The sequence below is a fragment of the Wenjunlia tyrosinilytica genome (assembly GCF_014646055.1).
In the GTDB taxonomy this organism is placed as follows: Bacteria; Actinomycetota; Actinomycetes; order Streptomycetales; family Streptomycetaceae; genus Wenjunlia; species Wenjunlia tyrosinilytica.
Map to the genome: position 1 here is coordinate 57,672 of NZ_BMMS01000030.1, position 40,831 is coordinate 98,502.

30 protein-coding genes and 5 pseudogenes (1 of these 35 running past the window's edge) are annotated in these 40,831 nt (G+C 70.3%); 18 read left to right on the forward strand and 17 right to left on the reverse strand.

The features are described from left to right. Window positions 1-697 carry the end of a carboxylesterase/lipase family protein gene (locus tag IEY86_RS28135; RefSeq protein WP_189134695.1) on the forward strand. Its footprint begins 842 nt before the window's first position, so only the last 697 of its 1,539 coding nucleotides appear in the window; the start codon falls outside the window, past its left edge; it ends in the stop codon at window positions 695-697. A 447-nt stretch (window positions 698-1,144) separates the two neighbouring features. Here the strand turns inward: IEY86_RS28135 and IEY86_RS28140 are convergent. The 3 genes and pseudogenes from IEY86_RS28140 to IEY86_RS28150 all read right to left on the reverse strand — a co-directional run. Further along, a pseudogene (locus IEY86_RS28140) lies at window positions 1,145-1,372 on the reverse strand (hypothetical protein); the annotation flags it as partial. Between the two features lie 470 nt (window positions 1,373-1,842). After that, window positions 1,843-2,355, reverse strand: a complete 513-nt coding sequence (locus IEY86_RS28145) for a TetR/AcrR family transcriptional regulator (protein ID WP_229698820.1) — start codon at window positions 2,353-2,355, stop codon at window positions 1,843-1,845. 125 nt (window positions 2,356-2,480) lie between these two features. Further along, window positions 2,481-3,053, reverse strand: coding sequence for a PadR family transcriptional regulator (locus IEY86_RS28150; protein ID WP_189134697.1), 573 nt, complete (start codon window positions 3,051-3,053; stop codon window positions 2,481-2,483). Between the two features lie 119 nt (window positions 3,054-3,172). Here IEY86_RS28150 and IEY86_RS28155 point away from each other — a divergent pair, with 119 nt between their 5' ends. The 6 genes from IEY86_RS28155 (at window position 3,173) to IEY86_RS28180 (ending at window position 11,703) form a co-directional block, all read left to right on the forward strand. Continuing rightward, window positions 3,173-3,568, forward strand: a complete 396-nt coding sequence (locus tag IEY86_RS28155) for a nuclear transport factor 2 family protein (protein ID WP_189134698.1) — start codon at window positions 3,173-3,175, stop codon at window positions 3,566-3,568. Beyond that, window positions 3,561-5,042, forward strand: coding sequence for a phytoene desaturase family protein (locus IEY86_RS28160; RefSeq protein ID WP_189134699.1), 1,482 nt, complete (start codon window positions 3,561-3,563; stop codon window positions 5,040-5,042). The genes IEY86_RS28155 and IEY86_RS28160 overlap by 8 nt, the downstream gene beginning before the upstream one ends. Before the next feature lie 25 nt (window positions 5,043-5,067). After that, window positions 5,068-6,204, forward strand: coding sequence for a 2Fe-2S iron-sulfur cluster-binding protein (locus IEY86_RS28165; RefSeq protein WP_229698821.1), 1,137 nt, complete (start codon window positions 5,068-5,070; stop codon window positions 6,202-6,204). Window positions 6,205-6,277: 73 nt separating this feature from the next. After that, window positions 6,278-7,903 carry an AMP-dependent synthetase/ligase gene (locus IEY86_RS28170; RefSeq protein ID WP_189134718.1) on the forward strand — a complete coding sequence of 542 codons (1,626 nt, stop codon included), beginning with the start codon at window positions 6,278-6,280 and terminating at the stop codon, window positions 7,901-7,903. A gap of 228 nt (window positions 7,904-8,131) precedes the next feature. Next, window positions 8,132-10,147: an NADPH-dependent 2,4-dienoyl-CoA reductase gene (locus IEY86_RS28175; protein WP_189134701.1), complete on the forward strand. Its 2,016-nt coding sequence runs from the start codon at window positions 8,132-8,134 to the stop codon at window positions 10,145-10,147. 92 nt (window positions 10,148-10,239) lie between these two features. Further along, the gene (locus IEY86_RS28180; protein WP_189134702.1) at window positions 10,240-11,703 is read left to right on the forward strand and encodes a phytoene desaturase family protein; all 1,464 of its coding nucleotides are present in this window, start codon (window positions 10,240-10,242) and stop codon (window positions 11,701-11,703) included. 26 nt (window positions 11,704-11,729) lie between these two features. Here IEY86_RS28180 and IEY86_RS28185 read toward each other — a convergent pair. Continuing rightward, window positions 11,730-11,992: pseudogene (locus IEY86_RS28185) on the reverse strand (hypothetical protein); the annotation flags it as partial. 250 nt (window positions 11,993-12,242) lie between these two features. Between IEY86_RS28185 and IEY86_RS28190 the strand changes: the two are divergent. From IEY86_RS28190 to IEY86_RS28205, 5 genes are all read left to right on the forward strand, one after another. Next, window positions 12,243-12,503, forward strand: coding sequence for a hypothetical protein (locus tag IEY86_RS28190; protein WP_229698822.1), 261 nt, complete (start codon window positions 12,243-12,245; stop codon window positions 12,501-12,503). A gap of 307 nt (window positions 12,504-12,810) precedes the next feature. Next, window positions 12,811-14,559: an alpha/beta fold hydrolase gene (locus IEY86_RS28195; RefSeq protein ID WP_229698823.1), complete on the forward strand. Its 1,749-nt coding sequence runs from the start codon at window positions 12,811-12,813 to the stop codon at window positions 14,557-14,559. Continuing rightward, window positions 14,556-15,179 (forward strand): hypothetical protein, encoded by a 624-nt coding sequence (locus IEY86_RS28200; RefSeq protein WP_189134704.1) that lies wholly within the window; start codon window positions 14,556-14,558, stop codon window positions 15,177-15,179. Before IEY86_RS28195 ends, IEY86_RS28200 begins: the two co-directional genes overlap by 4 nt. A 2-nt stretch (window positions 15,180-15,181) precedes the next feature. Then, window positions 15,182-15,304: a hypothetical protein gene (locus tag IEY86_RS37645; RefSeq protein WP_265805716.1), complete on the forward strand. Its 123-nt coding sequence runs from the start codon at window positions 15,182-15,184 to the stop codon at window positions 15,302-15,304. A 238-nt stretch (window positions 15,305-15,542) separates the two neighbouring features. Beyond that, on the forward strand, window positions 15,543-17,441 hold the full coding sequence (locus IEY86_RS28205; protein WP_189134705.1) for an ABC transporter ATP-binding protein: 1,899 nt from the start codon (window positions 15,543-15,545) through the stop codon (window positions 17,439-17,441). A 79-nt stretch (window positions 17,442-17,520) separates the two neighbouring features. Here the strand turns inward: IEY86_RS28205 and IEY86_RS28210 are convergent, their stop codons facing one another. Then, entirely contained in the window at window positions 17,521-18,306 is a 786-nt protein-coding gene (locus IEY86_RS28210; RefSeq protein ID WP_189134706.1) for an MBL fold metallo-hydrolase, read from the reverse strand. Window positions 18,307-19,049: 743 nt separating this feature from the next. Here IEY86_RS28210 and IEY86_RS28215 point away from each other — a divergent pair. Beyond that, window positions 19,050-19,778: a TetR/AcrR family transcriptional regulator C-terminal domain-containing protein gene (locus IEY86_RS28215; RefSeq protein WP_189134707.1), complete on the forward strand. Its 729-nt coding sequence runs from the start codon at window positions 19,050-19,052 to the stop codon at window positions 19,776-19,778. Between the two features lie 84 nt (window positions 19,779-19,862). Here the strand turns inward: IEY86_RS28215 and IEY86_RS38525 are convergent. Further along, window positions 19,863-20,112, reverse strand: a pseudogene (locus IEY86_RS38525) (transposase); the annotation flags it as partial. A gap of 638 nt (window positions 20,113-20,750) precedes the next feature. Here IEY86_RS38525 and IEY86_RS37650 point away from each other — a divergent pair. Further along, window positions 20,751-21,053: a response regulator transcription factor gene (locus IEY86_RS37650; protein ID WP_189134720.1), complete on the forward strand. Its 303-nt coding sequence runs from the start codon at window positions 20,751-20,753 to the stop codon at window positions 21,051-21,053. 371 nt (window positions 21,054-21,424) lie between these two features. On the opposite strand, the pseudogene IEY86_RS38235 reads toward IEY86_RS37650, so the two are convergent. After that, window positions 21,425-21,850 (reverse strand): annotated as a pseudogene (locus IEY86_RS38235) (hypothetical protein); the annotation flags it as partial. On the opposite strand from IEY86_RS38235, the gene IEY86_RS28230 reads away from it, so the two are divergent. The 4 genes from IEY86_RS28230 (at window position 21,746) to IEY86_RS28245 (ending at window position 26,985) form a co-directional block, all read left to right on the forward strand. Next, window positions 21,746-22,942: a M20 family metallopeptidase gene (locus IEY86_RS28230; RefSeq protein WP_189134721.1), complete on the forward strand. Its 1,197-nt coding sequence runs from the start codon at window positions 21,746-21,748 to the stop codon at window positions 22,940-22,942. The pseudogene IEY86_RS38235 and the gene IEY86_RS28230 overlap by 105 nt on opposite strands. Window positions 22,943-22,955: 13 nt before the next feature. Further along, entirely contained in the window at window positions 22,956-23,942 is a 987-nt protein-coding gene (locus tag IEY86_RS28235; protein WP_229698824.1) for a GNAT family N-acetyltransferase, read from the forward strand. Further along, complete coding sequence (gene menC / locus IEY86_RS28240; protein ID WP_189134708.1) at window positions 23,939-25,051, forward strand: o-succinylbenzoate synthase; 1,113 nt, start codon at window positions 23,939-23,941, stop codon at window positions 25,049-25,051. Before IEY86_RS28235 ends, menC begins: the two co-directional genes overlap by 4 nt. 278 nt (window positions 25,052-25,329) lie before the next feature. Continuing rightward, complete coding sequence (locus IEY86_RS28245) at window positions 25,330-26,985, forward strand: PucR family transcriptional regulator (RefSeq protein ID WP_229698825.1); 1,656 nt, start codon at window positions 25,330-25,332, stop codon at window positions 26,983-26,985. Window positions 26,986-26,994: 9 nt separating this feature from the next. On the opposite strand, the gene IEY86_RS28250 is transcribed toward IEY86_RS28245, so the two are convergent. From IEY86_RS28250 to IEY86_RS38240, 10 genes and pseudogenes are all read right to left on the reverse strand, one after another. Then, window positions 26,995-29,118, reverse strand: coding sequence for a prolyl oligopeptidase family serine peptidase (locus tag IEY86_RS28250; protein ID WP_189134710.1), 2,124 nt, complete (start codon window positions 29,116-29,118; stop codon window positions 26,995-26,997). Next, on the reverse strand, window positions 29,115-30,446 hold the full coding sequence (locus IEY86_RS28255) for an erythromycin esterase family protein (RefSeq protein ID WP_189134711.1): 1,332 nt from the start codon (window positions 30,444-30,446) through the stop codon (window positions 29,115-29,117). The genes IEY86_RS28250 and IEY86_RS28255 overlap by 4 nt, the downstream gene beginning before the upstream one ends. 48 nt (window positions 30,447-30,494) lie before the next feature. Then, window positions 30,495-32,357 (reverse strand): ABC transporter substrate-binding protein, encoded by a 1,863-nt coding sequence (locus tag IEY86_RS28260; RefSeq protein ID WP_189134712.1) that lies wholly within the window; start codon window positions 32,355-32,357, stop codon window positions 30,495-30,497. A gap of 193 nt (window positions 32,358-32,550) precedes the next feature. Then, window positions 32,551-33,471: an ABC transporter permease gene (locus IEY86_RS28265; RefSeq protein ID WP_229698826.1), complete on the reverse strand. Its 921-nt coding sequence runs from the start codon at window positions 33,469-33,471 to the stop codon at window positions 32,551-32,553. A gap of 11 nt (window positions 33,472-33,482) precedes the next feature. Continuing rightward, on the reverse strand, window positions 33,483-34,433 hold the full coding sequence (locus IEY86_RS28270) for an ABC transporter permease (RefSeq protein WP_189134714.1): 951 nt from the start codon (window positions 34,431-34,433) through the stop codon (window positions 33,483-33,485). Between the two features lie 76 nt (window positions 34,434-34,509). Next, a complete protein-coding gene (locus IEY86_RS28275; RefSeq protein ID WP_229698827.1) occupies window positions 34,510-36,639 on the reverse strand; it encodes a dipeptide ABC transporter ATP-binding protein in 2,130 nt (709 codons plus the stop codon). Between the two features lie 183 nt (window positions 36,640-36,822). Continuing rightward, the gene (locus IEY86_RS28280; protein WP_229698828.1) at window positions 36,823-37,860 is read right to left on the reverse strand and encodes a dipeptidase; all 1,038 of its coding nucleotides are present in this window, start codon (window positions 37,858-37,860) and stop codon (window positions 36,823-36,825) included. Next, a complete protein-coding gene (locus IEY86_RS28285; RefSeq protein ID WP_229698829.1) occupies window positions 37,857-39,269 on the reverse strand; it encodes a serine hydrolase domain-containing protein in 1,413 nt (470 codons plus the stop codon). The genes IEY86_RS28280 and IEY86_RS28285 overlap by 4 nt, the downstream gene beginning before the upstream one ends. A 263-nt stretch (window positions 39,270-39,532) precedes the next feature. Then, a complete protein-coding gene (locus IEY86_RS36850) occupies window positions 39,533-39,844 on the reverse strand; it encodes a helix-turn-helix domain-containing protein (RefSeq protein ID WP_229698830.1) in 312 nt (103 codons plus the stop codon). A 111-nt stretch (window positions 39,845-39,955) separates the two neighbouring features. Continuing rightward, a pseudogene (locus tag IEY86_RS38240) lies at window positions 39,956-40,660 on the reverse strand (PucR family transcriptional regulator); the annotation flags it as partial. Window positions 40,661-40,831: the final 171 nt, after the last annotated feature.

Genomic DNA, 40,831 nt, shown 5'->3' on the forward strand with positions numbered 1-40,831 from the left:
GCACAGGACGATCCCCTTCTCGCCCGTCGTCGACGGCGAGGTCCTGGCCGTGACACCCTGGCAGGCCCTGACCGACGGCGCCGGCCGCGACATCGAACTCCTCGTCGGCCACACCCGCGACGAGCAGCGCCTGTTCACCGCCCTCGACGGTATGCTCGGCCAGGTGAGCGAGGAGCAGGCGGGCAACGCCCTCGATGTCTTCGCACCCGGCCCGGACGGCGCGCGCCGCTACCGCGACGCCTTCCCCGCGGCGGGCCCGGAGGAGCTGTACGAACTGGTCCATTCCGACTGGCTGTTCCGCATGCCGTCGCTCCACCTCGCCGAGGCCCAGACGGCTGCCGGCGGCCGAGCGCACCTCTACGAGCTGGCCTGGCCGGCCCCGGGCATGGGCGGCGCCCTCGGCGCCTGCCACGGCCTCGACGTGCCACTGGTCTTCGGCAACCTCGACCGCGGCCAGGCTGCCATGCTGATCGGTGAAACACCCTCCCCGCAGGCAGAGGCCCTGTCCGCCCGGATGCGCGCCGCATGGGCTTCGTTCGCCGCCCACGGTGACCCCGGCTGGCCCGCGTACGACACCGATCAGCGCCTCGTTCAGCGCTTCGACACCCGGTCGGCTGTCGCCGCCTACCCGGAAGAGCCCTCGCGCCTGATCTGGCAGAGCCACACCTTCCCCGTGCTGCCGCTGATCAGCCGGTAGCGCCGACCGACCCGGCCGGGCGGGGCCACTGGTCCTGTCCGAGTGAGGACTCGGGGAATGCCTTGGCAGCGTTGGCGCAGCGGATCGCGGCGCGTTCGCTGATGCCGCAGACGGTGGCCAGATGGCGTCCAGGAGGGTCTCGACGCGGTCCCACAGCCGCTGTGGGCCGGCTTGCTGTACCTCCCAGGCGTGCCGTGCGGGGTGATGGTGGGCGGCGGAGCCGGTTCCCGCGGCCGCAGCGCGGGGCACGGCTGCGTGGGCGTGCGGGAAGGGCCCCGGCCCCTTCCCGCACGTTGAAGTCGCGTGCCTGGCCATTGTCGCCCGGCGTCCCGGTCTTGAGTTCCGCGGCCTGACGGTGGGACGGCTGGACCGCGGTTGGGCCCGCTCGCGTTGTCCGATGCCGAGCGGACGGTGTTGCAGGGGTGCACGCGTCGTCGCCGTTCCGGCTCAGGAAGCGGACAGTTCCGCTCTGACCTGGCGTGCCGCGGTGACGAGGTTGTCGAGGGACGCGCGTGTTCCGGGCCACCCGCGTGTCTTGAGGCCGCAGTCGGGGTTGACCCACAGGCGCTCGGCGGGGATGGCTTCAAGTCCCTTGCGGAGCAGGGCGGCCGCTTCGGCGGCGTGCGGGACGCGCGGCGAGTGGATGTCGTACACGCCGGGGCCGGCCTCGCGCGGGTCCGTGACACACCTGTCCACCGGGTAGTCAGGCCGACCCGCCCTCGAGGTCACCGGATGTCCGCGCACGATCGGTCGCGCACGGGCAACGGGCCGCCGTCCACCATCCGGGCGGTGACATGGGACACGCACGACCCACGCAGGGGAGGGAGGCGGAAGGGCGCGCAAGAGCCACCACCGGCTGGTCCACGTCCTGCGAGGCAACGGGTCCATCAGTTCCGCCGTGCCACCGGGCCGCCGGGCCACCTCAACTCCGGCCGTATGGTGGAACCCCCCGCCGGTCTTGCGCCCGACCATCCCCGCCTCGACCATCCGCTGGTGACCGACACGAACGGCGTGAGCGCCCGACTGGCCCGGAACAGGCCGAACTTGGTCGGGTACGGCGGGGTCGCCGGATCGCACGCGGTCGCACTGTCCGGGTTGCCGGTCGCGCGAACTCGGCGTGGAACGCCTTACCGCGGGGCTCGCGCTCAGGGGGTGCCGAAGGACCCGCCGCCCACGGCCGGTGCGAGGTTTCCGAGCAGAGCATGCGCGAAGCAACGGTGGATCTGCTCGTTGGAGGCACCGGAGACTTCCCGGATGTACTCGACGTGGTCGACGTAGCAGCCGCGGACCGACTCGCCGATCATGGGTTCGCCCGCGCTGCAGACGGCATGCATGAGGACCATCAGGGCATCCCGCTCGCCGCCGGCCGCGTCGTACGCCGTCGCCAGGGCTCGCAGGGTCCGCTCGGGATCAGCGCCCTCCATAGTGGCGGCCGCCACTGCGACTGCCTCCCGCAGACGCGCCGAGCAGTGGTCGATCAGAGCAGCGAACAGCGTTTCCTTGTTGGGGAACAGCCGGTAAAGGTAGGACTGGGAGATACCGGCGGCCTGCGCCACGTCACTGGTGGACGTGCCGTAGTACCCGCGTTCGGCGAAGGCCTTGACCGCCGTGAGCATCACGGTGGCGCGGTGTTTTTCCGCGGTGGAACGCTGACGCATGTTCGCAGTCATGGATGGACCAAGCCCCCTCTCGCCCCTGGGCACTCGACGGAACGGGCTCGCACGGCCTCACGGACCAGGCTCACCGTGCCGCCGGCGGGCCTGGCCTGCACAGCAGGCCGGCCTCATCCGCCGCTGAAGGCCGCGGCACGCTGTTCCAGTCTGTTCAGGGCCATCTCACTCCAATGGAGGTTGTCCCTTTCGAAGGCCATGCCGCGCAGCAGTGTGAGGTAGGGGCCGATGCGCTCGCCGCCGGCGAAGTATTCGTCCTCCGTGCGCCCGTCCAGCAGGCGTTGCTGAAGACGCGTGTAGCGAGCCAGCTTGGCCGTGGCCCATTCCATGCGCTCGGCGATGGCGGATCGCACGGCCTCGATGTCCCCGGCGTCGACGCTCTGTACCTTGACCATCAGCTCGTCCCTGATAGCCGTCGGCTTGCCCGGGGGTTCGGCCGTGTAGGCGCGCACCGCCTCCAATCCGGCCGCGGTGAGGGAGAACAGCCGCTTGTTGGGGCGGCGCTCCTGCTCCACGACGCGGGCCGTGATGAGCCCGTCCCCCTCCATGCGCTCCAGTTCCCTGTAGAGCTGCTGGGGGGTGGCCATCCAGAAGTTGGCGACCGAGGCGTCGAAGCCCTTCGCGAGGTCGTAGCCGGACGCCTCGCCCTCCAGGAGAGCGGCCATCACCGCATTGCGTAGAGCCATGCCCCCAGCCTAGCACTCAGTTGATTAGTCAAAAAACTGCCTAGGGTGTGGACATCTTATGCCGCCGCCCCTAATCTGCGATGCACCTATTCAACTCGTTGACTACACGAGGTGATCTTGTGCACCCCTTCCGCAAGGCCGTCGAAGCAGGCGACATGGACGCGGTCGCCGCCCTCCTTGCCGAGAACGTCGTCTTCACCAGCCCCGCCGTCTTCAAGCCGTATCCGGGCAAGGCGATCACCGCCGCGATCCTGAACGCCGTGTCGCAGGTCTTCGAGGACTTCACCTACATCCGGGAGATCGCGAACCCGGACGGCCGCGACCACGCCTTCGTCTTCACCGCCACCGTGAACGGCAAGCAGCTCACGGGCTGCGACTTCCTCCACTTCGACGAGGACGGCAAGATCGACGACTTCATGGTGATGGTCCGCCCCCTCTCGGCCGCCAAGGCGCTGTCCGAGGCGATGGGCGCGAAGTCCGACGAGATCGCGCGCGAGGCGGGCGGCCATGAGTGACTTCGACGCCGTGGTCATCGGCGCGGGCAACGCCGGACTGACCGCCGCCACCACCCTCCAGCGCGCGGGACTGCGCACGCTGCTGGTGGAGCGCCACAGCATCCCCGGCGGCTGCGCCACCTCGTTCCGGCGGGGCCGCTACGAGTTCGAGGTGGCCCTGCACCAGCTCTCCGGTATCGGGTCGGAGGGCCAGGAGTTCTCCCTGCGGGGTCTGTTCGAGAAGCTGGGCGTCATCGACCGCCTCGACTTCGTCCAGGAGCACGACCTCTACCGGGCCGTCGTGCCCGGCGAGTACGACGTGACGCTGCCCGCGGACTGGGCGGCCGCCGTGGACGTCCTGAGCGATGCCTTCCCGGGCAACCGTGAGCGGGTCGAGCGGTTCTTCCAGCTGGTGAAGGACACCACGATCTGGCAGATGGCCGCCATGCGCGGGCTGCCCCCCGAGCAGGTCGACCCCACCTACTTCCGTCAGGGGCTGCGCCCGCTCAGCGAGGTGCTGGACGACCACTTCGACGACCCCCGGCTGAAGTCGGTCCTCGCCACCTACTGGACCTATGCCGGACAGCCGCCCTCCCGGCTCGCCTTCCAGGACCTGGCGCTGATGCTGTTCGCCTACCTCGAGTTCAAGCCCTGGCACATCAGGGGCGGCTCGCAGGCCATGTCCAGCGCGTTCCTCGACTCGTTCCTCGCGGCGGGCGGCGAGGTCCGCTTCAACACGGCGGTCGAGGCGATCCTGACCGAGCGGGGACGCGCCGTCGGAGTGCGCCTCGACGACGGCCAGGAGGTCTCCGCGCGGGACGTCATCTCCAACGCCTCGCTGCCGCTGACGTACGCCATGCTCGGCGATGCCGTTCCCACGACCGTACGGAACGATCTCGCCACCCGGCGGATCGGCGTGTCGGGCTTCGTCCTGCACATGGGCCTTGACGCCACACCCGCCGAGCTCGGCTTCACCACCAGCACCACCTTCGTCAACGCCGACCTGGACGAGGACCGCCTGCACGCCTCCTGGCACACCCTGGAGCCGGCCCGCGGGATCTGCGTCTCCTCCTACGACGTCGCCCCGATCGGCTTCGCCCCCTCGGGCGCCACGCACGTCAGCCTCATGACGCTCCAGTACGCGGACGCCTGGGACAAGGTCTCGCCCGGCGAGTACGCCCGCGCCAAGTTCGCCTACGCCGAGACACTGCTGGACCGCGTCGAGGTGATCACGCCCGGCATCCGCGACGCCATCGAGGAGGTCGACGTCGCCACCCCGATGACCATGTCCCGCTACCTCGGGCATCCGGGCGGCGCGATCTACGGCTACGACCAGGACCGCACCGAGAACTGGCTCTTCCGCAACAGCGAACGCGAGACCCATGTCCCCGGGCTGCACCTGGCCGGCTCTTGGGTCGCAACGGGTGGCTTCCAGCCGACGCTGGAATCCGGTCACCGGGTCGCTCGCCGCCTGCTGCGCCACCAGGCCGCCTGACCGCACGATCCGACAGGGAGCCCCCGTGACCCACCGCCTCGCCCCTCTCTTCGAGGGCTACACCGACATCCAGGCCGACATCGACGGCCGCCCCGCCGACACCGCCGACCACACCGCGCAGACAAGCCGCACTGTCGCGTCGTACCACCCCCGGCGGCTCGCCCTCACCGTCTCCGGGATCATCACGGAGACCGTCAGCTCCGCCACCTTCCGGCTGCGCCGACCCGACGGCGCGGACCTGCCGCCGTTCCTCGCCGGGCAGTACGTGGGCGTGTTCGCCGACGGCACCAACCGCCCGTACGCCCTGTCCTCCGGCCCGGCGAGCCTCGACCACTGGGACCTGACGGTGCGCCGGGTGCCCGGCGGGCGGATCAGCAACCACCTCATCGACACGCTCGCGGTGGGCGGCACACTCACCACGACCGGGCCGATGGGCACCTTCCACCACAACCCGCTCTTCCACGGCGACGACCTCGTGTTCCTCGCCGGCGGCTCCGGTGTCGTGCCGGCCATGAGCATGATCCGCGACATCCTCGACAACGGACTGGACCGCCGCTTCCATCTGATCTACGGCTCCCGCACGCCCGACGACGTCATCTTCCACGAGGAACTCGACGCCATCGCCGCCGACCACCCGAACATCCGCGTCGACCACGTCATGACCGAACCTGGAAACGGGTGGGCCGGCCCCACCGGCCTGCTGAGCTCCACGCTGATCAAGACCCTCGCGGGTCCGCTCGACCGCCGCATGGTCTACGTGTGCGGCCCCCAGGCCCTGTACCCCTACGCGCTGCGGCAGTTGGAAGAGCTCGGCCACCCCCGCCGCCGGATCCGCTTCGAGGCCAACGGCGCCCCCGCCGACCCCACCCGCCAGGCCCACTGGCCGGCCGACGCGGACCCCGGCGCCGAGGTCACCGTCACCGCCGGCGGTACCTCGTTCCGCACCCCTCGCGGACGGCCCCTGCTGGACGCGCTGGAGGACCAGGGCATCCGACCGGAAGCCGCCTGCCGCTCAGGCGAGTGCGGCCTGTGCCGCGTCCGCGTCCTCAAGGGCACCGTGCACAACGCCGAGGAAGCCCGACTGCGGTTGTCCGACGAGCGGTTCGGCTACACCCACTCCTGCGTCGCCTACCCGGTCACCGACCTCGACCTCGACCTCTGATCCGGTACGGCGGCCGCGTCCCGCGACGCGGCCGCCGTACCGGCCCACCGAAGGAGCCGAGACAACCGTGTCCATGATCGACGCACCCGCCGTCGCCCAGCTGGCCGAGCTGGCGGGTGGAGCCTACGGCCCGCGCACCGCCCTGCGGTTCAAGCGCGCCGGAGCCTGGCACACCCTCAGCTACAGCCAACTCACCGAATCCGTCGACGCGTTCGCGACCGGCCTGCTCGACCTGGGTGTGCTGCCCGGCGATCACGTCGGCATCCTTTCCGACACCCGCCACGAGTGGACCCTGTGCGATCTCGCCGTCGCCCGGGCCGGAGCCGTCAGCATCCCCGTCTACCCCACCAGCACGCTCGACGAGTGCACCTGGGTCCTCACCCACGCCCGTGTCGGCACCGTCGTCTGCGACACCGCCGCCCGCGCCGACATCGCCGCCCAGGTGCCCGGCGTCGACACAGTGCTCGTCTTCGATCCCGAGCCCTCCGCACGGCACCGGGCCTGGGAGGCGTTGCGCACAGCCCCCACCCGGAGCGACCGTGAGCGGCTGCGCGCCATCGCCGAGGAGGTGCGGCCCGACGACCTCGCCACCGTGATCTACACCTCCGGAACCACGGGCCACCCCAAGGGCTGCATGCTCACGCACGCCAACTGGCAGGCCGCCTGCAACGCCAGCACCGCCCTCCTGGAAGGACTTGGTGACGGCGAGGAGGTCTACCTCCATCTGCCGCTGGCGCACGTGATGTCCCGCAGCATCCAATACATCACGCTCACCCGCGGTGCGGCCCTCGCCTACTTCGGCGGGGACATCCGCGACGTCATCACGGAACTCGGCGAGATCCGGCCCACGGTCCTGCCGTCGGTACCCAGGCTGTTCGAGAAGGCATACACCGCCGTCCGGGACCTGCCGCCCGAGGCCGTCGCCAAGGCGGTCGGCGGACGCATCCGGCTCGCCGTCACCGGGGCTGCCCCCATGGCCCGGGAAGTCTTCGACTTCTTCGCCTCCTGCGGTATCCCGGTCCTGGACGCCTACGGGATGACCGAGTCCAGCGCGCTGATGACCGCGAACCGCCCGGACGACCACCGTCCCGGCACCGTTGGCCGCCCCCTTCCGGGCGTGGAGATACGCATCTCCGAAGAGGGCGAGATCCTCAGCCGGGGATCGGGTGTTTTCGCCGGATACCTCCACGACCCGGAGGCGACGAGTGAAACCCTGGCCGACGGCTGGCTCCACACCGGCGACCTCGGCGAGCTCGACGCCGACGGCTATCTGACGATCACGGGCCGCAAGAAGGAACTCATCATCACCGCCACGGGCAAGAACATTGCGCCGGCCGCCCTGGAGAACGGCCTGCGGGAAAGCCCCTGGATCTCCCAGGCCGTCATGGTCGGGGACCGCCGGCCCCATGCCGCCGTCCTCGTCACCCTCGACCCCGACGCCATCAGCGCCTGGGCCGCCAACCGCGGCTTACCGGCCGACCTGCCCCAACTCGCCCGGCACGCCGACGTCCTGGCCCTGATTCAGGCCGAACTCGACCGCGTCAACGCCCGCTTCGCCCCCGCCATCCGCGCCCGCGCGTTCACCGTCCTCGACCACGACTTCACGATCGAGGACGGCACCCTCACTCCCACGCTCAAGGTCCGTCGCACGGCAGTGGCGCAACGCTACGGCGACGCGATCGATGCTCTGTACGGCTGAGTACGGGGCCACAGGCGGGCGACGCCCTCGATCCCGGCCGCCCGGCGGACACCACCGTGCCTGCGGTCGCCTCCGAGGTGCTCGAACCGCTCGACGCCCCGGATGGATCAACATGGCCCTGCCACGCGATGCGGGCGGGGAGGGCATGCCGCGGATCCTCGGCAACGCGGTGACCGAGACGCCAACCGGCCTTCTACAACAGGCAACACCGCGCAAGGAGATGCTCGGATGAACGAGTACCCGCACCTGCTGAGCCCGCTCGACCTGGGCTTCACCACGCTGCCCAACCGCGTCCTCATGGGCTCGATGCACGTCGGCCTGGAGGAAGCCGAGCGGGGCTTCGAGCGCATGGCGGCGTTCTACGCGGCCCGGGCCCGCGGCGCGGTGGGCCTGATCGTCACCGGCGGCATCGCACCCAACGAGGTCGGACGCCCGTACGAGGGCGGCGCCAAGCTCACCACCGGCGCGGAGGCCGAGCAGCACCGGGCCGTCACCGAGGCCGTGCACCGCGAGGGCGGCCGGATCGCGATGCAGATCCTGCACTTCGGCCGGTACGCCTACCATCAGGACCTGGTCGCGCCGAGCCCCGTCCAGGCACCGATCAGCTTGTTCCCACCCCGCGAGATGACCGACGCCGAGGTCGAGCAGACCATCGACGACTACGCCCGCGCCGCCCGCCTGGCCCGGCAGGCCGGCTACGACGGCGTCGAGATCATGGGCTCCGAGGGCTACCTGATCAATGAGTTCATCGCCGCCCCGACCAACCACCGCACCGACCGCTGGGGCGGCTCGTACGAGAACCGCATGCGGTTCCCCGTCGAGATCGTCCGGCGGGTGCGCGAGGCCGTCGGCGAGGACTTCATCATCGTCTACCGGCTGTCCATGCTGGACCTCGTCCCGGGCGGCTCCACGTTCGACGAGGTGATCACGCTCGCCAAGGCTGTCGAGGCCGCCGGAGCCACCATCATCAACACCGGCATCGGCTGGCACGAGGCCCGCATCCCCACCATCGCCGCCTCGGTACCGCGCGGCGCGTACACATGGGTGACGAACAAGCTCATGGGCCAGGTCTCGGTCCCGCTCGTCACCACCAACCGCATCAACACTCCCGAACTCGCTGAGGAGCTGCTGGCCTCCGGCTGCGCGGACATGGTGTCCATGGCCCGGCCCATGCTCGCCGATCCCGACTTCGTCGCCAAGGCCGCCGCGGGGAAGCCGGAGGCCATCAACACCTGCATCGGCTGCAACCAGGCCTGCCTCGACCACACCTTCAGCGGCCGGATCACCTCCTGCCTGGTCAACCCGCGCGCCTGCCACGAGACCGAGCTGCTCCTGTCCCCGACCCGACTGCGCAAGCGTGTCGCCGTCGTGGGGGCCGGCCCCGCGGGCCTCGCATGCTCCGTGAGCGCGGCCGAACGCGGCCACGACGTCGCCCTGTTCGACGCCGCGAGCGAGATCGGCGGCCAGCTCAACATCGCCCTCAAGATCCCCGGCAAGCAGGAGTTCGCCGAGACCATCCGCTACTTCCGCCACCAGCTCGACGTGCACGGCGTGGACGTGCGGCTGAACACCTGGGTGTCCGCCGAGGACCTCGCGGGCTACGACGAGGTCGTAGTCGCCACCGGCGTTACCCCGCGCACCCCCGACATCCCCGGCATCGACCACCCGAGCGTCGTCGGCTACCTCGACGTGCTGCGTGACGGCGCCCCCGTCGGCGACCGTGTCGCCGTCCTCGGCGCGGGCGGCATCGGCTTCGACGTCGCCGAGTTCCTCACCGACGGCGGCGACAAGGCGAGCGAGGACCCGGCGACGTACTTCCGCACCTGGGGCGTCGACATGGGCCACAGCACTCCCGGCGGCCTCGCCGCCCCCGAACGGCCCGCCCCGCCGCGCACCGTCCACCTCCTCCAGCGCAAGCCCACCAAGGTCGGCGCGGGCCTCGGCAGGACCACCGGCTGGATCCACCGCACCGAGCTCAAGCACCGGGGCGTGACGATGGTTCCGGGTGTGCGCTACGACCGTATCGACGACGCCGGACTGCATGTCATTGTCGGTGAGCGCAGCACGGTCCTGGCCGTCGACACGATCGTGCTGTGCACCGGGCAGGAGCCACGCCGCGACCTGTACGAGGAGCTCATCGCCGCAGGCCGCGGCGCCCACCTGATCGGCGGCGCCGATGTGGCCGCCGAACTGGACGCCAAGCGGGCCGTCAAGCAGGGCACCGAGCTGGCGGCGGCGCTCTGAGCCAGTCCCGCTGTCCGAACAGTGCGGCCCCGGCTCGCCGGTAAGTAGTTCTGCGAATGGTGCTGTCCAGGCGCGCCTTTTAGGGTTGGTTCGTGAGTACGGCAATCGTGGTGGGCAGCGGCCCCAATGGTCTGGCCGCTGCTGTTTCGCTCGCTCGAGAGGGCGTGGAGGTCACCGTCCTGGAGGCTGCCGACACGATCGGCGGCGGCACGCGTTCCAGCGAACTGACACCAGGCCTCCTGCACGACCACTGCTCGGCCACCCACCCGATGGCCGTGGGTTCACCATTCCTGCGCACCCTTGATCTGGATCGCTACGGCTTGCGCTGGTGCCTTCCGGAGATCGACTGCGTGCATCCGCTGGACTCCGGTGACGCCGGCGTCCTGCACCGGTCCGTGCGGGATACGGCCCGGGGCTTGGGCGGTCTGGACGGGCGGCTGTGGCAGTGGATGTTCGGCACCCTCGCCGACGGCTACGACAGGCTCGCCGAGGACGTCATGGGTCCGCTCCTGCACGTGCCGAAGCATCCGCTGGGTTTCGGCAGGTTCGGGTTGCAGGCGCTGTTGCCCGTCGGCGCCGTGGCCGGGCTGTGGCGCTCCGCGCGTGCCCGCGCCCTGTTCGCAGGGGTGGCAGCACATGCGTTCCGGCCGTTCCACCGTCCGGCCACCGCCGGCGTGGGCCTGTTGATCGTCGCTGCCGGACACCGTTATGGCTGGCCCGTGGCCGCGGGCGGTTCCCGGGCGATCACTGACGCGCTTGCTGCCCTTCTCGCCGATCTCGGCGGCAGGACAGAGACCGGCGTCCTCGTGCGCTCCATGGCGCAGCTGCCCTCGGCCGATGCAGTCCTCTTCGACCTTGCCCCGCGTGCGGTCGCCGACATCGTGGGCGACCGGCTGCCCGGGCGGGTCGCACGCGCCTACCGCCGCTTCCGCCATGGACCCGGCGCCTTCAAGGTCGACTTCGCGGTCGAGGGCGGCGTCCCGTGGAGCAACGAGGCGGCCCGCCGGGCCGGCACCGTCCATCTGGGAGGCACCTACGCGGAGATCGCCCGAACCGAGCGTATGATCCACGTCGGCCGAATGCCCGAGCGCCCCTTCGTGCTCGTCGGCCAGCAGTATCTGGCCGACCCGCAGCGATCCAACGGCAACATCCACCCGGTCTGGACCTACGCGCACGTACCACACGGCTACGACGGAGACGCGACGGAGGCGATCATCCGTCAAATAGAGCGATTCGCTCCCGGGTTCCGCGAGCGGGTCCATGGCATGGCCGTCCGCTCGACGGCCGCCTTCGAAGCGTACAACGCGAACTACGTCGGCGGCGACATCGTCACGGGGGCGAACACCGTCGCCCAACTCGTCATGCGCCCCCGCCTCGCCCTCGATCCCTACAGCACGGGCGTGCCGGGCATGTTCATCTGCTCCGCGGCGTCACCGCCCGGGGCCGGCGCCCACGGCATGTGCGGAGCGAACGCCGCCGCATCGGCCCTGCGATATCTCGGCCGAGGGCACGGAAAGTCCGGCCGCACCGCGGGACCGCGGTCCGCGCAAAGCTGAAGCGTGTTGCAGAAGGCCGTGGTCAGGGCCCTGCGGTCGTCGCGGTTGCCGGGCAGAGGTCGGCCGACGCGACGACGAGTCAGGTGCCGGCGTCGATGACGACCTGGTGGTCGGGGGAGTACCGGGCAGACTCCGCGGCCGTCCCCCGCCGAACCTCGTCCGCACCCTCACGCCGCAATGCGACGATCAGCACCCCGAACAGGCACCGGCTCAGCCCGGTGAACGGGGCTGTCCAGGACGGCTCCGACGCCGTGAAACGCACCAGCCGCGGCAAGATCGCCCCGCCCATTTCCAGCAGTCGCGGGACAGCCCTCAATCAGTTACGAAGCGTGCCGGCGCGAATACGTTAGTCGGGGTCCGAGTGGCGTGATTTTGAGTAGCTCCCGAATCGCTCTGCGTAATGGATAAATGGGAACGCTCTCACGCAGGTTTAGGTATTTTTCTCAATACAGGAAAGGGCGGCGATCGGGCATGGTTGTCCCCACGAGAGCGCCAGAGCATTAGGGCTCCGGTGCTCGCTTCCGAAGGGAAAATTGCGGATGAGTAGCATCACGAAGGCAGTGGACAGTTTGAACCTCCCTGTGGAGGGCGCGATCTTCACCTCCGCCCGCCCCACCATGGGCCCCGCGATCGGGCGGGGAATCGTTCGCGCGAGCTCGGCCCTGGCGAATGTGACCCAGGCCGCTGCCGGTGCTGCCGGGATCGCCGCCAACGTCTGCGCGGTACAGGCGAACCAGGCCGTCGCGGCCCAGGCGAACCAGGCCGTCGCGGCCAACCAGGCTGCCGCCAACGGTGGCTGACCGGCCCCTTCGCCTGAAATGTGTGGGCTGATGACAGCCGACAGAGAAAGTGCATGAAGCTGCCGGGCCAAAGGTGTGTTTTGGCCCGGCAGCGCATCAGATGACACCAATGCTTCTGCAAGCTATCACGAACCGAGGTCCCGTGGAATTTCCTCGAAAACTTCCAGTCAGAGTGCCCGGGAAAATCACCTCTGCGGTTTTCGGCTCCGCTCCGATCAGCCGACAACGCGCCATGGGTGTGTCCGAGCGGCTGGCCGCCGCGACAAGTTTGACCTCGTCTCTCGAGATTCTGACGCAACGCGGCACGATGGACAAGGGAGGCTTGGCCGACTGGGACATCACCAAGGATTCCCTGACCGGGTCCAGCCCCCTGGTCCGTCGCATGATCAACGGGGTCAGCGGGCCGAGGACCACGACCGTTCTGCATGTCGGGCGCGTCGCGGTCTGCGTCGGCATGCTGCTGCCCGGCAACTCTCGCTGGCGGGGCGTGGGCAGCCTCTACCTCGGCGCCACCTCCGCTTTGCTCGGCCCCCGCCATCACTATGGAGGCGAGGGCTCCGACCAGGTGGCGACGCTGGTGCAGGTCGCCACCGGCACCGCTCGCCTGGTGCCTTCCCCGGCGGCAAAGGATGCCTTGCTGTGGTACGTCGCTCTCCAGGCCAACCTGTCCTACACGGTCTCCGGTTGGGTCAAGCTCCTGGGCCGGCCCTGGCGCGACGCCTCCGCTCTCGGTGGCGTGATGCGCACCCGCACCTATGGTCACGAGGGCATGTTCCGGTGGACCCAGGAACATCCCCGAGCCGCCAAGCTGCTCACCCACGGGGTGCTGGCGCTGGAATGCCTCTTCCCTCTCGCCTACCTGCGGGACGGCAAGCTGACTCGCCCCGTCATCGCGAGTGCTGCGGCCTTCCACCTGGCCAATGGCTACTTCATGGGTCTTGGCCGGTTCGCCACCGCCTTCCCCTCGATGCACCCGCTGGTCGCCTACACCTCCGCCCCCCGCACCCACCCGGCCGTCGCCGGACGCGACGACCGCGCCGTGCCGGCCGCGTTCGCCCTGCTCGCAGGAGGTGTGGCCGCCGCTGTCGGCACCGCGGTGCAACGGCGCCTGCGCGTAACGGAGGGCTGGCACACCTCACGCACTCTGACCACCCGCCACAAGAACCAACTGCAGTACGAGGTGTACTCACCCGGCGACGACCGGCAGCCGGTCGTCGTCCTCGCCAGCGGACTTCTCTCCACCAGCGAGCACTATGCCTGGATCGCCCAGCGCCTGTGTCACGAGACCAGGTACGGGGTCATCACCTACGCCCGTGCCGGATACGCCGGAAGCCGCCGCAAGGCTGCCACCCCCTTCTACCTGTCGGAGTCCGTCGACGACCTCGTAGATCTGGTGAACGGAGCGGTCGCCCCGCACCGCAAGGTGATCCTGATCGGACACTCGATCGGCGGGGAACTGGCACGCCGTGCCGCCCTGGTCCTCGGCGACCGCATCCATGGCATCGCCTACTTGGACTCCTCCCACCCGGACCAGTTCAACCGCGCCGGGAACACGGTGGCCAAGCCCCTGGCCGGCCACTTCACCGCCATGAGCCGGGCGCTGCGCCTGGGCACGGGCATCCTCCTCAACCGTCCGGCCGGGATCGGTGAACTGCCGCAGAACTATCAGAAGAAGGCCTTCGCCCAGTACGCGGATTCGCGCATGTGGGAGGCCGCACGCCGCGAGTGGAAGGCTGTCCAGGACGATTTCCGGACCTTTTCGGGGCAACTGGGCAGGATCACGGGCGTTCCAGGCCTCGTGATCTCCGCCCAGCGAACCGTGGACCGCAGTCCCGAACAGCTGCTCATGCACAGGGAACTGGCCGACGCCCACGTCGGTGCACCCACCGAGTGCGCGGTGATCGAGGGCGCGTCGCACGAGGGCCTGCTGGTCAACAACCGCTACGCAAACCAGGTGACGGATCGCGTCATCTCCTTCTTCGGTGACCTGGACCAGCGTTCCAAAGCCACCGGACCCGACCGCTTCGTCACCTTGAAGAAGGAGGCCCTCAAGTGACAGCTCTCTCACCGCTGCGCTCGTTGACGGGCGAGGGCGCCTCATGGCGGATCGCCGGAGCCGCCATGCTGCTTCTCACCCTCGCTGGTCAGCATCCCCTCCAGCAATTCACCCGGGCCAGGCGCGCGGACATCTGCTCGCTGCTGCCCAACTGGCGGTTCTTCGCACCGATGCCCGCCATGTGCGACTACCACCTCCTGTACCGCACGGTTGACGTGGGCGGCACGGCTTCGCCGTGGTGCGACGCGAGCGGCGTCGAGGACCGAAAGCCCCTGCACCTCCTCTGGTTCCCCACCCGCCGTGCCGACAAGGCCGTCTTCGACGCCTGCCAGCACATTCTGCCGATCCTCGAGGAGGGCTTCGAGACCGCCGCCCATACCCCCCCGTACCGCCTGGTCACCGAGTGCGTGCGCGCCCGCATCACATCCCAGGGCGAATCGGTCCGCGCGGTCGCCGGCTTCCAGTTCGCGCTGGCCACCGGTACCGGATACGACACGCGCCACAAGCCTGAGATCTACTTCACCTCCCCGTACATCCCCCTCGATCCGCAGGGTCCGACCACGCCCCTGCGTGCTCCGAGCACTCCTCCGGCTCGCGCCAAGGCGTCCGTGAGGAGTTGACGGTGTTCATCAACCCCTACTTGGTGATCGCCGGCGCGACGTTCCTGGTCTCCTGCGTCAGTGCGGTCATGATGTTCGTCGACGTCCGGCGAGAAGCGAAACGCGGGGGGAGGTACACCAAATGACCCTGATCTGCCCGATCGCGATACCCGAGCCGTCTGCGCGGTACCGGCGCCACCTCGGATGGGAGGAGGCAGGCGGCTTCCGCGCCGGCACCGCGGTTCCCCGGACGGCCACACCCGCGCAGCCCGACCATTGCCTCCCAGCGGCCGCTGCGCACGAGTGCCTGCGGGACCGGCCATCCGGCCGGTCGGACGGCGCAAGGCCACCGCTGCGCCTCTTCCCCCACGTCAAGGGCGCGGCATGAGCGACTGGACAGCCGGACGGGGGAGGCACCACCGCTCGCGCAAGCCTGTCAGTCTGGCGAAGGAGCAGGAGCAGGGCAACGGGCCGGCACGGGGCCGAGCCCTGCACCGGGCGGTCCCCCAGCTCCATCTGCACCTGCTGTCGGGCAAGGGCGCCCGACCATGGCGAGCCTTGGGCAGACACCGTCGATTGATCGTGCTCGGCACATTGATCGGGCTGATGAGCGCCGCGACGTCCTTGGCCCAGCCCGCGGTCATCGGCGGGCTGGTCACCGCCGTGCAGGAGCACCGCCCGATAAAGGGGCCGATACTTTTCGGCGCGGCACTGTTCATCACCGACGCCATCCTCAACGCGCTCCATTCGTACGCGATCGGGCTGGCGGGGGAGAACATCGTCTTCGACATCCGCAACACCCTGGCGTCCCGGCTGCTGCGCTCCCGTTTCCGGGCGTACACCGGTTGGGAAGAAGGCGATGTGTTCGCCCGGTTGGTCAGCGACACCATCATCGCCCGCTCCGCGATGACGCGTGCGATCGACGACGTCATCAACAGCGGCTTTCTGGTCATCGGAGGGGTCGGACTGATGGCCTGGGTCGATCCGGTGCTGCTCGCCGCCACGCTCATCTGCCTCGGCGTCACCAGTGTGGTCTCGCTTCTGCTGGCGCGGGGGGTGCGGCGGGTGTCGGTGCGCAACCAGACGGACAACGGCAATTTCGGCTCCGCCTTGCTGCGGGTGCTCAGCGCATTGCCGACCGTGAAGGCCTCCCGGGCCGAGGCCCGGGAGGCGGAGGGCATCGAGTCCATCGCCAAGGAAGCCCGAAAGTCCGGGATCCAGCTGACGGTCCTGTCGTCGCTGCTGGACCCGACCATGAGTATCGGCACCCAGCTCGCCCTGAGCGTGGTCATCGGCCTGGGCGCGGCCCGCACCGCCAGCGGGGCGATGGAGCCGGCCGACCTGACGGCGTTCATTCTGTATCTCTTCTACCTGGTGGCCCCGCTGCTGACGTTGTTCACGGCGATCGCCCAGTTCCAGATCGGCAGAGCGTCGATCGAGCGCCTGGCCGAACTCGGCATGATCGAAGTGGAGACGGACCGGCAGGCCGACCGGACAGCAGGCCGGACGAGGATCGCCCCATTCCTGGCGAACGGGTATGAAGCCGGGATGGTCTTCGACCGGGTCTGCTTCTCCTATCCCCGCAGTGACAAGGTCGTTCTCGACCAGGTCTCCTTCACCGTTGCCTCCGATGGGCTCACCGCCATTGTGGGGCCGTCCGGCGGAGGCAAGAGCACCGTCTTTCAGCTCATCGAGCGCCTGTACGACCCCGTGTCCGGGGCGATCCGCATCGACGGCGTCGACATCGCCGACATGCCGCTCAATCAGCTGAGATCCGTCGTCGGCTACGTCGATCAGGACCACACCCTGCTGCGCGGCACCATCCGGGACAACCTCACGTATTCGGCACCGTACGCCGGGGACAAGGACATAGCCGAGGCGCTGCGGATGGCGAACCTCTCCGAGGTGATCGCGGCCCTGCCGAACGGACTGGAAACCGAACTCGGCGACCGCGGCGCCGGCCTCTCCGGCGGTCAGCGGCAGCGCCTGGCCATCGCCCGTACCCTGCTGCAGACCCCGAGATTCCTGCTCCTGGACGAGGCCACCGCGAATCTCGACAGTGAATCGGAAAAAGCATTGCGGGACAGCATCGCCGCAATCTCCGAATTCTGTGCGGTGATCGCCATCGCGCACCGCATGTCCACCATAACCCAGGCCCGGCAGATCATTGTTATGGAGGAGGGGAAGGTACAGGCTGTCGGTACACATGCCGAACTGAACGAGCGCAATGTTCTCTATCGCAGGTTGGCCAAGCTGCAGGAACTCAGCGACGTCGCATCCTGAGAGCGTGCCTGGGATCTGCCGACGGGCTTTCGCGGGTGTGGCTCGTTGAGTGATGTGTGAGTGCCGACCGGCGGCGGTGCTACGCACCGGAGAGCATCTTCTCGAACAGAGTGGGGTCATGGGCGTTGAAGATCACCAGGTCGGGTTCCGCGCGCCGGTACAGCTCGGCGAGGCGGGCGTGGTTGTCGCGGACCTTGTCCGCGTCGTACGCCACGACGGCCTCCGAGCGGCGCAGAGCAGCGGGCACCGGGGTGCGGCCGTCGAGTGTGCCGTGGTGGTAGAAGGAGTCGCCGGCGTGCAGGATCCACCGGCCGCCGGTGTCCACCGCGATGCAGGCATGGCCGCGGGTGTGGCCGGGTAGCGAGACCATGACGATCCCCGGGGCGACGGCGTCGAGTTCCTTGGCCTGGGCGAACCCACGCCACTTCTCGCCGTCCGGCCGGTGCTCGACGATCTTCGGGCCGTGCGCCCACTGGGCCGGGCGGTATCGATTCCTCTCCCGCAGGGATGGGGAGATCACCGAGCCGAGTACCTCGGCGGCGGTGGCGTGCACCGTGGCATGCGGGAAGTCGGACAGGCCGCCAATGTGGTCCGCGTCGAAGTGAGTCAGGACGATGTGCCGGACGTCCTCCCGGCGGAAGCCGAGCCGTTCGACCTGCCGGGCGGCGGTCTCCTCGGCGTCGAGGCTCGGCCGGGTCAAGAACCGGACCGGCCCCACACGCCGCCGGGGGTGTGCGACATCGTCCAGGCCGTAGCCGGAGTCCACCAGGACCAGGCCGTTCGCGGTCTCCATGAGGAGGACGTGGCAGACCAGGCGGAGTCCCGGCGGTTGCATGCTGCCGCAGTTGAGGTGGTGCACCTTCACAGCAGGACCGCCCTACGAGTGTTGAGGAGCGTGGGATGGGGTGGCGCCCCGACCCCTTTGAGGACACGAAGCGGGCCACGGCCCAACTGGCCGTCAGCGGCACGGCTCGGCCGGGTGGGGCAGGGTCACCAGGTCGCGGGTGACAGTGGACGTTGACCGAGCGGCGCCCGCCATCGCGCGGCGGAGTTCGGCCGACCCCGAAGTCAGGTCCGCGACGACGGCACCGGGGGTATCGACGTCGTCGTCGGATGTGATGGTCGCGGCGACGAGGGACCCGCCAAGCCTTCTGACGGGCCGTCACGCGGTCGCCCTGGGGGCGAGGTCCTTCACGCCGCCGGCAGCGTCACCCTCGTCGGCGAATGCGAACCGACGGTACCGACGTCGCCGGCCGCGGGGTAGGGGTGGTAGGTGCCCGGCCGTAAGTACGCGTCTGCGGACTCGAGGGCACGGCTGCCGTGGATCTGTCTGCCCTCGGCGCCTCGGCTTCGCGGGGCTCCCACTCGGGTCCGGCGCGTACGCGCAGTGAGCGCATCGAGCTGACCATAGGTGAATCTCCGTACGTCGGGTACCGGCGCCTGGCTGCCATGGCCGCCAGGGGTGGTTACTCACGCTCCGGCACGGGGGCCGGGTCGCCAACACTTGCAGTGCAAGTCTGTGCCTCCGCACGTTAGACTTGCACTGCAAGTGGCGTCAAGAGGGAATCTGACGTCGCATCGGCAGGTCGCGGGTCAAGGGGGTGTGGGTTGACGGCGAGAGGAACCGGCCGCGGCAGGCGGCTCGGCCTGACCCGGGACAAGGTGATCGCCAAGGCGGTGACGATGATCGACCGCGACGGCCCCGACGCCTTCTCCTTGCGGAAGCTGGCCACCGAGCTCGACATCGAGAACATGTCGCTCTACAGCCACGTCCCCAATAGGGACGCCCTGCTCGACGGGGTCGCCGAGGCGCTGCTGTCGGAGATCGATTTCTCCGGCGCGGGCAACGGCACCTGGCAGGAGCGCGTCCGGGCGCACTGCGTCATCTTCCGCGCCGCCGCCAAACGGCACCGCAAAGCGTTCCCCCTCATGCTGACCAGGCCCACCAAGTCACCGGCTGCCCTCGAAGCCATCCGCTCCGCCCTGGGCAGTTTCGCCGACCTCGACCTCTCCCCCAAGGAACGGGTCCACGTCCTGCGCAGCTACAACGCCTACCTGATCGGTACGATCATGCGGGAACTCGGCTACACGGTCTCCCTGAGCCCGAGCACGATGGATCCCGCACGATGCCGGGAGCGCACCGCGGAGATCGCCGCCGACGGCGACGCCCTCCTGAGGGCCGTGGCCCCGTACCTGGCCGTCAGCGACCACGACGCCGAGTTCGGTTACGGCCTTGAAATGCTGATCGCCGGGCTGGCCGCCCGGCTCGGAGTGCCCTACGACGGTGGTCCGTCGCAGACCGACGCGCACCACGGCTGCGGTGGAACCCGCGCATAACCCGCTCCCGCCACGTAGGCACCTTCCGATGAGGTGCTGCCCCGGTCAGACCCGAGTGGGCAGGCAGTTGTGGGCGGAATCGGCGATGGCCGACTCGACGGTGCCGACCCTCTTGTCCCACTCGGGCGGGCGGTAGCCGTTGCGGGGATTGACTCTCTCTCCTCGCTGACCTGCCCATGTTCGGCATCGCAGTGGGCGTCGACCATGGCGGGTACGTGTGGTGCCGGTGAACGTCTTGACCACGGTCGGCAGCGGATCGGGACTCGCCGCGGGCCAGGTCGTCTTGCGCGAGGGCGTGCAGGGGCGCACTGTCAGGTGCGGTCGTCGCGCTGATCTCCTTCAAGGCATGGTCGGTTTGAAGACCAGCCGGTGGCCGTTCGTTATGGGGGCATCAGCCGGAAACCGGAGCAAAACCCTCCGAATCGGATTGAGCCCGTACATCATTGCACTGGACGCAACCTTGAGCCGATTTGTGTGCTGATTGAGTGAAGGGGCGGGACCGTCACGTACATGAGTTGAGGGAGTGTCACGGATGTGATGGAGGTCACTCATCTCTATCTGCAAATCGGCTTGCTGACATGGCATCGCGGCAGGTCATGGAGGGTTCCACCGCGGACTCACCAGGCAGGCTCGGCGCGGGACACGCCCCTGCGGCAGCGTGCTTCATGTCCCGTCGCGGGCCCTCCCAACTCGGCGGAGGGACCTCGTCTGCCTCACCGCCGTGGACGCGTAGCTCCGCAGACACAGTTCCAAAAGGCAGGAAATGACCCATATGCAGATGGCCGTATTCATGCCCAACACTCTGCGCCGCCCACCGTGTGCATCCCGGCGACTACCGACCACGACACCCGGCTGAGCTTGATCGCAAGTGCGTGGACGCGACAACCGCGTCCGTCAGCACGGGACTACGCGTGATTCGCACCCAAACAGGAGGTTGAAGTGAGCGAGGGCAGAACGATGACTCCAGTCGGCATGGATCAGCACCGCTCTGGCCAGCTTAGTCCCCGGGAGCTCGAGATACTTCTCCTGGTGGCGCACGGAATGTCGGATTCGGAAGTCTCCGTCGCATTGTCGATATCCCCGCGTACGGTGGGCGCGCACTTGACCAACATCAGAGAAAAGCTGTGCGCGAGGAATCGCACACACCTCGTGGAACGAGCGCTGCGAGCCGGACTTCTCGCGATCCGCACCCACGCCTCTCCGCCGCAGAGCGGCGATATCGACAGAACATTCGACCTGACTGACGCGGCGGGCAATGTGGGGGAGATCCGGTGAGGTGCGCGCAGGGTTGCGGACCAACGGATGAGCGGCGGGTGTTGGAGCCAAGCAGCCGGAAGGTCGAAAGCCCTGACCGCCTGGCCGCGTGAGCGGCCGGGCCGGACTCGTGTCCTTGGCGATGGGGGAGCGGGCCGGGGAAGACGGTCGGGCCGGATGCTGGGGCGGCAGTCCTCCAGGTGTGGAGCACACCGAGCAGGTCGAGCGGGCCGGCCATGATGCCTGGGCGAAGATCCGCGCTCACCAGGGCGGCGCCGCGTGAGACCGCTGCGGCCTCTCGTCTCACTGACGGCCTTGGGCAGGTCTTGTGGATTGAGCACGCTCATCTCGACGGGCTCGGCTTCGAGCAGATCCGCGGCCGTGCAGTTCAAGGCAGCGCAGAGCTTGTCCAGGTCTTCAAGCCGGACCGTGAGAGGGGTGGCACCAAAGAGGTGAGCCTCCCGCTGCCGCGGACCGGCGCGCGGTGACGACCGGGCGCTCCGCCGGAGCGCCGTTTCATCGCACCGCACCAATCCCGCGCGCCGATATTGGCTCAACGGACAGAACCCACCGCGGCGCGACACACGAAGCTTGGGCGGATGCGTCGACTGGAGGTGTCCGCAGTGACAGAACGCCGCGCCGTGGCGAACCGAACGCCGGGACAGGAGGACGGTGCTCGCCCCGCGACCTGTGAACGGGAGCGCGAGGCCGCGATGATCGCCGAGATCGAACGGCTGGTGCGCTGCGAGTCCCCCTCCGACGACCTGGCCGCGGTCGCCCGCAGCGCGGAACTGGTCGCCCGGATCGGTGCCGGACACCTGGGGGCCGGTCCGGAACGTGTCGTCATCGACGGTCGCACCCACCTCCGCTGGCGCTTCGGCCGTACCCCGCGAGTGCTGCTCGTCGGCCACCACGACACGGTGTGGCCGATCGGGTCACTGGAGAGCCACCCCTTCGAGGTCCGCGACGGAGTGCTGCGCGGACCGGGCTGCTTCGACATGAAGGCGGGCCTGGTGATCGCCTTCCACGCCCTGGCCGCCCTGGCCGACGCGGACCCCCTGGCCGCCCTGCGCACCCCCGACACCCGGCACCCCCTGGACGGCGTCACCCTCCTCATCACCGGTGACGAGGAGCCAGGTTCCCCCTCGTCCCGGGAACTCATCGAGCGGGAGGCGCGCCAGTGCGCGGCCGCCCTGGTACTGGAGGCCGCCGGTCCCTCCGGAGCCCTGAAGACCGAACGCAAGGGCGTCTCGCGCTACGAGGTACTGGTACGAGGACGGGCCGCCCACTCCGGCCTGGAACCGGAACGCGGCGTGAACGCGACGATCGAGGCCGCCCACCAGATCGTGGCCGTGGCCGCACTGGGCGACCCGGCACGGGGCACCACCGTCACCCCGACCCGCCTGGAGGCGGGCACCACGACCAACACCGTCCCCGCCTCGGCACGCTTCGACGTCGACGTCCGGGTACGGGACGCCGCCGAGCAGCACCGCGTCCACACCGCGATGCAGAACCTGCGGGCATGGCTGACCGGAGCCGCCGTGGAGGTCAGCGGCGGCCCGAATCGGCCGCCCCTGCCGGCCACCGCGTCGCGGGACCTCTTCGAGCGGGCGCGCCGGCTTGCGACGGGCCTCGGGATCGGCCCGCTCACCCAGGTGGCCGTCGGCGGTGCCTCCGACGGGAACCTCACCGCGGGAGTCGGCACCCCCACCCTCGACGGGCTGGGAGCGGTCGGCGGCGGCGCGCACGCCGACGACGAACACCTGCTCGTCGCGGAGCTGACGCGGCGGACGCGACTGCTCACCGCGCTGGTGGCCGAACTGCTCGCGCCGCAGGTCGGCTGTCCGCCCGGACGAAACGGGGATCGGCATCCTGTGCCTTCGGACCAGCTACGCGACGGAAGCGGCTGAAACCATGACCGGCGTGACCGATTTCCTCCGCGACCGCACCGACTCCCCGTCCATCGATGCGGCGTACGCCGCGGCCGAGGCCGCCGCGCAAGCCGCGGGCGTCGACATCTTTTCCCTCGACAGCATCAGCGAGCTCGAGGCCGTTCGGCGCCTGTACGAGCACATCTGGCGCACCGGCGAGAACAGCCCTCCGGTGACGGCCGACCTGCTGCGCGCGATGACGAAGGCGGGCAGTTACGTGAGCGGCGCCTTCGACGGGGACCAACTGGTCGGTTCCTGCTTCGGCTTCTTCTCCCCACCGGCGCGCGAGGCCCTGCACAGTCACATCGCGGGTGTGCTGCCACACCTGCGGCGGCGCAACGTCGGATTCGCCCTGAAGTTGCACCAGCGAGCCTGGGCGATGGCGCGCGGTGTCAACGAGATCTGCTGGACGTACGACCCCCTGGTGCGCCGCAACGCGTACTTCAACATAGCCAAGCTGGCCGCCGAACCGGCCGAGTACCTACCGGACTTCTACGGCCCGATCGACGACGACATCAACCGCAGCGACGACACCGACCGGATCCTGGTGCGGTGGCGCCTGGAGTCACCAGGGGTCGAGTCGGCCTGCATCGGCCGGCCCATGGTGACCGACGCGGAGGCCGCCCGCGCGGCGGGCGCGACCGTGGCGCTCAGCATCTCCGCCACCGGCGCGCCGGTCATCGGACGTGCCGACGGGCACGCCCTCACCGTGCTGGTGGCCGTTCCCGAGGACATCGAGGCCCTGCGCGAGAGCGACCCGGCCTGCGCCGCGCGATGGCGCACGGCGGTACGGGAGGTGCTCGACGGGCTGCTCGCCGAGGGCGCGCGCGTGCGCGGCTTCGACCGCGCGGGCTGGTACGTCGTGGACCGAGGCAGCCCCCCGGCACTGTCGCGGACGACGGGATCACGGACGGCACCGCACAACGGCACGCGCCGGCACGGAGCACACCACAGCCAAGCGCAGCGGGAGACAGAGTGAAGGTCACCGGAGTCGAACTCCGCACCGTCAAGGTGCCCCTCGTGTCCCCCTTCCGGACGTCGTTCGGCACCGAGACCGTACGCGAGGCCCTGCTACTGCGCGTCGTCACCGACGAGGCCGAGGGGTGGGGCGAATGCGGCGCGGGCACCGCCCCCCGGTACTCCTCGGAGTACACGCATGCCGCCGCCGACGTCCTGAGCCGCTTCCTCGTCCCGGCACTCGCCGGGGTACCGAACCTCGACGCCCACCAGGTCGCCCCGGCCCTGGCCCCGTTCAAGGGTCACCGCATGGCCAAGGCCGCGCTGGAGATGGCGGTGCTGGACGCGGACCTGCGCGCCCGCGGCGTCTGCCTCGGGCATGCCCTCGGCGCGGTCCGCGACACCGTGCCGTGCGGGGTGTCCGTGGGGATCACGGAGTCGATACCCGCACTGCTCGACGCGGTCGCCGGATACCTGGAGGCGGGCTACCTGCGGATCAAGTTGAAGATCGAGCCCGGCTGGGACGTCGAGCCGGTCCGCGCCGTGCGCGAACGGTTCGGCGACATCATGCTCCAGGTGGACGCCAACACCGCCTACCGCCGTGGTGACGCCCGCCACCTGGCTCGGCTCGACCCGTTCGACCTCCTCCTGCTGGAGCAGCCCCTCGCGGAGGACGACCTCCTCGGGCATGCGGAACTCGCCGCGCGGATCACCACCCCGATCTGCCTCGACGAGTCGATCGTCTCCGCCCGTGCCGCCGCCGACGCGCTCGCGCTCGGCGCCTGCCGGGTGGTGAACATCAAGCCGGGCCGCGTGGGCGGCTACCTCGAGGCCCGGCGGATCCACGACGTCTGCGCGGCGCACGGTGTCCCGGTCTGGTGCGGCGGCATGCTCGAGACGGGGTTGGGCCGCGCCGCCAACGTCGCGCTCGCCGCGCTGCCCGGGTTCCTCCTCCCCGGCGACACCTCGGCCTCCGACCGCTACTACCGGACCGACATCACACCGCCGTTCCACCTCGTGGACGGGCACCTCGCGGTACCTACCACGCCGGGGCTCGGCGTCACACCGATCCCGGAGGTTCTGGATGCGGTCACGACCACGAAGACCTGGGTGTCCGTTCCCGCCTCCTGAGGCCCTGAGGCCCTGAGGCCCTGAGGCCCTGAGGCTCTGAGGCTCCTGAGACCTTTGAGAACCTCTGAGACCCCTGAGACATGTGACCTCTGAGGCCTCAGAGGCTCCCGGGGCCCCTGGAGCCCCCGGACCTCCTGGCCCCGCGAAGTTGGCCGCCCCGCTCGCCGCCGCGCCCCCCGCGGCCGTCCCACCAGACGAGAGAAATGGCATCATTACGTCATGCGCAACCAAAAACGACGCGGGTGCGCCGAGCTGGCTCCGGCCTCGTGCTCATCCCCGTGACCAGCCTCCCGCGAGCGAGCCTCGGGCGTGTCCTGGAGGAACTCGGTACCACCCTGCTCGACGTGGTCTGCGGCGACGTCGAACGCGCCGACGACATCGGCGGCGTCGTCATCCACGACCCGCTCGACGAGCCGGAACTCCCGCAGAACGCCCTGGTGATGGGTGTCGGCCTGCACGACTGCGCCGACATCGCGCGGGTCGTCACCCACCTCGGCCGGCGCGGCGCCGCCGCGCTGGTGGTGCGCGCGCCCCTCGCCCCCGACGAACGACTCCTCGCCGCGGCCCGCGTGTCGGGGGTGGCGGTCCTCTCCTTCGCCCGCGGCGCGTCCTGGACGCACCTGGCGGGGATGCTCCGGACGCTGACGGCCGACAGCAACCGGTATGACACGGACGCCCCCACGCCCGGCCGGACCGGGTCCGGCGACCTCTTCGCGGTCGCCAACGCCATCGCCGCGCTGCTCGACGCCCCCGTCACCATCGAGGACCGCAACTCGCGCCTGCTGGCCTTCTCCAGCCGGCAGGAGGAGGTGGACCCGTCGCGGGTCCAGACGATCCTGGGTCGGCAGGTCCCCGAGCACTACACCCGCATCCTGGAGGAACGCGGGGTGTTCCAGGCGATCTACCGCAGCGACCGCCCCGTATTCGTGGACTCCCTGCCCGAGTCGGGCGACACGTTGCAGCCGCCCGAACTGCCCCGCGCGGCGATCGCGGTGCGCGCCGGGGACGAGATCCTCGGCACGATCTGGGTGGTTGTCCCCGAGCCCCTGAGCGAGGAACGCAGCGAAGCCCTCTACGAGGCGTCCAAACTCGTCGCGATGCACATGGTGTGGCAGCGCGCCGACGCCGACATGGAACGGCGACTGCGGGCGGAGCTGCTGGCCACCGCCCTCGAAAGCGGCCCGGGATCGCGCGAAGCGGTCCGCCGCCTCGGTCTGAAGGACGAGCCCGCGGTCGTCCTCGCGCTCACCGTCGTCGACGCGGCGACCGAACACCGCCTGCCCGCCCGGCTCGCCACCGAACGGAAGCGGCTCACCGACGCGTTCGCCATGCACCTGTCCGCAGTGCACCCGCGCGCCACCGCGGCGCTGATCGGCGACGTCGCCTACGGCATCCTGCCCCTCCTCCCGCAGAACCGGCAGGACGCCGAGGAACGCGCGGCCTGGATCGCCACCGAGTTCCTGGCCCGAGTCGGCTCCCGCCTGCGCCCGCTGATCGGGGTGGGGCAGTTCGCCGCGGACAGTTCGGCGCTGGCCCGGTCGCGTTCCGGAGCCGAACGGGCGTTGCGCGTCCTGCGGTCCGGAACCGCCGGGCAGCAGGTGGCCCGCCTGGACGACGTCCATGTCGAGGCGCTGCTGCTCGAGCTCGCCGACCTCGTCCCGTGCGGGGACATCCCCAGCGGCGCCGTCGCACGCATCGTCGCCTACGACGAGATGCACCAGGCCAACCTGGTCGAGACGCTGCGTAGCTGGCTCGACGCCTTCGGCGACGTCGCCGTGGCGTCCGCCGCGATGTTCGTGCACCCCAACACGTTCCGCTACCGGCTGCGGCGCGCGGCCGAGGTCGGCCGTATCGACCTCAGCGACCCGAACGCGCGCCTGTCAGCCATGCTGCAGCTGCGCCTGATGTCCATCAGGTCCGCCCCGGACATCTGAGCGAGCCGGTCAGCCGCCCGCTCGCCGACCGTCCCGGAAGGCTCCCTGACCACCCAGACCGAGTGTCCTGATCAGAAAGGCCAACCACTCGGCGTCCTGCTCGACCGCGACCTCCGGTGAAGTCGCCGCGCCGTGACCGGCGTTGTCGAAAACGTGCAACAGGATCGGCTCCGCCCCCTCCTGCGCCGCCTGCAACCGGGCGGCGAACTTGCGCGCATGCCACGGCGGGCACCGCGGATCGGTCGCCCCGGCCTGGAGGTAGACCGCCGGGAAGACACCGGGCCTGACCAACTGGTACGGCGACAGCCCGAGGAGCCGCCGGACCTGCGCCGGATCGTCCGGGTCCGCCCACGCCTTGCGGATGACGAAGTCCAGATAGGGATCGCGGGTACCCCCGAGGAGGTCCAGCAGCGGCGCCCGAGGCAGTACGGCACACCACAGCTCGGGCCGCGTGGTGACGGCGACCCCGCACATGAGGCCGCCGTCGGACCCGCCGGTCAACGCGAGCCGGTCGGCGCTGGTGAGTCCCGTGGCGACAAGGTGCTCGGCGACTGCGACGAGATCGGTGTCGCGCACGTGCTTCCGTTCGCGGTGCGCGGCCAGGTACCAGTCGCGGCCGAACTCGCCGCCCCCGCGCAGATACGCCTGGACGAGGACGCCTCCGGCCGCGACGAAGGCGGCCACGTCGGGCTGGTACTGCGGCAGCAGGGGCACGTTCGCCGCGCCGTACGCGGAGATCAGCGTCGGCGCCGGCCGCGCCGGGTCGCTGCCCGCCGGCCGCACCACGTGGTACGGGACCGCCACACCGTCGGGTGCGACGGCCCGCCCCACCGCCACCTCGGCGTCGAGGGTGACCGCCGGGGCCGCCAGCGTCTCGATCCCCGCCTCCCCGGGCCGGTGCCGGTAGACGCCCCAGGAACTGGTCAGGGTGGAGAAGGCGAAGACGAAGTCGTCCGGGGGAGCGCCGACCGCCAGGCCGGTCAACGCGAAGAACGGAGCGGCGAGCGCCCCCCGGCCGGGCAGCGGAACCTCCCCGGTGGTGGCGCCCGAACGGTCGAGGATCCGGACCCTGGCGAACGTCTGGTCGAACTCGCTGAGGTACAGGTGCTCACCGACCGGGGAGAGGGACCGCAGCACCGTCTCACCCTCCGGCACCAACTCGGTCCACCCTGCGGGGTCGTTGGGGTCGGCCGCGTCGAGCGGGAGGGCGACCACCCGCCCGCGGGGGGCCGCGACATCGGTCACCGCGACGTAGTGGTCGCCGACGACGTGACCGGCGATCGTCCCGCCGCACTCGGTGACGAAGGGGCGCCAGGTGGTGCCGGGCCGGGACAGGTCGCGCACCGCGACCGGGACGGGACTGCCCACCCGGTGGCTGGCGACGGCCCACCTGCCGTCCGGCGAGAGCTGGACGAGCGTGTACTCCCGGGAGCCCTCGCCGACCGGAATCGGTTCCACCGCAGTGCTGCCCGCACCACTGCCTCCCCGGGACGGTGAGGCGAGCCGGTGGCGGAACACCGCCTGCCGGAACTCCCGCGGTGGGCCGGTGAGTGCGAGGAAGTAGAAACCGCTGCTGTCGGGCAGCCACGAGACCCCACCGGCCCACGCGCTGTGCAGGACCTGCCGCGGCGCGCCGTCGAGCACCCGCCCCGAGTCCACCTCGATGAGCCGGATGGTGTTGTGCTCACTGCCGTCGGTGCAGACGCCCAGGGCAAGCACGCGGCCGTTCGGCGCCGGCGCCAGCCAGGACAGGAACGCCGGGTTCCGCCCGCTGCCGAACGTGGCCAGGTCGACCACCGGCCGTCCCGCGCCGAACGGCCGGTCGGCGACGACCACCGTGGGCGCCGCCCCACCCGGCGGGGTCACGGTGCGGAACCAGCGGCCGGCCGCGTACCTCGGCAGAGCCGGACGGGACCCGCGGTCGTACGTCTCTATCAGCTTCCGAACGGCTGCCGGGTCCTGCCCGTCATAGCTGACGGCGCCGGCGAGTTCGGCCTGCCGGCGCTGCCACCGCCGTACCTCGTCGGTCTCCGACTCCAGCCACCGGTACGGGTCCGGCACCCGGACGCCCGCGACGTCCTCGAAGACCTCGACGGTACGCGCGGGCGGATACGGCGGAGGGGTAACGTTCACGGTGACTCCGACTCCTCGGTGCTCCCAGGACCGCCGAGGTCCCCAGGACGAACGGACTGCTCTGCCTCCGAATCCGAATATGAATCCGGATCTGCCTCTGAGTCCGACCTCGCGGCCGCCTCGAACTCCGCGCGGAGCCGCTCGAACGCCCCGGGGACCCGGGTGACCCGCCGGACGTGGAGAAGCGCGTCGTAGGCCGCGGGGAAGTCGTCTACGGGGTCGAGCCCCCCGCCGGCGAGTGTGCCCTCGACCCCGTCGAAGAACCCGCCCGGCGCGCGGCGCGGATCGACGACGGCCACCGGCCGGCCGAGGCGGTCCAGCCGCGACTCGACGCACTCCGGGGTCAGGGTCCGCGCGCCGAGGGCGACCTCGCAGTCGAACGGACGGGGGGAACGCTGGGTGAACCGGACCTCCGGGCCGGACCCGTAGGTCATCCCGATGACGACCAGGTCGGCTCCCAGCGCGGAGGCGAGCAGACCGCCCAGCGTCGGCCGGCCACGAAACGGCGAACGGCGGACGTGCGCGTTGTGGGCGCTCACTACGATGCGCCGCTCCCGCTGGAGGATCCACTCCACGCTCCGTGCCATGAACGCCTCCCGCGGGTACGGCCCCTCCGAGGACGCCCCACCCCCTTCGACCTCCGCGACGAAGGCCCGGAGCGAGGCCGCGCACCAGAGCGCGACCTCGGCGTCCTTGCTGTCCTTGCTGTCCTTGCCGTTCTCGTGGCTGGACTGCAGCGCGCGCCCGCCCAGCCCGCGGAGCCCTTCGAGCAGCCGGGCACGGTCGGAGGCGGACATCGCCGCGTAACGGACCGCCGCCTCCGACCGGCCGCCCAGGTCGCTCAGCCGCAGCAGCTCCTGGTCACCCGGGCGTGCCGGCAGCCGGTCGAGGCAGGCGCGGACCGCCGGTCCGGGTGAGGTGGACGAACCGGGCAGGTCCATCCCGTAGAAGGCGACCTTCGCCGAACCCCCGCGGTTCCAGTGGCGCATCCAGCGCAGTTGCCGCCACATCGGCTCACACTCGCCGAACCGGTAGGTGATGCCGTCACGGGCGATCGTCTCGACCCGTCCCGGTCCACCGTGGATCCACTCGTCGACGGCCAGCCCCTCGGCGAAACCGGACTCCAGCACCAGGCCCGTGAACCCGAACTCCCGGACGAGGAGCCGGAACAGCCGGTCCCTGAGCCCGTAGAACTCCGTGATGCTGTGCGCGCCCTCGCCGAGGGCCACCACCCGTGCGTCGCCGATCAGCTCACGCACCACCTCGGCATTCGCCGGGCCGACGGTCCGGCCGAGCGGCCGGGCGAACGCGTCCGTAGACGTGTCCATAACGGCTACCACCTCCCAGGACGGAACACCTGGTCCAGAACGGAACACCTAGTCGCGGAAGTACCACAGCTCCGGCTGGTACAGGAAGCTGAGCAGCGCGTTGAACGACGACGGTGGACCGGAGAGGGTGTCCTTCCACACGACCAGGGTGTGCGGGGTCGGGAAGAAGAGCACCGGCAGGTCCTTGGAGAGGCGGGTCACCTCGGTCGAGAGGACCTTCGGGTCCGCCCCGAAGGTCGAGGCGTTGATCAACTTGTCCATCTCGGCGTTCCGGTAGCCGCCCAGGTTGAAGCTGCCCCCCGTGTTGAACACCGTGTTGCTGCTCGGGTACCCGGCCGCCATGTACAGCGGCCCGTAGTCCTGTGTCGCCCACTTCTTCTTGTTGGCGGGCGCGAAGGAGTTGCCGTAGTTGGCGTACAGGTAGTTGAGCGACTTGGTCACGATCGTGACCTTGACGCCGAGCTTCTTGGCCGCCGACGCGAACGCGGTGTCCCGGGCCCCGACGTACGCCGGGGTGTTCGCGGAGGCGAGGGTGAAGCCGATCGTCTGCCCCCGCGGGATGCCGGCCCCGCACTCGCCCGCCCCGGTGCCGGGGCGTTCGCAGGCAGTGGAGCCGTTCGGCACCACCTTCCAGCCGTTGTCGGCGAGCAGCTTCTCGGCGGCGGCCGGGTCGTACGGGTAGGGCGCCTTGTCGCCGAACTCGGGCGGGTAGGGGGAGTCGCTGCCCGCGGTGCTGTAGTTCGGGGAGGCGGCACCGTTGTAGACGCCCCGGCTCCTGATATAGCCCCGCTGGTCGATCAGGTGTTGCAGGGCCTGCCGGACGTACGGCCGCGCGACGACCTTGTCGAAGTTGCCGGTGGTGTTCTCGAAGTTGAAGACCAGCGGGTCGAACCGGGCGGGCGCCGGGGCGCCGTAGACGTGGTAGCCCTTCTTCTTCAGCGCGGCGATCTGAGTGATGAAGCTGGAGTCCAGTGTTCCGACGGTCAGGTTGCCGGCCTTGAACTGGTTGAGCGCCGCCGCGGCGGAGGTGAAGGACTTGAAGTCGACCCGGTCGAGCCGAGAGTCTCCCGGGCCGCTGTAGGACTTGTTGGGGACCAGGGAGAACGACCCGGTCGTCGGGGCGAAGCTCTTGAGGCGGTACGGGCCGTTGACCACCTGCCAGAGCGGGTTGTCGGCGAACGTGGACTGCGACTGCGACTGCTTGGTGAGGTACGTGTAGATCGCCTTCGCGTTCTTCGGCTTGCTGTAGTCCAGGTGCGGCCCCCCGGTGCGGGCGATGTTCCACTCCTCGGAGGGCATCACGTACAGCAGCGTCAGCATCGACAGCAGGTAGGACGGGTTGTACGCGGTCTTCAGTTCGAGGGTGAGCGTGTCCGCTGCAGTGGCCTTCGCGGTGACCCCGTCGGGGAACTGGCCCGGGGTGTAGAAGCTCCAGTTGGCCGGACTCTCCTTGAGCGCGGCCTTGAGCAGGGCGAGGGAGAAGACGACGTCATCGGCGGTGACCGGCCTGCCGTTGGACCACTTGTAGTCCTTCATCCTGATGGTCACGGTCTTGCGGTCGGAGCTGTAGGCGGGGGCCTTGGCCAGGCTCGGCTCGGTGTCCGTGATCCGGTCGCCCTCCCCGCTGGGGCGGTAGAGGGAGCGCCACATCAGGCCCCGGGCGATGACGGTCCCGTTGGCGGACGCCGGCGGGTAGGGATAGATGTAGTTGGGGCTGAGCCCCGGGGTCAACGCGACCGTGGCCGTCCCGCCGTCCTTGGGCTTGCCCGACTGCTTCGGCAGGGTCTTGTAGCTGCCCTGGACGTCCTTGGCCGAGCTGCCGCCGCCGGTGCACGCCGTGGCGAGCACGGCTACCACGGCGGCGAGCGCCGCGAAGCGGCCTCCTCGCGGTCTACCGGACACATGCTTCATGGATGGCTCCCTGCGAGGTGTGGTGGAGAGGTGCGGAGAAGTGGGGGCGGCGGCGGAACAGCGGCGGACGGGGGACCGGGCCGGGACCGCTTCGGCGTGGGTCGAACATGTCGCACCGGTGTCCACCGGTGTTCGGCGAGCCCGACAATTCCCGGCCCCGTGTCCGTCGGGGCCGACAAGTGCGACCCGCCGCTCAGTCGGCCCGTCGCCCTACCGCGTCCCGGAGCGCGTCCGCGAGCAGGTTGAGCGCCAGCACCGTGAGGACGATGCAGCCGCCGACGGGATAGATCAGCCACCAGCGGTCGGCGGAGATGTAGGTGGCGCCGCTGGCGAGCTGACTGCCCCAGTCCGCGGTCGGGTACGTCAGGCCGAAGCCCAGGAACCCCAGGGCGGCGACGGCGAGGACCGCGTCGGCGACCTGGAAGGTGATGTTGACGATGATCACGCCGAGCGCGTTCGGGATCAGGTGGGTGAGGATGAGCCGCCGACGGGACGCCCCCATCACCCGCGCGGCCAGGACGAACTCCCGCACCCGCAGGGTCAGGACCTCGCCGCGGACCAGCCGGGCCGAGACCAGCCAGGAGAACCCGCCGATGACCAGGCTCAACGACACGGCGTTCGCGTGGAACCTCGCCGACAGGATCAGGACGAAGAAGAGGAAGGGCACCGACAGCAGGATGTCGACCACCCGCATCAGGAACCCGTCGAGGATGCCTCCGGCGAGTCCGGCGACGGCGCCGTAGACGGTACCGATCGTGGTGGCGAAGAGCGCGGCGAGCAGCCCGATCTGCAAGGACACCTTGCCGCCCTCCATCAGCCGGCCGAGCACGTCGAACCCGTTGGGGTCGGTCCCGAGCGGGTGCCCGGGGCCGGGAGGCAGGGCCGCGTTGAGCAGGTCCACGTCGGCCTGGTTGGTGCGGTAGAGCAGTGGGCCGAGGAGGCAGAACCCGACGACGAGTACCAGGAGCAGCCCACCGGCGAGGCCGAGCGGGTGGTGCCGCAGCGTGCGCAGCACCGACCGCGGGGAGACCCGTTTCCGGGCTCTGGTGAGTTCGGCGAGTTCGGTCTCGGAACGTGCCGTGGCGTCCGTCTGTGTGGCCTCCGCTGTGTTCACGTGTCGTGAGCTCATTTCTCCAACTCGATTCGGCGGTCGGCGGCGGCTACCGCGATGTCGGCGACGAAGTTGCCGGCCACGGTGAGGACGCCACCGATGAGGGTGTAGGCGAGGAGCACCGGGTAGTCCTCGCGTTGCAGGCTGTTGAGGAACAGCAGGCCCAGGCCGGGGTAGTTGAAGAGGGACTCGACGATCAGGTTGCCCGCCAGGAGGGTGGGGATGAGCGTGCCGACCAGCGTGATCAGCGGCAGGCAGGCGTTGCGCAGCAGGTGGCGGGTGAGGACCAGCCGTTCCGGGAGCCCCTTGGCTCGCGCGACCCGGATGTAGTCCTGGCCGAGTTGGTCGAGCGCGGAGGAGCGTTGGTACTGGGAGAAGACCGCGACGCTGGTGACGGCGAGCGTGATGACGGGCAGGGCCATGGCGCCTGGATCGGTGAGGACCACCCAGGGGGAGCGCGACTGGGACGCCTCGGCTGGGAAGAACGGCAGGGACTGACTGAAGACGGCGATCAGGATCAGGCCCAGCAGGAACGACGGTGTCGCGTAGAGCACGTAGGAGGCCGCCGTGGCGCCCCGGTCGATGAGGCTGTTGCGCCTGACCGCCTGGAGGATGCCGAGCGGGACGGCGATCAGCAGCGAGAGGATCAGGCCGGCCAGCGACAGCATCGCGCTGCGGCCGGCGTTCTGCCGCAGCAGCGCCCCCACGTTCTCGTTCAGTTTGTAGGATCTCCCCAGGTCTCCTTGGACGAGCTGGCCCAGGTAGCTGACGTACTGCATGACGACCGGGCGGTCGAACCCGTGTTCCCGGTTGAAGTCGGTCACCGCCTCGGGTGAGGCGCGCTGCCCCAGGACGACGCGGCCCGGGTTGTCCGACACCAGGTGCAGGAGGAAGAAGACCACCGCGGAGATCCCCAGCAGGACGAGGAAGGAGATCGCCAGCCGTCGGACCACGTACCAGGTCATGCGTGCCCATCCCCTCTCCAAGAAAACCGTGAGACCCGTGAGACCCGTGAGCCCCGGGGAAGTCGCGAGAAGTGCGTCATCGTGCCGTCAGCTCCACGGGCTGCCCCGCCCCCGACCGCAACGGGTGATGGCAGGCGACCTGGTGCGTGCCGGCGACCGTCGTCAGGGCAGGCTCCGCCGCCGCGCACACCTCGGTCGCCAGCGCGCACCGGGTGCGGAACCGGCAGCCGCTGGGCGGATCGATGGGACTCGGCAGTTCACCGCGCACCCGCGTGCCCGCCCGGGGAAGCGGCGCCCCTGGGTCCGCCTCGGGGACCGCCGCGAGCAGCCCCGCGGTGTAGGGGTGCGCGGTGGCGCCGTACACCTCCTCGGTGGTCCCGGTCTCCACCAACTTGCCGAGGTACATGACACCGACCCGGTCGGCCAGGTACCGCACGACCGCGAGGTCGTGGGAGATCACCACACTGCTCAGTTCGCGTTCGCGCTGGACGCGCTGCATCAGGTTGAGGACCTGGGAGCGGATGGAGACGTCCAACGCGCTGACCGGCTCGTCGGCGACCAGCACCTTCGGATCCAGGGCGAGCGCGCGGGCCAGCCCCACCCGCTGGCGCTGTCCCCCGGAGAGTTCGTGGGGGTAGCGCTCCAGGACGCTCAGGGGCAGCCCGACGTCCCGCAGCAGCTCGCGGGCCCGGGCGGTCCGCTCGGCACGCCTGCCGATGCCCTGGATCGCCATGGGCTCGCGCAGGATCGCGCCGATGCGCATCCGGGGGTCGAGGGAGGCGTTCGAGTCCTGGAACATCATCTGCATCTGGGCCCGGCGCGGCCCGAGTTCACGGGAGCTCATCCGGGTCACCGGCGCACCGTCGAAGATCACCTCACCCGAGGTGGGCCGGTCCAGGGCCACGAGCATCCGGCCCAACGAGGACTTGCCGCACCCCGACTCCCCGACCAGCCCGAATGTCTCGCCGGCCGCCACCTCGAAGCTCACCCCGGAGACCGCCTTGACCGTGCGGCGCCCCCCGAGCAGACCCCGCCCGCCCACCGGGTACTCGCGTCTGAGATCGACGACCCGCAGCCGTGGCGTCGTCTGCCGCTCGGGCAGGAGCACCGGTGAGGCAGTCGGCGGTGGGGCGGTCGCCGGTGTCTGGTGGGCCCGGACCGTCGGACCGGACACCGGGTGCCAACACGCGTGGGTGTGACCGCCCTCCTCCTCCGACAGCGTCGGCCGCCCCTCGCGACAGAGGTCCGTCGCGGCCGCGCAGCGCGGCGCGAAGGGACAGCCGGCGTGGGGCACGGCCAGGTCCGGCGGTGCGCCGGGAATGCTGAAGAGCTTCTCGCGCCGGTCATGGGTGAGCGAGGGGATCGAGGCCAGCAGCGCATGCGTGTAGCGGTGCCGGGTGTGTCCGAAGAGCGCGGGTGTCGGGCCGGTCTCGGCCACGCGCCCGGCGTACATCACGGCCACCTGGTCGGCATGCCGGGCGATCACCCCCATGTCGTGGGTGACGAGGATCATCGACATGCCCAGCCGGGACCTGAGTTCGTCGAGGAGGTCGAGGATCTCCGCCTGGATGGAGACGTCGAGCGCGGTGGTCGGCTCGTCGGCGATGACGACCTGCGGTTCGCACACCAGCGCCATGGCGATCATCACGCGCTGCCGCATGCCTCCCGAGAGCTGGTGCGGGTAGTCGTCCATCCGCTCGGCCGGCCTCGGTATCCCGACCAGGGCGAGCAACTCCGCGGCTCGCGTGCGCGCGGCCCGTTTCGACGCGCGGTGGTGCAGCCGCACCGGCTCGGCGACCTGTTCGCCGATGCGCCGGGTGGGGTTCAGCGCTGTCATCGAGTCCTGGAACACCATCGCGATGTCGTTGCCGCGGATGGCCCGGTACCGCGCCGCGGGGAGCCCGGCGAGTTCCGTGCCGCGGAAGTCGATCGACCCGCCGGTCACCCGGCCGCCGGCCGGCAGCATGCCCATGATCGCCAGACCGGTCATGGACTTGCCGGATCCGGTCTCCCCGACGATTCCCAGGGTCTGCCCGCGGTCGAGCGCCAGGTTGACGCCCGAGACGGGGTGGACGACCCGGTCGCCGCGCCGGATCTCCACCGACAGATCGCGGATCGTCAGCACGCGGCCGCCGTCCGCGGGCTCACGGGCGTTCTCAAAACCATCGCTCGTGCGCACGGTACCGCTCTCCATCTCCTTGGCCACCCGACGATATTGGGACACAAACCCCAGGTGTCGTTCGTCGGGTTTATCGAACATTCGGGTAGGCGTTCGTCCGGTCGCACGAAGGGATCCCTACGATGAGCCGACGGGGAAGCAAGGGGAATCGATGAGTCCGAAGAGGCTCATCCTTGCCCCGCCCGCTCCCCTCCCGGCCCCGCCCGGCACTCAGCCGGCGGACGCGGGCCGGCCGAGTTCGTCCCGCAGCAACCGCCGCACGTTCTCCCCCAGGACCGCGACGATGTCACCCTCCGGCCAACCACGCCGTTGCAACGCCTCGGTGACCAGCGGCAGCCCGGCCGGACCCACCAGCCCGGGCAGATAGGCGTCGGCCGGCACCCCCTCGACGAAGGCGCGCTCACAGCACGGGGGAGTGGTGTCGTCGAGCACCTCCTTGATGAAGTCAGGACCCAGCCCGACGTGCTTGACCCCGGCCACACCGGCGACGTGCTCGATGTGGTCGACCAACCGGTCGATCGAGTAGTCGCTCCCATGCAGGTACGGGGCGAAGAAGTTCACGCACACCACCCCACCCCCCGCGGCGACGCCCCGGATCTGCTCGTCCGTGAGGTTGCGGTGGTGGTCGAAGAGCGCCCGCGCGCAGGAGTGCGTCGCGATCACCGGCCGCGATGCCAGCTCCAGGACGTGCCCGACCCCGGCCGCGCCGAGATGACTCACGTCGAAGAGCATGCCCAGGCGCTCCATCTCGGCCAGCGCCGCGACCCCGGCACGGGTGAGCCGACCACCCGTCCCGTCCTCCCCGCTGCCGTCGGCCAAGGCGGTACGCCCGAAGTGCGCCAGTGAGGCGATCCTGACCCCCAGTCGGAACAAGGTCTCCAACAACTCCACGTCCTCGCCCACACCGGGCGCGCTCTCCAACGCCAGAACCAGGGCGATCCGGCCCTCCGCCAGCGCCTGGTCGATCTGGGCACCGTCCGCGCACAGCGCGACGGCATCGGCGTTGCCGGCCGCGAGCCGGTGCGCCGCCTCGATCATGCGCAGCGTCCGGCGCAGCGCGCCCTCGGGCCGGAACGGGTCCTCCACGAACACCGGCAGCGCCTGCAGGTCCACCCCACCGGCCCGCAACTGCGGCAGCCAGCGCTCCCGGAAGAACTCCGCCCAGCGCTCCACCGGCCGGGCGACCACCGCGCACAGCAGGTCGTTGTGCAGGTCTGCGACGACGGCGCGCCGGTGCAGCTCGTTCACCGCGACGCCCACCGGTCGGCCCGGCCGGTGTGCAGGTACAGCGCGTGCCCCTGCCCGTCGTCACCGAGGAACGCCAGCGGCGCGTGGACACCGCGCTCCGGCTCGACCGGGAGCAATGTGTCACCGCGCCAGGCGACCAGCTCCGTGCGGTACGGCGCCTCGTCCAGGTCGGCGGTGACTCCCAGGGGATTGCGCTCCAACCACAGCCGCCCCGCCGCGTCCCCGCTCACCGTGGTCTCGCAAATGCTCGACGTGTAGGTGCCGACATACCGGGACGCCTCCGGCGTGGGAGCGGCCACACCCGGCATCGGCGGCGCGGGCAGCCCGACGCCGCCGAGTTCACCGAGCACCCGGCCTGCGACCTCGGCGTACACTCGCCGCGACAGGCCGCCGTTGGTGACGATCGCGACCGCCACACCGCGCTCCGGCACCACGCGCAGGAACGCCGACTGGCCGATGGTGTTTCCGTCGTGCCCGAAGACCGTGCCGCCCGGCAGGTCGAACAGTTCCCAGCCCAGCCCCCAGGCGGTGCCCTGGTCGATGTCGGGCAGCGTGACCTGAGGCCGCCGCATGGCCCGGACACTCGCCGGGCTCAGCACGGAACCGCCGTCCGGGCCCCGGCCCTCGGCGAGGTGCATCCGGGCGAGGGCCAGCAGGTCACGCGGGCGCATCGCCAGCATCGACCCGGCCGGCGCGTTCGAGCGCGCAAGTGCCCAGACCCGGCTCGGCTCCAGCGGGGCCCCCGGCGCCCGCTCGGTATGGCCCACCGCCGTGCGGTGGACGATCGCCTCGTACGGGTCGCTCGCGGTGTGGGTCATGCCCAGCGGCGCGAACAGGTGAGTCCGAGCGCAGACGTCGAACGGCTCCCCGCGCAGCACCTCGACGATCCGCCCCAGCACGCAGTAGCCGGCGTTGTTGTACGAGAACATCCCGCCCGGCTCGAAGAGCTGCGGCACGTCGTGCAGGACACCGACGTACCTCTCCAGGCAGTCGTCGCCCTTGCCGGTGTCGGTGAAGACGTCCCCCTCGAAACCCGCGACGTGACACAGCAGTTGCCGCGCGGTGATCCGCCGCGCCGCCCGCTCGTCGGCGATCCGGAACTCCGGGAGGACGGCCCGCACCGGAGCGTCGAGGTCCAGCCTCCCCTCGTCGACCAACTGCATGACCAGCGTCGCGGTCACCACTTTGGTGATCGAACCGATCTGGAAGAGGGAGTCCACCGTGGCCCCGACACCCGTGGCCGTGCTCAGCACCCCGGCCGCGGCTTCGACCACCTCGTCACCGGCCAGGACCGCCACGGCCGCCCCGGGCACCCGGCTCTCGGCGAGCAGGCCCGGCAACCGGTGGCGCAGCCACGCGCCGACCTTGTCCGGCCCCTCCAGTTCGTCCAGCCCATCCGGCTTCGGCACGGTATCCCTCCCGCTCGACTCCGGACGAGCATAGAACCGGCGGAAACCGCACTCCTCGTCCGCTCCCACCACAAGTGGCCCATCGATTGGTGTATCCGGCCGAACCCACCTGCCCGACCCCGGGCCGGCGGAGCGACGGCCGGTCTACCGCATGGACCACGGTCTTCGACCGCACATCCGACCGGAACCGGACCCGCTTCGAGCCCCAGTTGCCGGGGCGAAGGACTCGGCTTCGATTCGGCGCCGGTTCGGCGTGGTCGGTGTCAACGACCTGCGGGAGTCTGCTCCGGCTGCTCGAGGAGTACGGCGCGGCAGGCGAGGTGCAGTGCGAGCCGCTCGTCTCGGTCGTGGAGGTCGACGCCGAGGAGCGTCTTGATCCTGGCGACACGCGTGGCCACGGTGTTGCGGTGCACACCCAGGACAGCGGCGGTCTCGTTGAGGGAGGATTCGGAATCCAGGTAGGTACCGAGTGTCCGAATCAGGTCACCGGGCTGGTTGCGCAGTGGGGTCAGCAGTGTGTGGGCGGCCGGCATGAAGGTTTCCGTACGGCCCCATCCCAGGAGTAGCTGGGCCATACCGAGGCTGTCGACGTGGAGGAACCGTCCGGTTTCTGGTCGGCCGGCCGCGAGCCGGGCTGCGTCATCGGCCTCGGCCAGGGTTCGGGCGATGCCCGGCGGGCCGGCTTCGGGGCGGCCGACGCCCATGTGGGCGTCGAATCGCTGCCGCAGCCGCGCGTGCGCGCGGCGGATGGCTTTGGACAGCTGTCTCACCTGGTCGGCAGTGGGCTCTGTGTCGAGGGTGACCCAGCCCGACCATCCGTCGCCGTACTCCACGACAACGGCTTCAAGGGCTTCACCGCGCAGCGCGGCAGCAACGTCGGCTGTGCGGCCGAGGACATCGACATCTGGCGGTACGCCGATCCGCAGTCCGACGTGCCATCCGTCGAGGCGCCAGCCCAGATCGGCTGCACGGCGACGCGTTTCGACCTGCGGCTCAGCGGCGAGATGGAGCAGCTCGCCCAGGAGGGCAGAGCGGTGTCGGGCGTCCCGTTCCACTACGAGGCGTCGGGCGAATACCCACCGTTGCAGGGAGAGGGCAGCCAGATCCAGCGCGTCCGACACCGCCGGGGTCCGCCAAGCCGCGTTCCGCGAAACCCGTGCGGCGATCCAGTACTCGGCCCGGCGCCCCGCGGCGTCAGGGGCGGGCGCGAGCAGCAGTTCGCCGTTGGCGACGGGATGGCGCTGTCGGGCGCACGTCGGGTCGGGTCGGGCGGTGGCTCCGATGTCACCTGCGACGCGGACACCGTCGCCGTCGAGTACCGCGACGGGCAGGTCGATCAGAACATGCAGTCGTTCTGCGAGCATCTGCGGATCGAGCAATTGCGGCCCCATGGCTCGCGCCACGCGGCAGACGAGCGCCGCCGCGTCGACGCCGGGCCCTGCCAGGAGGGCCCGTGCTTCCACGACGAGTGCCAGAACGGGGTCTGTCAAACGAGCGGTGTAACTGGGGTAGTTGGGGTTACTGGCGGGCTGCCGACAGGCGGCCGTCGAAGGTGATGTCGA

Coding starts and splice junctions, on each gene's coding strand:
- IEY86_RS28195 (WP_229698823.1), top strand. CDS start 12,811: ATGGACAAGGGAGGCTTGGCCGACTGGGACATCACCAAGGATTCCCTG.
- IEY86_RS37650 (WP_189134720.1), top strand. CDS start 20,751: ATGGATCAGCACCGCTCTGGCCAGCTTAGTCCCCGGGAGCTCGAGATA.
- IEY86_RS28170 (WP_189134718.1), top strand. CDS start 6,278: ATGATCGACGCACCCGCCGTCGCCCAGCTGGCCGAGCTGGCGGGTGGA.
- IEY86_RS28175 (WP_189134701.1), top strand. CDS start 8,132: ATGAACGAGTACCCGCACCTGCTGAGCCCGCTCGACCTGGGCTTCACC.
- IEY86_RS28260 (WP_189134712.1), bottom strand. CDS start 32,357: ATGAAGCATGTGTCCGGTAGACCGCGAGGAGGCCGCTTCGCGGCGCTC.
- IEY86_RS28270 (WP_189134714.1), bottom strand. CDS start 34,433: ATGACCTGGTACGTGGTCCGACGGCTGGCGATCTCCTTCCTCGTCCTG.
- IEY86_RS28145 (WP_229698820.1), bottom strand. CDS start 2,355: ATGCGTCAGCGTTCCACCGCGGAAAAACACCGCGCCACCGTGATGCTC.
- IEY86_RS28205 (WP_189134705.1), top strand. CDS start 15,543: ATGAGCGACTGGACAGCCGGACGGGGGAGGCACCACCGCTCGCGCAAG.
- IEY86_RS28150 (WP_189134697.1), bottom strand. CDS start 3,053: ATGGCTCTACGCAATGCGGTGATGGCCGCTCTCCTGGAGGGCGAGGCG.
- IEY86_RS28160 (WP_189134699.1), top strand. CDS start 3,561: ATGAGTGACTTCGACGCCGTGGTCATCGGCGCGGGCAACGCCGGACTG.
- IEY86_RS36850 (WP_229698830.1), bottom strand. CDS start 39,844: ATGGCCCAGCTACTCCTGGGATGGGGCCGTACGGAAACCTTCATGCCG.
- IEY86_RS28255 (WP_189134711.1), bottom strand. CDS start 30,446: ATGGACACGTCTACGGACGCGTTCGCCCGGCCGCTCGGCCGGACCGTC.
- IEY86_RS28230 (WP_189134721.1), top strand. CDS start 21,746: ATGATCGCCGAGATCGAACGGCTGGTGCGCTGCGAGTCCCCCTCCGAC.
- IEY86_RS28190 (WP_229698822.1), top strand. CDS start 12,243: ATGAGTAGCATCACGAAGGCAGTGGACAGTTTGAACCTCCCTGTGGAG.